Below are 53,759 nucleotides of genomic sequence, written 5' to 3' on the forward strand. Positions count from 1 at the left end.
ATTATATGAATTTTTCATTATTTTATTAATGATTTATTGATTAATTTTTTCTATTTTCATGATATCAATCTTCTATTATTCCATGATTTTTTAGAGAGTGAGAGATGCATTTCAAATGAAAGCGATTTGAAGGTCTTGAAAGAATCGACGGGTCTATTTCAATTGTATTCACTTGAAATATTTGTCTCTTTGTTTTATCAAAAAATAATCCATAATTCTTCTTCTTTCATGATTTAAAGCTCAAATATTAATTTTTGATTTTTTCACCAAAAAATTTTACACTTGAAACATATCCCTTAATTTTATTTTTTCACAAATTTTCCTTTCACTTGAAATGGTACTCTCTGTCTTTTTTTAACTATTTTTAATAAATAATTAACTTTTAAATCGGAATTCTGTTCCTAAATTCCTATTAGATTATAATTATTTTGTAATTTTTCAATTTGATGATAAAATTTATTTTATTTTGAAAAAATTTAGCAGATTCGTTATTTTATTATAATTGAAATGAAAAATTAACTTTATTTTGAAATATACCATTATTTCAACTGTAAAAATTAATTTCAATCAATATTATCTCTTATTTTACACTTGAAATTTATCTTATTTTATAAATTTTTTCATTGTTTGAATTTTTTAGAAATGTTCTTTAATTTTGAAATAATAAAAAACTTTAAATATATAATCTGATAAAGAATAATAATACAGTTGAAATTTTACTATTGAAAATGAAAATTTCTATTTTTTTAATACTATTTAATTTTATTTTTCTAAATTTTTTTCGTAGTTTAGACATTAACGATTAATTTTATTAAAAAGGGGTTATTAAGGTTCAGACACATAAACACAAACAATTCTGGATCTTTTAAAACACATTATTTATGAGATGATTAGATGAGTGACAATATTTTCGAGGGACTTGACGAATATTTACCTATGGATGATAAGATTTTCAAGGATAAGAAACCTTTGGATCATCGTTTTTTACCTGATAATTTACCTCATAGGAAAGAACAGATTACAGCAATTGCCAGGTATTGGGTAGAGGCGTTGAAAGGCACCACCCCATCAAACATAACAATCTATGGAAAGACAGGAACCGGTAAGACAGCAGCTGCAAAGTTTGCTAAAGAGCAATTGATCGATGCGGCAAGGGAGAAGCCTGTTTCCATTAAGGTCGAATATGTTCGATGCACAGACTTCAATACGGAATATCAGGTGCTCACCTACTTATGCCAGAAGTTAGGAAGGGACGTGCCAAGCCGTGGATGGACCAAAGGTGAGATTGTAAATGCCTTTAGGGATATCCTGAAAAGAAACGTTTATGGCAGAAACCTCATTTTGATTGTCATTTTGGACGAGATTGACATTCTCCTTGAAAAGGATGGAGACGGATTGCTGTATACTCTTACAAGAACCGACAATATTGCCATCCTCTCAATCAGTAATTACCTCAATTTCAAGCAATTCATCAAGCCAAGGGTTTCAAGCAGCTTAATGGATAAGGAGATTGTTTTCCCACCTTACGATGCGGAACAGTTGGCTGATATCTTACAGGAAAGATCCAATCTTGCATTTTTCGAAGACACCCTTGAAGATAGCGTAATTCCATTGTGCTCAGCTATGGCTGCAAAAGAGGAAGGGGATGCAAGATATGCCCTTGACCTATTGGAAAGTGCAGGAGACATCGCTATTGACAAAGGTTCCGAAAAGGTTTTAGGGGAATATGTCCGTGAAGCTAAGGATGTCATTGAGTACAATAAGGTAAAGGATGTCATTGTCACTCTCCCTACACAACAGCAAAGGGTACTTGCAGCCATTCTAAAGTTGACCCAAGACGGAGAGGAGATCACTTCAGGCAAACTCTTCGAATCCTATAAGGAAATTTCAAAGGGAGATGCAGTAACCTATAGAAGAATCTTTGACTTTGTAAATGAGTTGGAGATGTTAGGTATCATTTCCACAAACACTGTATCAAAGGGAAGAGCTAAGGGAAGAACCAATATCATCAATCTTCAAATTGATACAGACTTGCTTGAAGAGAATTTGTACAGCGTACTCTGATTCTCTTTCTTTTCTTTTTTCATTTTTTTTTCTTATTTTATTTTTTATTTATTTATATCCTATTTTTAATATGAATCTTACATCCTGAACCTTGAAGTAATCATAATTCAACTCATCATTTGACATTAGATCATCTGTCATATTCTTTGGAATGGCCACCAGAACAGTTCTAAAGTCATTTATTCTATTTTTTTCTAGATTGAAATGTATGGAGTATATTTCATCTGAGGAATTTTCCATATCTTCTAAAAAGAAGGAATTCAAACCAATCACCTCCTGGTTCAATAGCTTTTCATCCTCATTTGTCCTGTTCAAGCTTTCCAATATCCAATTAGTGCCGCTGTTTTTTATCGATTCATCACTTATCAAACAGTAATCATAATCCTCCAACGAGTTCCTATAGACTCTGAAATTCTTGCACAGCCAAATGGATTGTACATCATTACTATGGTTTTCCAGATTTGGATTGGTATCATGATTGCAAAGATTTTCCCTATCATAATCCTCACCTGACAGCTCAAGATCATTGAAATCATAGACCACAAAATTGGAATAGAAATCACATTTAACTTTTCTCTCTACAGTCACTATGTTATTATCATTGACATTATCATCACTATCTTCAAGATCATTTCCCATTAGAATAGGCCTTATTTTGCTGTTTAAAGGGTAAATTGACATTGAACTCCTATAGCTACCATTCAAGAGATTTACATCGACCAATGAATCATAATTGTTTTTCACCTTCATCAGCTTATGGTATGAAATTGCATTTGACATTATCATTTCATCACTTGCACTTTCATCGTAAAACTCACCATTATCTATCTTCTTGTTCTTTTTGGCAAGTCCAGGAATGATATTTTGCGATACAATGCCACTATTCAATCCCTCATCATCTTCCCAGTTCTCCGGATTTCCAGGATTGCTCAAGAGATAATCAGTTGTTTCGACAGCAATCTTTTCAAGTGAGGAAAACTCCTCCTCATCAAGGATTCTTTCATTCAAATCATCGCTCAGATTAGCTATAATACCTATTATGAAAACAAGCAACAGGATTGAAAGCAGAAGCTCGGTTGAGTATAGGAGGCCGCATTTATCCCTGATTAAATCATTCAATTCATCAATCATTTCAACACCAAAATTAATAGTCACTCATTCCATACTTGACCTTATGGCCATGTGGATCAAGATATAATATTTCATAAACGCATCCACCACCAGCACTCTCATTATTGTAGATGACCTCAACTCCAGGATAGATATCATCACTGAATATTACATGGTCGCTTCCGCAAGCTGACACAAGCCCAGTTTCGTTTGTCCTTTGAGGATTTATGAAGGTTTCAAAGCCATAGTGCTCACATCCGCTTCTACCTTCGAGCCTGCATAGATAGCAAGCTCCATCTCTGCTTTCATGATAGTATCCATTGTCCCTGCAGTTTTTCATCACCTTGCCTCCATCATCTCCATGGTGTCTGTAAGGGTCATAAGGACATTTTCTTATGATGAACGGGGAGCTCGCATTGATATAGAAGGAATGGTTTTCAACACCATTGCCTCTTAAAAATTCAGATAGGGAATCTCCATAGTGATAAGATCTCTCATCATGACTGATTCCATAATAGTCTTTACAATAAAGAAGAGGAACAGGATCCTTTAGACCGATGCAATCCACATCAGATGAAATGACATTTTCAAACGAATAGTCCCCCTTTGTACTTGAAATATATGTTTTGAATTTGTAAGAGAATGGATTTGATGTATTTTCAATAGCTATTAGGGATGAATTGATTTGAACATTAAAATTATCATAATACTCCTGATTTTTTATAGACAGCTTCTCATCAACGATTTCCTTCAAGTCACCCTTTGAATCCAAACACGACCTTTCGTTCCTTATGACTTCTTCACTAAGTTCCTCCAAAGCTTCACGCTCAACAAGGGGAAGATTTCTCACATAATCATTCATAATGTATTGAAAATTTTCAGATGAAGTGATTTCCCTGTTTTCATTTCCATGATCAATTGCAATGTTCAGGACGACAATTGATAAGATCAAGAAACCGATTAAAAGCAAGCCGCTTATCATGATTGAAAAGTTTCCCTTCTCATCATTAAATAAATTTTTATTCTCATAATCTTTCTTTTTTTTAACTTTAAACTTCATTAATAGCCTTATTATTAAAAATAATATTTAAATCTTACTCAATTTTAATTTTAATATTTTAAAATCATTATAATATGATAAAAAGAGTGTAAATTACTTTTTGATTATAATTTTATATAATGATTATAATCTGATAAAATTTTAAAACTTCATTCGGTAAAGAATGGCCCTATAAACTTAAAACTTATTATAGATGAATTATAAATAAAATAATGTTATAAATAAAATGAAATATTTATTAACTAAAAAATTTATAAATAAATAAAAACTAAAGTAAAAAATCAAAAAATTATTTAATTTTTTAATCATTTTTATTATGCTTATTATTTAGGAGGAATTTAATGTCTGATACTGTAAGAACCTGGCGTCATATCCAACAAAGATATAACCTTGTTGGATCCAAATGTACCACTTGCGGTCAAGTGTTTTTCCCACAAAGGGTAATCTGTCCCGACTGCAGAAGAAAAGGAAACATTGAGGATATTCAATTTTCAGGAAAAGGAAAGATATTTACCTATTCCGTAATCAGAACACCAACTTCTGACTTCAAGAAAATAGCTCCTTACGCTGTAGCTATCATCGAACTTGAAGAAGGTGCAAAGGTTACCGCTCAAATCGTTGACGCTGACGTTGATGATATTCAAATCGGAGACCCCGTAGAAATGGTCTTTAGAAAAATCCGTGAAGATGGCCCTGATGGTGTTATTTCATATGGATTCAAGTTTAAAATTGTAAAATAAATTTATTTTTAAAATAGCTTTTTAGCTATTTTATTTTTTATAAACCCTGAGTAATACTTTTTTTAATATTTTTATTAAAAGTTATTACTTTTTAGTTTTTATGATTATTGATTTTAAGATTATTGATTATTAAATTATATGTGATATTATGAGTTATGAAGATACTGCTGTATTGTTATTAAGCCATGGGAGTACTCTTCCCTATGCAGAAGAAGTGTTTAAAGATATATGTGCTAAATTTAAGGCAAAAACAGGATTTGATGCTGAAGTAGGCTATATGAAAGTGGCTAAACCAAACTTGCCACAGGCAATTGAAATTTTAAAAGAGCGCAATCCTAATTTAAAGCGAATTATAGCTACTCCAGTATTTTTAGCTGCTGGAATTCATACAAACATAGACATCCCAATCATTCTTGGCCTTGAACCTAAAGAGGTGGATCCAAGACAGCCTGACGGCAATTATCCGGAAGGCCATTATTTGGTAGGCCTTGAAGATGTTGATTTTGATGGAGAACTCAAATTAATCGACCCAATAGGCCCTAATCCAAGGCTTTTGGAAATCATAAATAATAAGGTATCTGCAGCTCTTGAAGATTCCGAGCTTGGCGATGATGCAAAAACAGGAGTCTTATTGGTGGTACATGGAAGCAGATTGAATTACAGTAAGGAATTCATTACAGACCTTTTTGGCCAGTTTGAAGCTCAATGTGATTATCCATGCGACTTTGGGTTCATGGAACTTGTAGAGCCTAACATCCCTACTTCAATAAACAAGCTTGTAAGTGAAAACGAAGTGGACAGATTGGTTGTTGTTCCTATATTCATTGCACCTGGAGCACACACTACAAGAGACATTCCAACTATTTTAGGCCTTATTGAAGATGATGGTACCGGTCATCACCATCACCATCACGACCACGGACATAGTCATTCCCATAGCCACGACCATGAGCATACTCATGACCATGAACACACACACGATCATGACCATGATTACGAACACAGCCATAGCCATAGTCACGGACATCATCACCATCATCATGACCATGGCGATGTAAAGATGGATTTTGAAGGGGAAATATTGTATCCTGATCCAATCTGTGATGATGATGTTTTGATTGAAATATTGGAAATAATGGTTAAAGATGCATTAGAATAATATTATTCTAATTTCTTTAATTTTTTTTATCAGTTTTTAATTTGTTCGTATATTAACCAATATATTTTTATTTTTTAGCTATTTTTCCTTATTTTTTTAAATTTTAGTAAAATTATTATCTTATCATTTTAAAATATAATATTAAGAATTGAATTTAGAGGTATTTTATGCATCAAAAGTTTATGGATGAAGCAATTAAAGAGGCCGAAATATCATTATCTGAAGGGGGAATACCAATAGGTGCAGTATTGGTAAAGGATGATGAAATAATATCCAGAGGCCATAATAGGCTTATTCAAAATGATTCAGTAATTCTCCATGGGGAGATGGATGCTATTGAAAATGCAAAGGGCCTCAATTATGAAGATTATAGGAAATGCACTCTTTACACTACATTGTCTCCTTGCCCTATGTGCTCAGGAGCAGTGATTCTTTACAACATTCCAAAAGTTGTTATAGGGGAAAACACTACCCTTATGGGAGCCGAGGACTTCTTGAAAGACAATGGTGTTGAAATTATAGTGCTTAATGATTCAAAATGCAAAGAGCTATTTGAAAAGTTCGCAGAGGAAAACCCTGGAGTTTGGCAGAAGGAACTTGCTAAGGTAGGAAACACTACCGAGTTAAAGTAATATGAGGTGAAGATATGGAATCCATTATTACAAATGAAAAGGATGAAAGATTCATTGAGCTTACAAAGGAATTGGACAATGAATATTTCCAGCTTCATGGTGATGAAGTATTGAAATATCAGGAATATAACGATTTAAAGGACCCTCATATTGTAATCCTTGCTTTAAATTGGGGAAGACCAATAGCTTGTGCAAGCTTTAGGCTATTTGATAAAGACACTATTGAAATCAAAAGGGTTTATGTTAAAAAGAGATACAGAAGAAAAGGAATAGCATACAAGCTTGTTAAACAGCTTGAAAAATTAGCAATGGAAGAGAATTTCAAGTACTCAGTCATTGAAACAGGAAGAGAAAATACCGCAGCCATTAACCTATATAAGAAGCTGGACTATGAAGTAATAGACAGTTTCGGCCAGTTTGAAGGGGACGATTTGTGCATTTGCATGAAAAAACAGTTTAAAAGCCTTATACAAGCTTTTTGACCTTCGGCCAAGAACCTTGACCAAAACTCTTTCCAATGAAATCAACTAATGTTTTTTTAATTTTTTTTACTCTTTTTCCTTTTTTAATTCAATAAATAAAAATTTTTTATACTAAAAAAATCAAATATTTTCATATGAAATCAAGCCAAATGAAAGTCTCCCAACTCGGTGAAAAGCAATTGATAGAAAGAATCATTCAGAAATCAAAATCATGCTCTATCTATAAGCCTTCTGATTTTAATGATTTTGACATCAAGACATCAATAGGAGACGATTCTGCACTTACAAATGTCAACATAGATAGCAATAGCTATTTGGTCTCATCATCTGACATGCTGATTCAATCCAGCCACTTCCCAAAGGCCATGACTCATTTTCAAATGGGATACAAGTCAGTTGTAGTCAATGTAAGCGATCTTGCAAGCATGGGTGCAGACAATATCGGATTTTTATTGAATCTAGCTATTCCAAAGGACACATTGCTAGATGACTTTGACGAATTAATCTGTGGAGTTATACAGGCTTGTGACAATTACAATATCCCATTAATCGGTGGCGATACCAATGAGGCAAATGAAATCATAATCTCTGGAACAGCCATTGGTAAGGTAGATAAGGAAAGGGCATTGATGAAATATGGCTTTGAAACAGGAGATTTGCTTTGCATAAGCGGGGAATTGGCATATGCTGCACTTGGATTTGAACTCTTAAAAATTATGGAAGAAAACCCTAAGAGCAAAGAAATCATTGATAAGATCAAATCAATTGATTCAACAATCATTGATTTAGCTATTCTAAAGGCATTGAAGCCAGAGGCAAAATATGAAGAAGGCCATATTCTAAGAGATTACAACACTAACAATAATAGAATCACAGCTACCGACATTACAGATGGATTGGCAAGTGAATTATATGAGATAATTAGTTCTGATAAAAAGTATCATCAATTAAATAAAGAAGGTCAGTATACAAAAGGAATAAGAATCTATGAAGACAAGCTTCCAGTAGAAGATGAATTCAAGGAAATAGCCAATATTTTAGGCATAGATTATTTAGATTTATTCCTGCATGTTGGAGAAGACTTTGAACTTTTATTCACAATTAACAAGGAATTGGAAGAGGAATTGTCAAGCGATATGAATTATTATATAATTGGAGAGATTACAGAGGGCAATACAGTTGAAATAGTACTCTCAAATGGTGATATTCAAAAAATAAGCTCAAGAGGTTACGAACATCTTAAATAAACAACATAATCTATTTTTCATTAAACAATATTAAGGCCATTTTTTCAGGTGTTTTTATGTTGCATGAATCAATGTTTTATACTAAATTATATGAAGATAATATCAATGTTCTTAGTCCGGATTTGCAAAACAGAAAATTAGTTCAATGTAATCTATGTGGAAAATCTTGCAAAATAGCAAATAATGATTATGGATTCTGCAATACTCAAAAAAACATTGATGGAAAGTTATATTCATTAAATTACCCAAAAATGGCCTCATATCACATAGACCCAATAGAAAAAAAGCCTCTGTATCACTTTTTGCCTGGTTCATCCACTTACTCAATAGGTGGTTTTGGGTGTAATTTATCATGTTTGAACTGTCAGAACTATATGTTATCAATGAATTCTTTCAATGAATTCAACTCAACTAAAATACTGCCAGAAACCATCGTTAAAAATGCCATTAATGACAATTGCCTATCGATTTCTTGGACCTATAATGAACCTACACTATACTTTGACTTTGCCCGTGAAACTTCCTTGATTGCACATGAGAAAAATCTTAAAAATGTTTATGTTTCGAATGGGTATATGAGTGAGGAGTCATTGGCTGAGACATTGAAATTCATTGATGCATTCAATATAGATTTAAAGTTTTTCGATGATAGGCTATACAAAGAAATTTGCGGTGGAAAATTGGATATTGTGCTTGACAATTTGAAAGCCATTTATGACGGGAAGAAAAAGTACGATACTCATTTGGAAATAACCACTCTTCTAATAAATGACTTGAATACAGATGAAGATCATATTAAATCAATTTGCAATTTTGCAATGGAAGAATTAGGTCCAGAAGTGCCGATTCACTTTTCAAGGTTTTTCCCAATGCATAAAATGAATGATAAAAGCCCGACAAACATTGAGTATCTATTGAGAGCAAAGGAAATAGCTATTGACATGGGAATGGAATATGTCTATTTGGGAAACATGCCAAGCGATAACAATACCTATTGCCCCAATTGCGGAGAGCTTTTGATTGGAAGGGAAAGATATTGCAACACCAATAAAAACAGAATAAAGGATGGACATTGCATAAATTGCGGCCATAAGATCAATATTATTTTTGAATAAGAGAGGGCTCAAACCTTTGCCATCAATTTTAGTTCTTTTTTTAATTGTTGGTTTTGTTCCTGGCCAATAGATTAAAACTCTTTTTGGGCTGGTGTATCATTGATTTTTGTACTAACGGCTTCTCCGGTTAGGGAAAGTCTTTAAGACCGGTTGTCAGTGCATCCACCATTTCAAGTTCTGATTAGATCAATGATATATTTTGAAGCGGTTCCCTTGTCGAATTCGTTATATTTGTTTTGGAACCTGTCGTATTTTTCACCATATTCCGCTTCATATTCTTCAATGTTCAAATTTTTGATTTCATTGACAAGGTCGGCTGTATTTTCAATCAAAGGTCCTGGAACCTCTTCTAGCATATCAAAATAGAAATCCCTTAAGCTGTCTTTGTAGAACTTCAAGTCATATGTAAAGAACAGCATTGGCCTTCTAAGGATTGCATAATCAAACATTACTGATGAGTAATCTGTAATCATGATGTCTGAAACAAGGTACAATTCCTGGATATCCCATTGTGCATCACATTCAATTACAAAACCGCCGTATTTGCTCCAGTCAATGTTTTCCTTAACCAAATAATGGAATTTAACGATTAAAACATAATCATCACCTAATTCCTTATGCATTTGGTCAAAGTCCATTTCGGTTGCAAATTTATATTCCCCTTTTTGATAGTATTCATTATCCCTCCAGGTTGGAGCATAAAGAATTACCTTTTTATCCTTTGGAATATTGAATTTGGCTTTTAGCTTATCAATGTATTCATCATTGTTGTTATTTACCAAAATGTCATTGCGGGGGTATCCGATTTCAAGCATTTCTCCATTGAAGGCAAAAGCCCTTCTGAATATTTCGCTTGAATAACTATTTTGAGATATCAGATATTGCCAAGCTGCACTGTTTTTTGTAAAGTCCTCATGATATTTTTCAATGTCCTGGTCTCCACTCATATTGAGGTAATCCATATCCAAACCTAATTTTTTAAGTGGTGTGCCATGCCAGGTTTGAATGTATTTTGTTTTTTTGTTTTTCTTAAGATAATAGAGATGTCTGGAATCGAATATCCAAGCTCCGCTTACAAGGGCATAGTATAAAAATTTGAAATAGGACCTTTTTACTTTAATCGCATTGCCTGGTATTGTGTGTTCCTTTGGCTTCATGAAAACCCACACGCATTTGAATTCTTCATCCAATCCCTGATTCATTATTTCCTCATAAACGTATCTTGGATTTCCAGTATAATTACGGCCATTGCTTGACTCAAAGAGGATAACATTATCTTTAGGACTAAGCACATAAGTTCCAATGTAGTATAAAGTTCTTGCAGTGTACTTTGCAGTAAGCAGTATAATGATTTTTATAGTGTCTATGATTGATTTAGCCATTTTATCCCCTTTTTTCTAGCGTTTTTTTAATTTTTATTTCCCTCTAATTTTTCAACAAGTATGTGAGCATTTTCCCAATCGGTATGGTCATCTATTTCAGTCCATTCCAATCCATTTGTCATTACGAAATCAATAGTAGTTATAATGCTCAATTCCTTATAAGCAAAATCGTAGTAATTTTGAGGATCTTCCTCAATTAATCCTTCCAGAATTCTATTGAATTCTGCAACGTCATCTCTTTTTACCTTGGACACGCCTATGAATTCACCAGTGGATGATGGAATGTCCAATCCTTTTCCAATTGAATGGATTTTACCGTTAGCTATTGTTTTTTCATCATTAAATGATTCATCATCAATTATAAGTTTAAATGATTCTTCGTTAAGTTCCTTAAAGTTATCAATTATCATTCCTGTATTGTTGGAAGCAACCAAGTTTGAAATTATTTTAGGATCCACTACATTGTCTCCATTCACTAAAACAAAATCATCCAAATCATTTTCTTCAATGAATTTGCTTGCAAGATAAGTTGATACAGAAGTGTTTGTAACGTCATATTTTTCATTTACAAGGGTCTTTATTTCTATATCATATTTTTCAGCTATTTCAGGACATAAATCAATTACTTTTTCTTTATTGTATCCTACGACCACTATAAATTTGCTTATATCTGCATTAATGCAGTTTTTAATCATTCTCTCAAGCAAAGTCACATCATTAATTTTTAATAAAGCCTTAGGAATGTCTTTGGTAAGGGGCATCAGCCTTGTACCCATTCCTGCAGCCAATATTACTCCAATCATTTTACCATCCTGCAAATTAAATTTATTTTCATTCTTTAATTAAGACAATTGATAATTTTTTTTATTTTTTAGATTATTTTTTTTATTTTATTTTAATTGTGTTAATCTTATTTTTTTTATTTTTTAATTAGGCTTTTTTTATTTATTCTTTTTATTTTTAATCGTGATAATCATATTTTTTTGATTATTAAATCATTTTTTTAATTTTATCAGCTGTCTTTACAGCCACTCTTGATTTATATTTCTCTATTCTTCTTTTTAATTTTTTATTTTCCTTTTCAATTTCCTTTTTGCTTAGCTTAAGTTCCTTTTTTTGCTTAATAAGAGTTTTATTTTCCTTGTTTAATTTTTTATTTTCATTCTTTAGTTTTTTATTTTCATTCTTTAGTTTTTTATTTTTGTCTTTTAATTCAATGATTTCATCATAGTATTCTGCTAGCTTATCTTCAGGTATAAAAACATCGTCTTCAATCAGTATTTTATTTCTGGCATTTTTAAACAATATTTTTCTATGGCCATTATAGAATTCGAATTTCTTTTCCAGCTGGAAAGATTTGAATTTCTTTGAAGTCAGCAATTCCCATTTTTTAACGGCTTGATTGAAAATGTCTTCATATGGGATGATAAAGCTTATATCATATTCTCCAATGTAAAATTTGAAGTCTTCAATTTTTACAGGATATTTGACTCTATCAAAGCTTAACAGGTTTTCTATATAAACGTTATCTATTATTTCATTGGATGCTCCATTAAATTCAAAGGAATTATCCTTAAATGCAATGTATTTTATTTTAATTAAGACATCACCTGTTTCTCTTGAATCAATAACAAATACCTTGTTCTTTCCAATGCCTATTTGAATGTCAAAATCATCAAATTCCAGAATTTCCCTTTTCGGATTTCTTAAATAGCCTTCCTTTTCAAATTCATCACAGATGTATTTAACTTTGATTTTTCCATGATTCTTATCCTTGACAAGAGCAATTGGAAGTATGATTTGATTGTTTTCATTTAAATCCAAGGAATATTCATTGTTTTCATTATCTATGAATTTTGCTTTGTTTTGATGAGGGTAATCTCCCATGTATTTGATTCTTTCACTGAATTCTATGAAAAGATTTTCCTCGTCATAGGTAATTTCTTCCTTGTTAACAATAAGCTCCTCTTCTCTTGCATCCTTTATGAAATCAATATATTTGAAGTATTTTTCATCCAGATCTTCTGGTATATGTGGATTGTTCATTAATTCATTATAGTATGGTGAAAAATGGACTAATCCTTCGATATCCTCTTCTTCAACCATTTTATAAATGACTCTTTGGAATGAATTCAATCTATCCTTTACATCCTCTGGGATTATGTCAATTAGTTCGTTGGTCTTTTCTATAAGTTCGGGGTAATAGTTTTCATCGTATTGATGGAAATTTCTATAGAATGCATTTAAATCATGATATAGCCATTTGAAATACAATTCCTTTTTTGTCTTTTCACTAAAATCGGATTGGTTCAGTATCTCTTTTGCCAGATGCAGATTCTTTAGCCTATCCTTAAAGTTCTTAACCTTAAAGCGCAGTTGAGTAATGGACAGGTTAGTGTTTTCTCTGATTCTCCAATAATAGAAAGTGTCCTTGGAAACGGATATCTTATCTGTAAGGGTGTATGCCCTCAATGCAAAAGGACCATCTTCATATCCTTCCCTTTTTCCATAAAATCTCAAGTTGTTTTTTTCAATGAATTCCCTTTTATAAAGCTTATTCCATACCACTATATCCCATAAAAGCTCAGGGTATTCTTCTATCTCAACCCTATCCAAATCCCTGTCAATATTTTTAAAGCTTTTTTTAAAGTATAGGCTGTCAGTGATGTTATATCGTCTAAGCCTTGCACTGAATGAAGTAACGATATCTGAATCATTCCTTTTTGCAAGTTCATATAACCTTTCACATCCGTCAGGAACTATATAGTCATCCGAATCGAAGAATTGGATATACTCTCCTTTAGCCAGATCCAAACCGCAGTTTCTTGTTGTTGGAATCCCCTGATTCTCATTATGGATTGCATGGAAGTTTTCATAATCCAATGCATATCTTTCTATAATGTATCTTGAATTATCGCTGCTGCCATCATCAATCATAAATATTTCCATGTTTCCTATGAATGTCTGGTTCAGCAGAGAGTTCAATGATTCTTCAAGGTATTCCTCTACATTGTAAATAGGCACAATCACTGAGATTTTAGGATTTTCCATTTTATCACGATTTTCCTTTTTAAAATTATTCTATGAATATATCTTTCTTTTGCAGTTTTTTCATGTTCTTAAGTAATCCTGGCCTATTGCTGATTTCCAGGAATTCTTCAATGAATGCATCTGTTTTTGGATCGATTGAAAATGTCATCCCTAACTTTGAATATTTTCTCAATGTTTTGATGACAGGCCTTAATTCCTGATATACTTCTTCGAACTGTTCCTCATCTTCCAAGTCCATTGCCATCAATCGGTCAATGTTGTCTTTGAAATATCCTCGATATTCAATTTGCTTCTTTGTCATTTGAACTAGTTTCCAAACATTTGCAACAGTTCGCTTTTCCTTTTTGAATTTCCTTCTTTCCCATTGAATTTCTTCATGAGTTTTCCGCGCTTCAGAAAGGATGTCCTTTGTTTCTTCCATTATCTGTTCATAGCCAACTTCAGTATCAACTATTACACGGACTCTTTGGGCTTTAGGCTTGATTATTTTTTCTCTGAAGTCTTCACCATAGGCTTCAGCAAAATATAAATCAGGGTTTTTTGGCAAGCGTAATTCAATGCCGTCCACTTCATATTTCATGGTCTTTTTCAATAGTTCGGCAGGAATCTCCTTTTTACTGATACGAACAGTGCCATAATTTTGAATGTCTTTCCATTTATCAATAAATGTATTGCTTTTTACCTGCTTGTAATAGCGATTTGAACCGCCGATTAATTTATAAGCCCCTCTCATTGCAGAAATACCGGTCTTGATATACCAGAATTTTTCATTGTCAATTCTTCTATTGATAAATTTTCTGAATTTTCGCTCTTTGGACAATAATCTGTTCCATCCGACTATCTTTTCACCGTCAAGTGTTGAAGCTATGAGTATAGGGTATATGCGGATACGAATGCCATGGTGAATATTTTTATTGACATTGATCATATGAAAATCTGTTGTATTTCTATTTCCATATACAACATAGAATGGGTTAAAGTCAGGATTGTTGAAAATCCCTTCAACATAGCGGTCTGGAGCAAATTCCTTTTCAACAATTTCGCAGAAGCGATCAATGTCTCCATGTGTCATTGCTACTGCAACCATTATTGGACCATTCTTAATGGTATGATTCAGATAAGCATTCAAGGAGTTTTTCCCTATTAAAAAATACTTTAATCCATTTTTTGAGCAGATATTATCAATTTCCTGAAGCAATTCCAATTGCACATCCTGCTTAGTTCTCATCTTCCCCTCAAAAGTGCACGCCATTCTACTCCTCCTCTGCCAAGCTCTCGATTACATCACGTTCAATGTCAATGCGGCTAATGCCTGATTCGTCCTTGACTTTTTGCCATACCAAACCGTTTCTTGTATTTTCCACGGATTTTTCATAAAGCTTCATAGCTTCATCCTTATGTCCGCATTCCAATTTTGCCTTTGCCTGTGTAGCCATTGTTTCTCCATCAAATGGATAGGTTTTCAATACTTCATCGCAAAGCGCATCTATTTTCTCATAATCTTCCATAGTTTTAGCATTGTTTTCCATTATCCATAATTTTGAACGATAGATATCTAGCAAGTCAGGGTATTGGCTTTCATGTTCATCGATTATTGACTGTACCAATCCTTCATCCTTCAAATCGTAGCGGGCAATGGACAATTCCTTGCAGACATTCATTATCTTTTCTATTTCAATCAATTCTTCGCTCATTGGCTCTTCTTTAGTTTTGCGAAGGTTTAGATATTTATTTGCATTGTAGTATTTTCCCTGTTCAATGAAGCTTAGCATGATTGTTGCAAGATTCCTGTCGGATATTGGAATGATAATATTATATTTTCTCATATGTGGGTGAAGCTGCAATCTATTATATTCAGACAATTCTTGAGACAATTCTCCATAGTTTTTGCTTTCCAGCAAGGAACGTAAATGATCTTCATTCTCTTCCAAATATTTTGTAACATGCCTTCCTTCAACAAAGGCCTTTTCCTTTGCAACGAGCATTTGAACTTTTTTACGCTTATAGTATACACTGGCATTGCTGCGTTTGTTCTTTTTATATTTTTTAAATACTGAGTCACGCTTTATTCTTCCAATGTATTCATCTGTGTATATATGGAATGGAATATCAATGTCCTGCATTGCATTGTGAACTACCTGGTCTTCATAATCCGGAACATACATCCAGCTGTCACCATAGGCAACTCTGAAAATGCGTTCCGCATTTTCTGCAACAGGGAATTCATCATCTTCAAATTTTTCAAGTCGGCCCTTTCCGTAATATTCCTTTTCATACATCAATGTATTGATTCCCCAGCGCATGCAGTATGTTTTGCATTCATCAGTTGGAAAGCGCTGCAATTTTTCCTCCAATTCCTTAAGTACCTTTTCTTCTCCTTCCTTGTCAACTCTGCGACAATATTCCTCGTATAGTTTATAGTGCTTTTCCCATTCTTCAAAGGATAAACTTTTGCAAACTACAAAATATGGAGACAGCAATTCAGCATATACACGCAACAGGTCGATATATTCCTCCCTTTCCTTTTCATCATTTGGCATTGGATCCATAATTAGAAGTTCAATATGCTGTCCGCATGCTTTCCCAGCCAAAGCCTGTGATTTGTAAATGGCAGTTGTTGTATGATCAACATATCTTGGAATTGGGTTGCAATAGTACTTTGTATTTTCATTGTATGCAAATGAACGACCTTCTGGTACAACATTCTCTTCACTCTCCAGGACATGTCTCAATTTATTCCAATTATCCCTTGTAATGTATAGGTCGATGTCATCATCCCATGGCAAGAAACAATGATTTCTAACAGTGCCTAATGCAGTTCCCCCTGCCAGGAAATATTTAATGTCATACTTGTTGCAGATTTCATCAATCTCCTTTAGCAGTTGATAAAGATTTGCCTGTAAATGGTTCATTCTACTCAAAAATTCACCTTCTATAAACTTAAAACTTAATTTTTTATAATGAAATATTTTTATATCTGTTTTGTTGTCAGGATTGTTTTTTATTGTTTTTTATTGTTTTTTATAATGAGTTATTGTTTTTTTTATTGCTGTTTTGTTGTTAGGATTGTTTCATTGTTTTAAATGATTGGATTGTTTGTCTCTATTTTATTGCGATTGTTTTTTAGGAGTATATTATTTTTTTATTATATCTTCAATTGCACAGATCAATTCTTTTGCATCTTCAATTGATTGATTTCCTACATGAGAAACACGGAACATTAATTTAGCATTGTCTCCTCCACTTGGATTTACGGTAAATCCATATTTATCAATCAATTCTCTGTAAACCACATCTGCATTTTTATCTGGGAATATGACTGGAGTAACGGCATTTGATAAAGGATATGAAGGATAATCCAATCCGATTTCTCTAATTCTTTTTCTAAAGTAAAGGGCAATTTCATTTGTATCGTTAATTACATTTTCAATTCCCCTTTCCTCGAATCGCTTAACGATTTCTTCAAGTTCTATGACAACTCTTACAGCAGGAGTGAATGGGGTCTGTCCTCTTTCTCCGTTTTTCAAATAATCCTTATAATCGAAGTAGATGGATTTTGAATCAATGCATTCCACTCTTTTGAGCATTCTTTCACTTAATGCAACAACGGACAATCCAGGAGCTAAAGACAATGCCTTTTGAGAGCTTAATATAACAGCATCTATGCCGTATTTATCCATATTCACTTCATCAGCCAAGAAAGCGCTGATGGCATCTACAACAAGCACCAAATCATTTTTCTTGCATATTTCGGAAATCATTTGAATGCCATACAATTGGCCGATGGAAGTTTCATCCAAATTAACGAGGAAACCTGTGAATTTTTCACCATCCATCACTTCTTCAATCATGGATTTTGTCAATGTTTCCCCTTGCTCCACCTTGACAGCCTTGTATGGAATTTCATGAACATCACAGATTTGGGTGAAACGATGACCGAAGGAACCGCCGTCAATGACTATCAGATTGTCTTCCTTTGTGAAGCAATTCATGATGGTTGCTTCCATAGCTCCTGTTCCTGAGCAGGTCAATAGAATGATCTCTCCATTTTCATTGAACAATAATCTTTTCAATCCAGCACTTGCAGAAAGCACTATTTGTGAAAATTCATCATTTCTGAAATAAGGTACTTGCTTTCCGCCAATCTCCAATGTTTCCTCAAACATTTCAACTGGCCCTATAGTAAATAGATGACTCATAATCCAATCTCCTAATTATTTTTACATAGATAATTTTTATTATTATCCTAATCTAAACAATCATTTTTACATAAATAATTTTTATTCTTCTCCTAAATTTTAAACAATCATTTTTAATAGAAAATTTTTATTATTCTCATATTTTAAAAATCATTTACATGAAGAATTTTTCTTTGCAGTATTCGTATTCAATTTCCTTTTCTTCATCTAATGAATTTTTATAGAATTGAGCAGCGAAGTATAAATCGTGAATGGCTAAACCATAGTTATAGACCAATATTCTTTCCTTATCGTTGGTTCTGCCTTCTGCTTCACCTAGCAATACATCAGTATTGTTTGCAATTGACTTGAATTCATTGAAGTATTTGAAGCCACGGATCTGTTCAATTTCATCAGTAAATACCTTATCAAAGAACAGGTCACAGTTCTGGAATCCTAAAGTCATGATAGGGATGATGGTAACTCCTTCTTTATAGCATTCATCAGCAGCGAAATCTTCTGTAGCTCTTGTTACTGCAGAGATAATCAAATCACTATCCCTTACGGTTTCTTCGTAGGTGTCGCACAATTCAAATTTTACATTTGGATATTTTGAGAAATGTTCCATGAACCTTTCTTCATGGTTGTGATATTTATATAGCTTTAAGGTGATTTCACGATCAGTAATCTGTGACATCAAAACTTCTATGCATGCAAACATGATGTTTCCCAATCCGAACAGGCCTACTGTTTTAAAATCTTTTTTTGCATACATGATTGCTGAATGAGCAGCTGCAGCTCCTGTTCTTAATGTTGTAATGTATTCAACGTCCATAACAGCTTTTAAAATACCGGTATCTGCTTCATACAATAACAGATCACTCATCATTACAGTACGTTTCTCTCCAGGTTTCAAGCCATGACGGCCAATCATTTTATTGCATACAAGGTTTTCTTCCTCATACATGCATGGCATGCATGCATAGTAGTCACCATTATCTTGACCAATACGGGTTTTAGCAGGCATAACAAACTTTGCTTTGTTTTTTAATGCGAAATCAACCCATTCATAAAAGCTTTCTGCAGGCAATTTAGTACCAATCCTTTTACAAGTTTCAAAATCAAATATTTTAATCATGGCTTTTCCCCCATCATTTCAATTTTTTTATTTAATTATTTTTTAAGATTTAATGGTTTTTTATTTGGAATTTTTAGTTTTTTCAGTTTTTTTATACAATTTGGAGTTTTTTATTTTTTTTAATTTTTTTACAGCATTATTAGTTTTGAGTGTTTTTCACTTTCTCCAATATTTCAACAATCTTTATGGATTCATCTTCAAACACACCCATTGATTCAATGCGATTGTTTTTCAGCATGGTTGACATTGCCTTTATCAAATACTTGAATCCATTTCCTTCAAAGTTTGTATTGTACAATTCAGCATCGACTTCTCCTGGCTTATGGAGAGAGAAGTTCTTGCTTCTCCACCAGTTCCCTCTCATGCGTATTGTTCCCTTTGTTCCAATGATTTCCAATTGGTTGTCAACACGCACTACATTTCCTACATTGATTACAGCTCTTCCATTAGGATATACAAAGTTCATTGATGCAAATTCGATTTCATCCCCTTCCTTTGTAACCTTGAAATCTGCATTTTCATAATCCTGGCCCATGATTTTTAACATAGGCAACAGAGTCAATGCGCTTAAGTCATAAAATAAGTTTGAACGGTTCTCATCATCTTTGGATATGGAACAGTTGAAACTCAATATGTCTCCAATCAAACCACCTTGAGTCATCCATAGCAATTGATTGAATACATAGATATGAACCATCTTGATGTTTTCCATCAATATTACATTTTTTTCCTTTGCCAGATTAATTAATTCTTCCAGTTCATTGGATTTGAATGTAGCAGGTGAATCGTAGATGACATGCTTGCCTGCATTCAAAACCTTTCTGATATAATTAAATCTCTTTTCAATAGCGCAGTGAATATAGACAATGTCTGACTGTTCAATCATTTCATTTAAGTTTTCAAATTCATTTTCCACATTGTATCTTTCTTGGAAAGCATCCAATATCTTTTTATCATCACTAAAAACATTTTTTACCTGAAAACCATTTACCAATTTTGCTTCCTTCACCAATTCATTGTCATCTATTTCATCGGTGATAATACCTATATCATAATTTTCAAAGGTTTCTTCCCTAAGTTGGGTGCTTGAGATGCCTTTTGTCCTTTCAAGATATACCATATTGCAGTATCTTGACAAATGGTCAAATTTTCCAACCCAGTCATCACCGATTACAAAGGCATCAATGTCGTATTTGATTATGTCACCGATTTTTTGGCCGAGATACTCCTCAACGATGATCTCATCAACCAAGCCAGTGTTTTTCACATTTTCGATTCTTGTTGCAAGTGTGTCGTGAACGCTTAATTTTCCACGGCCAATGTCGTAATTTTCTCCAGTAACACCGACAATTAAATAATCTCCATATTCCTTTGCCCTTTTTAGAATATTATAGTGTCCTTTGTGAAATAAATCGAATGTTCCATATGTAATAATCTTCTTCATAATCAAACCTCTCAATCCTCAATGTTTTCCCATAATTTCTTAAAAGCAATTTTCGGAGGAATTTGTTTTATAATGACGTCATAAACAAAATCAACTATTACACTTTCAGTATTAGTCTTTTCACAAATGTCCTTTATGGCCATAATTGAGTTCTTTCCTTCAAAAACAATTCCGCTTGCCTTTTCATCTACAATTATTCTCTGACCGTATAGCATGCCCAATGTGTGATTTCTGCTTTCGCTTGAAGTTGAAGTGAGCACAAGGTCACCGAATCCGCAGTATTCCCCAACTGTAGAGGAATCTCCACCTACACTTTCAATTATCTTTCTGGTTTCCTCAAAGCCTTTTGTCAGGACGGCATATCTTGCATTTTCATTGATGTTCATGCCTTCACAGATTCCATTCGCTATTGCATTGATATTCTTCACAACCCCACAGATTTCAAGGCCAATCACATCGTCCAAAATCTTTACCTTAAATTGGGGGGTTGACAGGACTTCCTTGACTTTCATTGCATTCTCTTTGTTTTTTGAAGCTATATTTGAAACGGTTGCAAGATTTAAAACCATTTCAGATGCAAAGTTTGGGCCGGACAATGAGACATACCCATCATCGAAGTATTCCTCAATCAAATTTCCCATGGTTTTCAATGAAGGGTATTCAATGCCCTTTGCAGTTGATACGAGAATCGCATCACCATCAATATGTTTTTTAAGGGCAGATAATGTGAATCTGAATGCAGAGGATGGAGTGGATATGAATATTACTTTACATTCCTTCAAGTCACTATAGTCAGTAGTGGCTATTATGTTCTCTTTCAGTTTAGTATTGGGATAATATTCGTTGTTGATATGGGTGGCATTAATGGCTTCAGCCAATTCCTCTCTTCTTAAATGCAGATATACTTCCTCTACATTTTGAGCTACTATTTGGGCTAAAGCAGTCCCTAAGCTGCCTGCCCCTATAATACCTACCTTATCCATCATCTCACCTCTTTATTCATATTGAAATATCTATTTTTTATTGTTCAAGGAAAGCAATTTTTCTATAAAATTCTATTCACTAAAGCTACTCTTTTATTAAGGAAAGCAATTTTTCTATAAAATTCTATTCACTAAAGCTCACTCTTTCAAATTTCTCCGGTTCTAAAATTGATTTGGTAGCATCCACACCTACTTTGGTGGTTGTTCCATCAATTTCAGAGGCTTTTGGATCCAATGAGGAACCTCTTGCCTTAGGTACAATTATTATGTCATCATCACCCTTTACACGGGTGGCTATTGCATATTCAATATCCTGCGGGTCAAAGATATCAACATCCTCATCCACCACAACAACATGCTTCAATGATGGATGTGCGGCAAGCGCTGCCATAATGATGTTCTTTCCATCCCCTTCAGTCTGCTTTTTCACTGAAACAGCTGCATGAAGCCAACAGCAGCCCCCTTCTGTAAGCACTACATTCTGTACGGTAGGAACGGTATTTTTCACTGCAGCGAATATTCTTGGCTCCTGCGGCATTCCTTGAAGCAGCTTATGTTCAAATCCTGCAGGTAAAATCGCATGATACATCGGATTTTCCTTTTTGATGTACATTTTTGAGAGCTTTATTACAGGCTCCTCCCTTACATAATCATAAGTGTCGGTCAGGTCTACAAACGGACCTTCAGGAGCAGTTTCATCAATCAATATTTTTCCTTCGAATATTATGTCCGCTTCAGGAACATTGATTCCATTTTTGCAGGTTACGAGCTCCAATTCCCCATCTTTAAATCTGTTGGCCACTTCCATCTCATCAGCATCTATCGGTATTGAAGTGGTGCATGCAAGAAGAATTGCCGGTTCCATACCAATGGCTATTGAAATGTCTAAGTCCTTTCCCATATCCTTTGCCTTTTGGAAGTAAGTGTATAGGTTCCTTGGCACGATACGAATAGCCAATTTATTTTTCTCAAGAACAAGCATTCTATGAATGGAAGCATTTTGAATGCCGGTTTCAGGATCCCTTGCAAAAACGACACCTGCAGTGATGTAGGCCCCTCCGTCACGCTTATAGTGGGTGAGGATAGGAATCTTGCCTAAATCCACCCTTTTGCTGTCGTATTCATCAGCCAGATCAATGAATTTTGTCACTGGAGTGGGATTGTTCATTCCATCAATCACCTTGTATAAAATCTCATCGACTTGACAGCCAAGGGATTGTGCTATCTTTTCTCTTGTATTGCAGATTCCAGATACTACCGGGATGTCATATCCCTTTACATTGTTTAGCATTACAGTATCCTTAGGATATTTTCGAAGAACCTTAGCGGCTTCATATTCTGCCTCAAGTTCTTCGTCAATTTGAATCACGTTAATAATGTCTTTAGTCATAAATATCACTTAATCTAATTTTCTCTTCCTTTTTTCATCTTTTAAATATTCTCAATAAGTATAATGGGAATTCATTTCCTTCATCATAAATCAGCGTTTTTATATTTGATCCATTTCAAGTTCTCTTCTATTTGCTTGTCGGATATGGCAAGGATTTCTCCTGCAACTATTGCCGCATTTCTTCCATTGTCAATTCCAACGGTTCCGACAGGCACTCCCGGAGGCATGTTTGCCATTGTGAGCAATGCATCCTGTCCGTCCAATTTTTTAGAGCATGGAACGCCAATGACAGGCTTTTCGGTCAATGCAACAACAGATCCCGCCACAAGAGCGGACAAACCGCTTATTGCAATGAATATTTTAGCATTGTTTCTTTTGCTCATATAGGATTCAAAGTCCTTTGCATGTCTTATTGGAGAAATGTAATCCAGCTTATATTCAATCTTCATTCTTTCAAGCAAGATGGCTACATTTTTAGCTATTTCCATATCGGAGTAGCTTCCTGCAAGTATCATCACATCTGGAGTGTCATCCAATTCCTCAAATTCCATCTTTTCATAATGCTCATCAGCCAAAAAGTCCTTTTTGAAGAATTCTCCTTCAAGGCTTTCAATAAGCTCCTTTTCACCCGCTTCAACCTTTTCCTGATATTCCACACGCAATGCAGAGATTCTTTCCGCCACTTCATTGTCATAGCTTGCGATGATTTCACCGGCAAGTATTGCAGCATTGTCCCCCCTATTTATTCCAACGGTTGTCACTGCTGTAGGGAAAGGCATTTGCACACAGGCATAGAGTGCATCGAGACCTCCGATCGCACCGTCAACGGGAACTCCAATGACTGGCCTATGGGTGTATGCGGCTATTGCACCTGGCAGGTGAGCGGCAAGGCCTGCAATTCCTATGAAAACCTCAACACCAAGATTAGTTGCATCCATAACAAGCCTTTTGACCTTATCATGGGTTCTATGAGCGGAAGCAACCTTTAGACTATATGGGATTTGAAGTTTTTCCAATATTTTTATTGACTTTAGAGCTATTTCCTTATCAGAAGCACTTCCAAGAATTATCATGACTTTAGGAATCATCTTATTTCTCCATTAAAAAAATTAATCATTTCATTTCAATTATCATAAAAAGTTTTATATTGATAGATTTTTTTCAGTTGAAAAACCTTTTTGGCAATAGGTAATTATTTATTATTTTTCATTATATTATACTATATATTTCTTTGATAATATATATTTTATTAAAGGGATTTCCATTATTCTTGTGATATTGGTTTTTCAATAATTTCTTCAAAGTGTTTACAGTAATAGTTTTTTCAACGAATTTAATACCTTAAATTCAATAAAGATTAAATACTATTTAAATTAAATATAACTTTGAAAATGTAGTTTTTTTAACCTAATAAAGTCAAAAAAGTAGTATTATCACTAAATAAAACTTATTAATCTTTAAAATTAATTTGATTGATTATTAACTTAATTAAGTTTTATAAAAAAATTGAATTTAAATTTCAAAAATCTTTAAAGATTGAGGTGTTGAATGGTCTTTTTAAGCATCATAATACCTTTTGATAAGCCAAACAGATATCTCAAGGATTGCTTGGACAGCATTGCAGAACAGGAACTGAATGACACGGAAGTCATTTTGATAATAAATGGGATTGTAGAGGATATCAGCGAATTGCTCAGCAGCTATAATGATAAATTGAACATTTCAATTAAGGAATTTGAAAATGAATTGGGTGTTGCTGCAGCTCGCAATGAAGGTTTAAAATTGGCTAAAGGGAGATATGTTTATTTCATCGACAGTGATGACTATCTATACTCCAATGCTTTGGAAAAGTTAGTCGATGTTGCCCATGAAACGGATGCCGATTTCATTAATGGTGAAAGGGTAAATACAGCCTATATCAAAGATAGATTTGAAGAGCAAAAGATTATTAGAGAGCAAGGCCAGCTTCTAAAAAAGGATGCAAGTGATTTGGAATATTCAATAAAATTGCTTGTAGGCACAAAAACGACCCGATTGGAAATTTTATCTGTTTTACATTCCCTTATTAAAAGGGATATCATTGGAGATTTAAGCTTTGAAGAGGATAAGCGTTATCTCACCGATTATAAATTCATACTGACTGTTTTTGAAAGGTCCAATTCATTTATTGGAGTTGAGGATGCGATATATGCGAAGAGACTAAGGGATGATCCCATCAATGCACCGTCACTTAATCAGGAAGAGAAGGAAAACAGCTTTTTAATGTATGCCAATGCCTATTATCATGTATTGGACCATCTCTCCCGATTGATTGAAGAGGCTCATTTAGAGGGGAATCAATTTAATGAGGAAAAATATGAGATTCTTAAGGCTCGCATAACTAGAAAGCTTTTAAGATTCTACTTTAAAAAATTCTCGAGGGAATTCCAGATTAGTGAAGATGAGGAGTGGAGAAATGAAAACTTTGATGTGATGAGTGACATCTCTCAAGACTTCAACATAGAGAATTATAGCTATTTAAAGAAGAAAGAAATTAAGGCATTGCAAAAAGGAAATAAGGCACAACTTTTAAATTATATTAAATTTAGGTCTCATAAAAAACATATCAGAAGGATATTCATTGAACCATGGAGATTCAAGGCCTTAATCTATAGGAAAATAATTAATAAAAAGGAAATCCAACCTAAAAAACTGCTTTTTGAAAGCTTTTATGGAAAATATTACTCCGACAGTCCTAAGCACCTCTATGAATATTTATACAATAATCACAGGGATGATTTTGAGTTTGTTTGGGTATTGAATAAGGGCAATGTTGAAATTCCTGGAAATCCAAAAACAGTTAAGCGATTCAGCTTGGGCTATTATAGGCATATTGCCACAGCCGAATATTACATTTTCAATACAAGGCATCCAAGAAGGCTGGTCAAGAAGGAAGGCCAGAATTATATTTGCACTTGGCATGGAACCCCAATCAAAAGATTGGGCTTTGATCAGGGAAATCTTTATTTGGATAACCCCCGCAGTAAGCACGCTTATAGAAAGGATTCAAGTGAGTGGGATTACATGGTCTCTCCAAATTCTTTCACTACAGAGATTTACCGGTCAGCCTTTGCATATGAGGGGGAAATTATCGAGAGCGGGTATCCTCGAAACGACATTCTATACAATGCAGGAAGTGAAGAGGTCAAAAAGATTAGGGAAAGCCTAAGGATTCCTGATGATAAGAAAATAATCCTTTATGCACCTACATGGAGGGATGACGATTATTATGATACTGCAAGCGTAAGATTCAATCTGAAATTGGATTTGAACAGATTGAAAGAGGAATTCCAAGATGAGTACATTGTACTTTTAAGGCTTCACTATTTCATTGCAGACAATATTGACCTATCCGGTTGTGAGGATTTTGCATTCAATGTGAGCGACTATGAGGACATTGCAGAATTATATTTAATCAGCGATATATTGCTTACAGATTATTCAAGCGTATTCTTTGACTTCGCCAATCTTAGAAGGCCTATTTTATTCTATACATATGACTTGGAAAAATATGAAAATGTTTTAAGGGGATTCTACATTGATATCAATACGGAAGTTCCGGGGCCTTTGTTAAAAACCAATGATGAGGTTATTGAAGCAATTAACAATATAGAGAGCATTGAAAGGGAATACGAAGAGAAATATGATGAATTCTACAATAGGTTCTGTCATATGGATGATGGAAAGGCATCTGAACGTATTTACAATAGGATTTGGAAGTAATTTATAGCTTATCATTTTTTTACATGCCTATTTTTTTGAATAAACCGTGGAAAAGTGCTTGGTGTATTTATGGAGTATGCCTATTTTTTTGAATAAACCGTGGAAAAGTGCTTGGTGTATTTATGGAGTATGCCTATTTTTAGATAAATCATTTGGAAAAGTACCTGAATTATTTTAGAATTTTATAGGACACTTAAATTTATTTATATGGATGTCTAATATTTAATTAGATTTTATATAAGTCATTGCTTTAATAATCATGAATTAATTTTGTAATATATTAAATTTTTTGGGATATATATGGTTAAAATTTCAGTTATAGTGCCTGTTTTCAACTGTGAAGATTATATTGAGGAATCAATCGGCGGCATTCTTAATCAGACTTTCAATGACATTGAGATCATTTGTGTCGATGACGGGTCCACTGACAGTTCTTTAGGCATGTTAAATAGAATGGCGGCTGAGGATTCCAGGCTTAAGGTTTACAGTCAGGAAAATCAGGGATCAAGCATTGCAAGAAACAATGCCCTAAGCAAAGCCGGCGGAGATTATGTTTACTTTTTCGATGCCGATGATTACATTGCTGAAGATTGCTTGGAGAAAATATATTGCAATGCCATAGCCAACGATTCGGACATTGCCATCTTTTATTTTGACATATATGAGAATGACAGTTTCCTAAGGCACTGCAGTATAGATTTGGATAAGAAATTTCCATATGTGGACCATAATAATTTCACATTTAACTATAGGGATTATATGCAATTTGCCTTTAAAGGTTCATCAGCGCCTTGGTTTAAATTATATAAGAAAGAATTTTTAGACGAACATGATTTTATAAAGTTCCCAATCAATTTGAATCATAATGATGTGCCATTTCATATAATGACCATTTTGAATGCTTCGAAAATCTCTTTTCTTCCAGAATATCTGTATCATTATAGATTGGATAATCCAAATTCCATTTCAAACAATCGTCAAAAAAGATATGATGACATTTTTAGCATTATTCAAATAGTTGAAGATTATTTAAGGGCCGAAGGTTTATTCGATGATTTGAAAAAGGAATTTGACTTCTTGAAGGTAAATCATATAACATACCAAATATCCGGTCGGCCTGATGAATATTTTGATTTGGCTAAAGAGGAATTGTCCGCAATGGATTTAAGCAATGATTATCTTACAAAAAATATGTTATTTAAAGCCAATACCATTTTATATTCAAATTCTATGGAAGAGTACAATTATAAAATAGAAATCAATAAATTGGGAAAGGAAAATGATAAATTATCCAAGGATAACAAACAGATTAAAAAGCAAAATAAAGATCTCAAGAGCCAGATTAAAAAACTTCAAAAGCAATATGATGAAATCTTGGATTCCAATAGCTGGAAAATGACCGAAATATTTAGAAAGATAAGGCATTGTATAAGATAGCCGGTAAAATAAATTTAATATGAATTTCTTTAATTTACAAGCAAATAAATGATTGAATATACTTAATTTGAATTATTCAAGGAATTTTACGATTGGTGTTGTTATGGGTTATGATTTTAAATTCTCTGTCATTATGCCTATTTATAATGTAGAGAAATATCTCTCTGAGGCGATTGATTCTATAATCAATCAATCCATTGGGTTTGAAGAGAATATGGAATTAGTGATAGTGGATGATGGAAGTCCTGATAATTCCAAGGACATTGCATTGAAGTATCAGGAGAAATATCCCAATAACATCAAAGTTTTGTCCAAATTGAATGGGGGCCAGGCAAGTGCATTCAATTTAGGATTAAAGCATGTCAATGGGAAATATATTAGTTTTGTTGATAGTGATGACCACATATCTTTAAATGCTTTTGAAGAGGTTTATAATTTCTTTGAAGAGCATCATGATGAGGTTGACTTGGTTTCTATCCCAATATTCTATTTTGAAAGAAGATCCGGTCAACATATCCTAAATTATAAATTTCATTCTGCAAGAGTCATAGATTTGGTTGAGGAACCCAATAATCCCCAATTACATATTGCCTCTTCATTTATAAAAAAAGAAGCATTGGAAGATTTGGAATTTAACACAATAATAAATCAGGGATATGACGCCTTAATGGTCAATAAAATATTATTGAATAAGAAAAAACTTGGGGTTGTCAATTCTGCTTTTTACAATTATAGAAAAAGATTTGATAATAGTTCCATAATGGATTGCTCCAAATGCAAAAAGGAATATTTCACTCACTCATTGAAGAACTTCGATTTTAATCTTATTAAGCATTGTTTGGAAAGAGAGGGTGACGTTCCTAAATTTATACAGTATGAAATTGCCTATAATCTCCAATGGTATAAGGGAGTTTCTGATTTTCCAGATTACTTTACTGAAGATGAAATAGATGAATTTTGGGAAACTTTCCATGAAATTTTAACATATATAGATGAGGATGTTATCAAGGATTCTAAAATTATTAGAAAAGGATATGCCAGATCTTTTTTAATGTATTTGAAAAATGGTAAGGAATTCCATATAGATGCCACTGAAGATGAATCCAAGGTTTTCTTGAAAACCAATAATTACATACTGAATAATCTGCATAATCATAGATTCTATATTGATCTTTTAGAGATTGAAGATGGGTTTTTAAGATTTTCAGGGACTTTTTCCAGCTTATGTGACTTTAATAGTTTGAACATTGAAATTGTAAAAACCCTTGCCGATGGAACTGAGGAAATTTATGAGGGAAGCAATCTCCTTTCATCCGGAAATCTAATGATAAAAAAATTTTTAGGCATAGATTGGATTTTTAAGAATTATTTTGATTTAAGAGTTCCCATATCTGATGGAGAAGAATCAAAAATCGATTTTTACATGGTTTACAATGAAGACAATAAAAAGGTGACAATGAAAAATAAGATTAAATTCAGACTTACTTGTCCATTGTCTGATGGTGTTCATCATATGGTAAAGGGCTCTCAAATTCTATCCTTTGATGATGATTCTTTTTATATCTTCCCTTATTCAAATGAGAAATTTCATGAGTTGAAGCGAGAGATGGCCTTATGCCATCAAGGGCTTTCTCTAAGAAATGAAGAGCTGAATAAAAGAAACAAGTCTTTAATTAGGAAAAATGAAAAACTTAAGGAAGAGTTAAAAGAGGCTGAAAATAGGAATAATGAGATTTTAAATTCCAATAGCTGGAAATTGACCGAACCTTTCAGAAAACTCAAGAGAATGTTTTAAGCTTTAAATTTAATCTTTTTCATGCGTTGTTTTCCTTCCAATTTTTATTTTTTCTTTGTTTTTTTTTCAATGTGACAAGTCCACTTTTTTTATATATTTTATTTTTTCTTTGTTTTTTTCAATGAAACAAATCCCTTTTTTTAAATTTTTTTATCAGGTATTACAAAAATAACAAAAACTTAATAAATATTAATAAAAAAATATATTAACGTAGAAAACTTTATCTCATATAGTTTTCATACGAGGTGTTTTATGTTAAACAAATTTTTTAAATTAGATGAAAATAATACTGATCTAAAAACTGAGTTACTTGCAGGTTTAACAACCTTCTTGGCAATGGCTTATATTTTAGGTGTAAACCCAACCATGCTTGCTGAAGGTGGAATGCCTGCAACTGGAGTATTTTTCGCAACTGCTCTTGCTTCAGGGGTCTCTTGTATCATCATGGGTCTTATTTCCAAATACCCTGTTGGTCTTGCTCCTGGTATGGGTATGAATGCATTGTTTACCTATACTATCATTTTAGGTATGGGTAACACTTGGGAAACTGCGCTTGCAGCTGTATTCGTTTCAAGCATTATCTTCTTATTGATTACCATTTCCGGTTTAAGGGAAGCTATTCTCAATGCTCTTCCATTTGACTTAAAGTTAGCAATTGGTGCTGGTATTGGTTTCTTCTTGGCATTTATCGGACTCAAAGGTGCTGGAATTATCGTGGCTGACCCTGCTACCTTAGTAGGTATGGGATCCATCTTATCCGCTCCTGCACTTTTAGCAGTAATCGGTATCTTGCTTACCTTGATCTTATACATTAAGAAAGTGCCTGCAGCTGTATTCCTTGGTTTAGTGATAACTGCAATCTTAGGTGTAATCTTTACATTATTCGGTTTCGGTGCTGGAGACACTTTAATGCCTGCTATTCCTACAGAATTCGTTTCATTCGCTTTTGACACTTCTGTAGTCGGTGCATTTGCAACTGGATTTACCCAATTGTTCTCTAACATCCCTAACTTGATCATGATCTTGTTCTCATTATTGTTCGTGACTTTCTTCGATACTACTGGAACCTTGATTCCTTTAGCAAACCAATGTGGTTTCGTAGATGAGGAAGGAAACGCTGAAGGTATTGACAAAGCTTTCCTCGGGGACGCCATCAGTGGAATCATTGGTGCTATCTTAGGTACTTCAACCTTAACCGCATACGTGGAAAGTGCAACCGGTATCGGTCTTGGTGGTAGAACCGGATTGACCGCTGTATTCACAGGTATCTTCTTCTTGCTCGCACTTATCTTTGCTCCTACTGTCTTAGCATTGTTCACTTCTTCCGTAACTGCTGCAGCATTGGTAATTGTAGGTATCTTAATGATCGTACAATTAAAAGAAGTAGACTGGGACAACATGGTAGTTGCAGCTTCCGTATTCATGACAATCATCATGATGCTTTTAACCTACTCCATTTCCTTAGGTATCGCATGGGGATTCGTCACTTACGCAATTGCATCCATTGCTACCGGCAAAGCAAAAGAGTTCAGTCCAATCATGTGGATTATGGTTATCATATTTGCAATATACGTATTCTTCGGACTCTAAGCGGTTGAACGAAAAAATGTTATCACTTTATGTGATAACTTTTCTCTTTTTTTATTTTTTAGAATTTATTTAACTTTTAGACTAGTTTAGCAGCTATTTTTCCTTCCATTTCTATTTCATTAAATACAAACAAAATCCTTATTTTAATTGAAAATTCCAAATTCAATTTTAATGAAAATAAAAAAATATATACATTCTTAAAACATAATAAATATATTATACTGTTTTAAATTTCTATGAGATTTTTTTAAAAAAGTTTTAAGAGGTGAAAATGTGTCTTGGCTAGTAGTGATATTGGTGTTTTTGCTTGCTTCAATCAAAACAACTAAAGGTTCCAATAAATCAGTTTCCATTGTCATTCCTGCATACAATGAAGAAGCTACTGTAGCTCAGGTTGTAACTGTGGCTCGAAGGCTATCCTATGTTGATGAAGTTATAGTGGTGGATGACGGATCAACTGACAGAACTGTTGAAGAGGCGGAAAATGCAGGAGCTACTGTAATAAGCCACATCATGAACGAAGGTAAGGGTTCAGCCATTAAGACAGGATTCAAGGAATCTCATGGGGATATTGTAGCTTTCATCGATGCGGATGTTTCCAATTTTACATCAGAAAAGATCGACAAGATCATCAGGCCGATTTTGGAGGATAGGACAGACATTACCAAAACTAAGTTTGCAAGGGAAAGCGGTCGTGTGACAGAGCTTACAGCAAAGCCTCTTTTAGGATTCTTCTTCCCGGAGCTTAAGTATGAGCAGCCATTAAGCGGCCAGTTTGCAGGTAAGCGTTCCGCATTGAATAAGATAAGATTTGAAAAGGATTACGGTGTGGATGTTGGTATCGTACTTGATGCTGATGTTCACGGAATCAAGATATTGGAAGTTGACATCGGAGAGATTTGCCATGACATGTCTCCACTTGCAGATTTGAACAAGATGGCGAATGAAGTGGTAAGAACCATCATTGACAGGGCTGTGGAATACGGCCGTGTGACAATGATGGACAAGTTGGGAAACTACATCAGAATGGCTATCATGGGATTGTCCCTTATAATTTTAGGCCTTTTCATGATATTCTTTGTGCCATTCATGCCTGTTTTAATCTCAGTTTTCGTGGCCTTTGTAGGGATTGTACTAACAGTTCTTTATATCATAAGAATAATTAGAAGGTCCATACCTATTTTGAAGAAAAGCAATACTCGGGCATCATTGCAGTCATTTGTCAGAATGCACTTTCCTGTAATCATTTCAGGATTGATCTTGATATTGATGCTTTCCACTTTCCTTTCTGCAGCCAGTTTCGATGACGGAAAGATTTCAGTGGAGCTGACTTCAAGAAACTTCGTTTACGCACCATCCGATCATAACCAGCAAACCATTTCAGTTAGAGGCCCATATACCATAGACAGTGCTTTGGAGAATGAGACAGATTTGTTAAGGATTCCGGGTGATGCCTTAAGCACATTGGAAATGTCTGAAAATGATACGATGATCATAGATGGCAAATCATATGACGTAAATGGCACAAAAGAGGGAGATAGCGCAGACAGGTTCAGGCTCCCATCAAAGGTAAAGGATGAGTTGGACCTCTCTGATGGTGAAATCATACCAAACAGTCACATAGCGGAAGTTTTCCAAAATGTTATAGTCAAGCATAACATTAGATTTAACAATTTAAGTGATGAAATGGAAGGATTCGTAGAATTCAGCATTAGTCCAAAATCTATAAATGCCACTTTCTTCAATTTGACATTGGACAATGAGTCAATTCTATCCTCAGTCGGAAACTTCAAGAATGATTCAAGCTATTCAATCTCATATGACGGCAACATCATGTGCACATTCGGCCCTGAGGATATAGAAAACGGCAGCATGAATTTCACTTTTGCAGAAAAAGAGGGAAGAATAGAGTTTGAGAATAGAAACAGCACCTCTCTTAGAAACTATGTCTCAAGCGATGTGGATTCATTTGTTCAGTTAAAGTCACTTAGTTAAATCTTTCATTTATTATTATTTTATCAATCAATATTTTCATCAAATTTATTATTTTATTTATTAGGGATTATAATGGAAATTACAGGAATCGTTACAACAGGATTGGGAAAGGCGGCATATTTCTTAGGCCAGGATTTTTATAAGAATCAATTCAGGGAAAAATTAGGATTTACCCCATTTCCCGGAACATTGAATCTGATTGTTGAAGAGGATAAGCTGGAAGACATCAGATTGATGAAAAACAGCTGCAGGAATATTATCAAGCCGGATCAGGGATTCGGTGCCGTAAGGTATATTCAAGCCCATTTGAACAATGACATTGACGGAGCCATTGTATTTCCAGACAAGACAAGTCATGATGAGAATTACTTGGAGTTCATAGCGGAAGACAAGTTAAGGGAAAAGTACAATTTCAAGGATGGGGATGAGCTTGTCTTGACAATTGACATTTGATTGAAATTATTCATCATTTTTTATTTTCATTAAAATTTAAATCAAATAGTTGAATTTTTATATTGAGGGGGTAATATGAAAAAATGTTCTAAATGTGGAAAGGAAAACGTTGATGAGGCTATTTATTGTTCTAATTGTGGATTGAAGTTGGATTCTATTTCAATATCTAAACATGCTTTTGAGGATGCTTCAAACAATGATGACTCAAAGCAAGATCATGCAAATTTTGATGAAAGGTTTAAGCAAATGAGCGGATTCAAAAGACTTTCCATCACATGCTTCTCTTCTTTTTTAGTTGCTTTGGTAATTTACTTGATTGCCTTTGCCATACTTGGGATTCCTCTAGATTCCTATACTGAACAGACAGAAACCAGTTATGCTGATTTCAGCAATTATGATTTGAATGGGGATGGAGGAATCAGCTTTGATGAAATTAGGGAATATGATTCAGTTTCTGGTTCATCATATGTTGTCCCTCAGAGTGAAATCCAAGCAATGTTTGAAAGTTCGGATAAAAATCATAATGGATTGCTGAAAGGTGCGGAATTCGATAATTATATTCGTAAGTTCAATGATTATATGGATGAATTGGAGAGAAAGGCAAAATCAGAACAAAGCTCTAAATCTTCATCAAGTTCCAGTGGTGGCCGCGATTACAGTTCGGGAAATTCAAAAGCCACCAACAGCCTCAACAATCAGGAATATGATAGAAGTGAGGGATATGTATTGACTTGCCCTTATTGCGGAAGCGAATCAGTATATGAAACCGGAGGCTATTATAGGTGCGCCGAATGTGGAAGCAATATCTATAACCCAGATGATTTGGAATTGGGATATGGGGAAGGATATATGGAGTTATTGACTCCAGTTTCGTTAACTATTAATTGATAAATGAACATAGTATTTACATCTAAGAATTATAAATAACTTTGTAAAAAAGGGGATTTTATGTCAGGCATAGAGGATATGATAAACACATTCAATGAAATGGGAATTATCAAAAGAATTATTGTTGGATGCTGTGCGGTTTGGATAATCTTAATGATACTTACTCTTTTAGGCCATGCAATATTGGGCATTCCACTTGATTCATATACTGAGGAATCACCTACAAAATACACAGATTTTGTCCAATTGGATGCAAATGGGGATGGTGGATTGAGCTTTGATGAAGTGAAAAGATATGATCATAATTCAGAATTCAGCCTTTCCGAGTCAGAATTATACACCATCTTCAAGCGATGCGACAAGAATGATAATGGTCTTCTTATAGGTGGAGAGTATGACTATTATGTAATCAGTGTAAAAAGTCATCTCAGTGACTTGAAGTCACAAAAGGAAAAGGCACAAAGGGAAGCTCAAGAGAGAGCCAAAAAATCTTCAAGTTCCTCTTCAGATTCAAATCCGTTTGCATTGAGAAGTGGCAGTTCCGGTGATGGTGATGGAGCTGAAACATGTCCATACTGTGGAAGCGAGGCAATTTATCAATCTGGCAATGTCTACAAGTGTGCTGAATGTGGAGGCACGATTGGCAATCCGGATGACTTGAACTTGAATTATGAGGAAGGCTATTATGAATTGACACTGCCTTCATTTTATTATTCTATGAATCATGGCTGATTTATGGAATTTTTTCTATTTTTTTAATTTTTTAACTATTTTTCTTTAAAATAGTTTTTTAGCTATTTTTATTAGATTTATTCATTCATACTTTTTCAACAGCTCTCTATAATTGCCGATTTGCAACTCAAGGCTTGTTATGGTGGCATTATTGTCTTTAGCCAATTGCTTTGCAGATTCAATCATCTCTTCAATTGTCTTATCCTGCTTTTCTATTATTGAATCCTTTTGAGTGAGCAGATTGTCATAGGTTTTGCTTATTTTCTTCAATTGCAATTCCAGATTGTCACTATTGCTGCGAATTTGCTCCTTATAGTCATTGATCAATGTTCTGAGATAGTTGATTTGATCCTGCTTGTCATCGATGATAGCCATCTTTTCATTGATTTTCTTTTCCAGATCATCCATCTCTTTCATTCTGGACTTTTCATAATTGATTTCATTTTTCAATTTCAAGTCAAGCTTTTCCTTTTCGAACTTGTATTTGATGAGGGTGTTGTTCAGCTTGCTTATCTTTTCCTGGCTTTCATCCAGCTTCTGACTGTATTCATCAATCTCAACCGCTTTCAATTCCAAGTCATTTCTGATGTCCTCAATCTTTTCATCCTTCAATGACAGTTCATATTCCAATTCCTGAATCTCTTCCTTCTTGATTTCAAGTTCCTCTTTCAGTTCTCTGATTTCAGCAATCAGCTTTTTGTTATTGGAATTGTTTTTATTTCTCTTTTTGGAATTATTATTTTTCTTTGATGAATTTTCAGTCATTTCAAATCCTCATTAAATTATGAAAAAAAGTAAAAAAATTAGTAAAATTTAAAAAATAAAAAAAGTAGATAATAGCTAAATAGCTATTAAAATAGATTTAAACTTATTTTGCATATTCAAATGCAGCCATTGCCTTGACGATCTTTGCATCGTCTTGAGGTTTTGCCTGCAATTGCAATCCTACAGGAATGCCGTCCACTTCACCCGCCTTTACGCTAGCTGCAGGAATACCTGCCAAGTTGGCGATTACGGTAAGGACGTCGTATGCATACATTTCCATAGGCTCCAATTCCTCACCTAATTTGTGTGGCAATTTAGGAACGGTTGGACCTACGATCAAGTCAACCCCTTCAAGCATCTCATTGATTTCATTTCTAATGACTGTTCTTGCCTGAAGCGCTTTTTGATAGTATTTTCCGCTGAATTCCTTTTGTGAAATGTATGAACCCATTTGGATTCTTCTAAGCACTTCAGCTCCGCATACCTCTTCGATTCTTGAACCGTATTTTCTTCCGTCATATTTTCTGGTTGCAGAGAAGAATTCCACATAGTTGATGAGGTAGTAGGTAGGAAGACAGATGTCAATGTAATTGAAACTCAATTCAACTACTTCCGCACCCAATTCCTCTAACTTTGCAACTGATTCATCGATGATTGCATTGATCTCATCATTGGTGACTTCCTTGAACTGCTTGCAGGTAGCTATTTTCATTCCTTCAAGTGGCTTTTCGCATCCTTTCACGTTTTCTGCTATTTCAGTGAAGTTAGGAGCATCCCATTTCAAGGTGGTACACTCAGTTGGGTCGTATCCGATGATTGTGTCAAGTGCAAGGGTGATTCCTGTGATGTCGCGGGCCATAGGACCGATTTGGTCAAGACTCATTGACAAATCAAGCAATCCTTGTCTTGAAACCGCACCATAGGTTGGCTTCATACCGAGAACTCCACAGTGGGAGGATGGGTTTCTGATTGATCCACCGGTATCTGAACCGATTGCAATGTCGCACATTCCTGAAGCTACAGCCGCTGCGCTTCCTCCACTTGAACCTCCAGGGATTCTTCCAGGTGCAGCTGGGTTGTTTACAGCTCCATAGTATGAGGTTTCGGTTGAACTTCCTGCTGCAAACTCATCCATGTTGTTGATTCCGATGATGATTCCGTCTTCAGCCTTGATCTTCTTGACGACGGTTGCATCATAGCTTCCGATATAGTCTTCCAAGGTCTTGGATGCAGCTGAAATTATGAAGTCTTCAACATTGATGTTTGCCTTGATACCGAATACCAATCCGGCAAGGGCTCCGACTTCCTCTCCAGCCTTGATTTTAGCGTCAATCTCTTCAGCTTTAGCAATGGCTTGCTCTTTGTTCAATTCGAGAAAAGCGTTAATGTCATCATTTTTTTCTTCAATAACCTTAATATAAGCTTCCACATTTTCCTTTGCAGTAATTTCCTGATTTTTAATTGCATTTAATTTTTCAAGGATATTCATTGAAACACCTTTTTTCTTTAGAATAATTTTTAATAATTTGGTAAGTGTAATAAAACTTTTTAGACATTTTGAATTGGTCATAAAGTTTATTTTTATATAATATATTAACTTTATATTTTAAGGTTTAAATAATATTTGGTATTTGAAGTGATTTTTTTATCTATTTTTAAAAGTTTTAATTGGGGATGTTATTGAACATTTTCCAAATATTTCAATGCCTTTTTAGACCATTCTGCATCCATTAATAATGCTCTCCCAATCCCAATCAGGTCACAGAATCCTTCATTCAACAGATTTTCAGCATCTTTAGCTTTCTTAACGCCACCGGTAAGAATCACAGGAACATCACATGAGTCCTTAGCTATTTTGCTGAGCTGCCTAAAGTATCCTGGCTCCTTGCTGTTTGGATTCACATATCTGCAAAGGCCTCCGCTGATGTCAATCAAATCAGCTCCAGATTTTACAAAAGATTCAACGGCTATTGGTATATCTTCAAGCTTTGATCCCCCTTCAAGATAATCATAGGCGCCAAAGCGGATGGCTATGACATAATCCTCACCTACAGCCTCACGGACATCTGCGATTATTTCATTATGCAATCTAATGCGATTTTCGAGGGTTCCGCCATAATCATCAGTTCTTTTGTTGGTGTATGGTGAATAGAACTGGCTTAGGAAGTATCCGTGAGCGGCATGTATTTCCACACCATCGAAGCCCGCTTTCTTGCTACGTACAGCAGCCTTGACAAATGATTCCTTCACATGATCTATTTCATCAAGGGTCATTTCATTCAAATTGAGTTTATTATGAGATATTGATTCAATGCCGGCGTGGTTCAATTGAGCTATTGCAAAGCTGCCTTTTGAATGTATGGCATCAGTCAATTTCCTAAATCCATCGATAACACTGTCATCTGCCATTGAAAGCTGTTTAGGGCTTGCAATCCCTTCCGGTGAAACGTATTCGTGCTCCACTATTATAAGGCCTGTGCCTTCTGCCCTTTTGGCGTAGTATTCAATCAATGCATCACTGACCTTTCCCTCATCACTCAATTCCCTTGCCATCGGAGGCATCATAATGCGATTTGGAATTGTAATGTTCTTTATTTTCAAAGCTGTGTTTAGCATAATTTCACTTATTTGATTCTAATTTTAAATTTTATTTCATCAATTTATTACGAATCTTCTTATTTTTTACAGAATATTATTACAAGATTTATATATTAATAGTTTTAAATTATATTTAATAAAAGCTTATTTAAAAATTTTATTTAAATCAATAATTTTCCCAATGAGATGATTGAAATGACCAAGAAAGCCATTGTATTTGATAACTCCGGAACATTGATAGAAAGGTTTCGGGTCATAAAGGATGTTTCCACAGGAGAACTGATCACTCATGTCAACTCCTTAGACCTTATAGACAGCTGCTTGAATGCGGCCCTCGTTGTTCTTCAATTCAATACAAAACGTCTCACTGGCCTCAATCCAGATACATTGATAAGCGATTTCATTTTGGAAAACAACATTGATTTTGACATCAGCTATTATTCAACAGAGGTTTCCAAGGAGGAAATAACAGCCATTTTGGAAAAGGATTCCGCTGTTATAAAGGACATTACAGATACTTTCCCATTATTGAAGGAAAGGGTTCCAAATATGGAAATATGCAACGGTTCAGCTGTCATTATAGATATTGCAGAGGAAAGAATAGCTTATACAATCACATCTGCAGGGCAGTTGTTCGGCGGTGTCAAGGATACAATAGCCAAGCTTCAGGATAATGATATAGATGTCTTCATTGCTTCAGGGGACAGGTCCGGAGCAATCAAGAGGCTTGCAAACATTACAGGCATACCTGAAGAGCATGCATTTGCAACAGCAAGCACCCATGGAAAAGCGGAAATTGTTGCAAATCTTCAACATGAAGGGTATAAGGTAATGATGGTTGGTGATGGCCCAAATGATATTTTGGCATTTGAGCAAGCTGATAGAGCAGTTCTAACTACAGAACAGAAAGATGGCGATTTTCCAGACAAATTGAAAGGATATGCTGATTTTGTAATAGAAGACATTTCCGAAGTTCTTCAAATCGATTTCTAAACTTTTAAAAAAAGTATAATAAAAATTTTTTCTCATTATTTTTTATATTTTTAGTCTAAAAACCTATTTTTTCTAATTTTCCCTTAAGAAATCCTCTATTACCTTTTTGCTTTTTAAAACATTATCGAAATTATTCAATTCAATTATTCCATGATCCACATATTTCAATAGATTCAAGTCAAGGGTTCCGTCACCGACAGCCTGGTGCTTGTCCTTTATTCCATCATTGTCATTGATATGATTGTAAAGAATGTTAGGAATCTTGAAGAAGCTTTCCTGGTCCTCACAGGTGTTCACATGGCCCAAATCTATTGTGATGCTGCAGCCTGTCTCATTGGTGAGGTTTTCAAGTTCATATGCACGGTTTCCAAGATAAGAGAAACGTTCAGGCATGTTTTCTATGGATATCTTTGCTTCCTTATCCTCCGCATAAGCAACCAGCTCATGGGTTGATTCGGTCAGGAATCCAAGAGCCATATCCCTTAGGAATTTTTCAGGCCTGCCTATCTTTCCAGGATGGGCAGTCACCCCGATGGCACCTATCTCATCGGCAAGGTCAAGGCACTGTTTGGTTTGCTTTACGGATTCCCTTCGAATTCCGTCATTCAGGCTTGCAAGATTTATATCAACGTTTACAGCATGCATGTAAATGTCAAGGTCATATGAGTGGAATGCTTCAGTAATTTCCTTGTTTCCAAGTAAAAGGTCCTGTCTATATGGGCCTTCCGCAAGCAATTCAACACTGTCAAATCCATTGTCTTCCGCTATCGAAAGCATCTCATCTACATCTTTCATGAAAAGTGAAAGAAGTGAAAACCCTAATTTCATTTTAATCCCCTATTTTTTTTAAATTAGTTTCTTTTAAAATTTAATTATTCTTAAATTATCCTAAATTAAAAGTTAAATTATCTTACTCATTGATAGACAATGGAATCTATTTAAATAGACTCCCATTATCTATCAATTCCTTTGATTTATTGATGTTATAGTAGGTAATCCTAAATTTTACAAATTTTTATAAATGATTGAATAGTGTCCAGATTTCAGGATACTTTTCAGCTATTGCAGCATCTATCAGATTTGATGCCTCATTGCTTATGCTGAATTCAGGTTCGGTCTTTCTCAAGTACCTTAGCACAGCTGCAGATCTTGCTGACCATAATGTGATTCTTGGATTATTTTCCACAGTTTCGATGACTTCATCTACCAGTTTTTCCTCTTTTTCTGTAAGAAGACTACCAACTTCTTTTAAATCATCGGATGCTTCAATAATTTTGGTACTTTCTTCTGTCTCTTCATTTAAATCAACTGTAGAATCAATATTTTTTACACTTGTTTTGGAGTTTATTTTTTCTTCATCATTTTCGCTATCCTCAGCGATTATTTCATCATCATTGAAGAAAACATTTGTGTAGTCAGAAGAGTCTTTAGGTTTTTCTTCTTCCTCCTCTTCATCAGCTGATTTTTCCAAAACCTGAATTTCATCCTCACCTTCAAATTCCTCTTCAACTTCTTCAACCAGTTCCTCAAAAGTCTTGCTGTCTTCTTCAGCACTTTTCAATATGTCTTCTAAACTTATGCCTTCTTCTATTTCTGTCTCTTCAATATTTGGAATCAAGGAATCCAATCCTCTTCCCAATCCTGAATTCTTTTCCTTTTTAGCCATTTTACCAAACCCTTTCGTGTTTTCAAATAATTTATTCTAATATCGTAATCTTAATAATTGAAAATATTTCATCATCTATTTTTCATCCATTTCCAACAATTCCTTTGCAAGCTTCAGGTAAGCTATTGACCCTTTGCTTTGGGGATCATAAACTATGCAAGGCTTTCCGTAACTTGGGGCCTCTGCCAAGCGTATGTTCCTTGGAATGGTTGTGTTGAATACATATTCCTTGTCCTTGAAGTATTTCTTGAGTTCGGAATATACCTCTCTGCCTAACCTGGTTCTTGCATCATAGAGTGTTAAGAGTATGCCCTTTATTGGAGTTGGACTTCTTAGTCTTGTTTCCACAAGCTTGATTGTGTTCATGAGATCTGCCAATCCTTCAAGTGCAAAGTATTCCGCTTGAATCGGTATCAATACGCTGTCTGCAGCAATCAATGAGTTTATAGTTATTATACCAAGTGATGGCGGCAAGTCTATAATGATGTAGTCGAAAATGCCTTTTATAGGTTCAAGAAGATTTTTAAGTGCAATGTGATAGTTTGCTTCCTTGCTCAATTCCACTTCGATTCCGCTTAAGTCAATATTGCTTGGAAGTATGAAAAGGTTTTCGATTTTTGTTGGAATTGTAGCTTTTTGAACACTGCATTCGTTTACCAAAGCTGTGTATACTGTCTTCTTGATTTCTGTCTTGTTTATTCCGAAACTTGTTGTTGCATTGGCTTGGGGATCCATATCGACTACGAGCACTGCCTTACCCATGGCAGCAAGTGATGTCGCCAGGTTCACCACAGTAGTGGTCTTTCCGCATCCGCCCTTCTGATTCATTACGGCAATTGTTTCTCCCATTATATTAATTCTCCTTAGTATTTTTTCTTAAAATAAAGTGATTTTTTAATGAAAATTTCTAACTTATAACGAAAAAGTTAGCAATTATTTCTTATATATTATAATTTATAACTTATAATATATAAGTTTTAAGTTATTTCTTATTACTTTTACTTTATACCTTATCATTTATAAGTTTTTATTTTTAACTTATTAGTTATAACTTATAACTTATAACTTATTACTTATAACTAAAAAGTATTATAAAAAATGTGTGAAAAAATAGATAAAATAGATAAAAATATTAAAAAAAAAGAATAAAAAAGAGGGAGGTTTCACATTAAAGTGAAAAGAGTTTTGGTCAAGGTTTTTGAGCCAAAGGCTCAAAAAGCTTGGATGCTATTTGGAGTTTTCCATAGATCCATCCATAAAGCTTGCGTAACCTTTGAAGTCCATTAAACCATGGCCAGAGAAGTTGACAACAATGGTTTTTTCCTCACCGGTTTCCTTACATTTCTTAGCTTCATCAATAGCTGCCTTGATTGCATGGTTTGTTTCAGGTGCTGGAATGATTCCTTCGCACATTGCAAACATCTTACCTGCTGCAAAGACATCCCTTTGATGGGCTGTTACAGGTTTGATGTAGCCTAATTCCTTAAGCAATGACACTTGTGTGTTCATACCATGGTATCTGAGTCCGCCTGCATGTACGGAAGGAGCTACGAAATCGTGTCCTAAAGTAAACATCTTCAATAGTGGAGTGAATCCCATATTGTCTCCAAAGTCGTATCTGTATTCCCCTTCGGTCAATGTAGGACATGCTGAAGGCTCTACAGCTATGAATTCTGTATCGCTGTTTCCTTGGATCTTGTCTTTAAGGAATGGGAACAAGGATCCGCCGAAGTTACTTCCACCACCAACACAGGCAATCATTGTGTCAGGTTCCGCTTCAGCCTTTTCAAGCTGCAATTTGATTTCCTGACCTATGGTTGTTTGATGCAGGATAACGTGGTTCAATACGCTACCAAGGGTGTATTTCACATTATCGTATTTCAATGCATCTTCAACAGCTTCGGAAATTGCGATTCCAAGGGAACCTGGAGTGTCTGGAGTTTCTGCAAGCACTTTTCTACCAACTTCTGTATTAGTACTTGGAGAAGCATGAACATCCCCATCATACAATTGCATGATGGTTTTTCTGAAAGGCTTTTGATCATATGAAACCCTTACCATATAGACGGTACAGTCGATACCCATCATGGATGCTGCAAGGGATAATGCAGTACCCCATTGACCTGCACCGGTTTCTGTGGTAATTCTTTCGACACCTTCCTTTTTAGCATAGTATGCCTGAGCTATTGCACTGTTCAGCTTGTGAGAACCCGTTGGAGAGGTGTCTTCCCGCTTATAGTAAATCTTTGCAGGGGTGTTGAGTTTCTCTTCCAATCCTCTTGCTCTGCATAAAGGAGTAGGTCTTCCTAATCTTTGGTAGAGTTCCCTTACCTCTTTTGGGATATCTATGTATCTGTCGGTAGCGAACTCTTGATTAAGACATTCGTTTACGAATATTTTAGGCAATGTGCCTATTTGATCCTTTCCTTCACTGTTTTTAGGAGCAGGAAGTTCTACAGGTAAATCAGCGTTAATATTGTACCATTTGGTTGGTACTTCATCATTAGTTAAATCAATTCTGTATTGCATAATATCACATTTTGTTTTTTGATAATTTTTTAGAAATCTAATTTTAGAACATTGGAATTAGATAAATTTTCTTCTTCCAAATCATTCTGTACTAATAGTATGTACAATGTACTATATAAAGCTTTGTAGTACAAATATGTACATCATAGTACTTTAATATTAAGCAACTTAAGTTATTTTTTAACATATATTTTCAAGAAAAAAGAATTTTTTTAACTTTATTTTAAAATATAACGATTTTTATCTATTTTTTCATTGTTTTATAAAAATTTAAATATTTTCAAAACAAATAGAAAACTATGAAAATTTTAGCTATTGATGTAGGTACCGGTACAGAAGACATCTTGCTCTATGACAGTGAAAAGGAGATTGAAAATTCAATGAAACTGGTCATTCCTTCCCCTCATTTGACAATCGGCCAAAAGATAAGCGAATGTGAAAACGACATTTACTTTGACGGAGTCATCATGGGCGGTGGAAAGATCAAGGACAGATGTCTTGAACATATGGAAAAGGGATATAAGGTTGCTTTTGAGGATTTGGCAGCAAGAACAATACGTGACAATATCGACCAGGTAAAGTCATATGGATTTGAAGTTGTTGATGAAAACACCTTCAATAAGGATGAAAAATATAAAAATTATACTATAATATCCCTAAAGGATGTGGATGTAAATCATTTGATGGACATATTCTCCTCATTTGACTTGGACCTTGAAGTCGATGAGCTCATAGTGGCTGTTCAGGATCATGGATACAGTGAGGATATGGGTGATAGGGACTTCAGATTTGAAAAGATAAAGGAAAAGCTTCCAGAACCGCTTCCGCCGGAAGTCTTTGCAATGGAAGCTGAAGAGGTGCCAAAGTACTTTACTAGAATGCAATCAGTCATCAAGTCATTAGCTGAAGACAATCCTGAGTTCAAGCCGGTCCTCATGGATACCAAATTCGCATCAATAGCGGGAGTATGTTACGATAAGGAAGTTCTAAAGCTGAACAGCTTTGTTGTTATGGATATAGGCAACGGCCATACCACTGTAGCATCCATAGAAGATGGTGAGATACAAGGCGTTTTCGAGCACCACACAAGGGATCTCACTCCAGAAAGGCTTGAAGAGCTTGTCATAGCCCTTGCAGATGGAAGCATCACTCACGAGGACGTCCATGATGAGGGGGGACATGGCGCATTTGCATTGAACCCTATATCAAAAATAGAAAAGGTCATAGTGGCAGGTCCAAAGAGAGCTTTGATAGAAGGCACAAACCTTGACTATTACCATGCAGCTCCAGGTGGAGATGTGATGATGACTGGAACTGTCGGACTTGTGAAGTCTATGGAGTTCTTAAGAAGAAAATAATAATTAAAGAAATTTATTAAATTTAACATAATTTAAATAAATTTTATAATATTTTTAATTATATACATTAAATCTATATAATCATTAAAAAAATTAATATTTTCTCTATATTATAGATTTTTATATATATTTTCTCAATTTTTATCATTTTCCAGTTACTTTTATCTTATTTTCATTATATTTTTTATGAAATTTCATCATTTCCCAATCACTTTTTTGTTTTTCCTTGCAACTTTTTCATTTTCTACAGACACTTTTTTAGCTGTTGATGCTGATTTTTGTAAAACTTTTCAACAAGATAGAAAAAAACTTTATAATACATTAATACTAAAATAACAATTGATAATATTGAATTACAGATTTTTTTCAAAACTTAAATAAAATTTTTTGATTTTAATTGGTTTTAAAGAGGCATGATATGAAATTTGATCCACACATCCATAGTGTTTATTCAGGGGATTCCCGTTCAGAACCTATTGATATTTTAATTCAAGCTGAAAAGAAAGGCTTGGATGCCATTGCAATCAGCGACCATAATGAAATCAAAGGCTCTAGAATTGCAAGGTCCTATGGCGGAAACATCATTGTAGTTCCTTCAATAGAGATTTCATCTGACAAAGGCCATATTTTAGGATTGGGCGTAGATGAAATCATTCCAAAGGGTTTGTCTGCTGTAGAAACCATTGACAGGATACACGATGCAGGTGGACTTGCGATTGTACCTCATCCATTTTCATATTATAGGCATGGCCTTTTCTGCAAGGTTGACAAGAACCTGATTGTAGATGGAGTTGAAACAAAGAATGCAAGGTACATTTTCGGATACTCAAATAAGCAGGCAGAGACTTTAGCCTACAATAAAAGACTTGCGACATTGGGGGCAAGCGATTCTCATTTCCTTGAATCCGTTGGAGATGCATATACTGAAGTGAATACCAAGGGATATGATTCTGTAGATGGCATCTTAAAGGCCATTAAGCATAGGCGCTGCAAGGCAATGGGTCATGGAACCAGCAATTTCCTGGTTGCTAAGGAAGTCTTTGTAAAAAAGGTACTTAGAAGGTATCCGAAAAGGGACGAATAAAATATATTTTATGATAATATGCCTACTGCAGACACTTTTCTACCAGATATTGTACAAACCACATTTTTCTCAGGATACACTGTTTTCAATACAGTGGTATACACACTAATTTTAGTAGTCTTTATCTTAGCTATCATAAAAATGTTCAAGAGATTGGAAATAGACCCCCTTTCAATTTTCTATTCCATCATTCCATTTGTTTTTCTAGGATCATCAACACGTGCCTTGGTGGATAATGGAATTTATCCGAAGACGGTTTTTCTAATCACTCCAGGACTATATGTTCTTGTAGGTTTGATAACAATATTCTCATTCTTATTCTGCATTTATCTTTATCATAAAAAGGATATTGATTATAGGCATTCATTGTTTTTCATTGGGGTAATTTTTTCATTGCCGAATATAATTTTTTTCTCCAATGTAAATTTCGCTGCAATGGCTTATGTTTTGATCACATGGTTAATCTCATCAGCAATATTCATTGGATTTGCATTTTTAGTTTTATACATTAAGAACAATAATTTAAGATTTGATGTTTCACAATTTGCTCAAAAACTGAAAAAATATAAAATTAATTTTTCAATTGTTCTTGCCCACCTCTTTGATGCATCAACAACTTATGTTGCAGTAGAGCACTTCAATTATGCAGAACAGCATGTTTTACCAAATGCCTTAAATCAGCTGTTCGATACATATCTTACACTGTTTCCTATGAAAATTATAGTCATCGTTGCAGTATTATACATAATCGATCAATATTTCGATGACTTGACCAGAAAAAATCTATTAAAATTAACAGTATTTGTATTAGGATTAGCACCAGGTTTAAGGAATATTTTGACATTGATAATTGGCACCATATGATGATAATTTTTTAAAAAAATAAGAATAATTTCAATGTCATAATTTTTTAAAATAGGAAAAATAAAAATTTCTTAAATATTAAATTTTTTTTAAAATTTTCAAAAATAAAAAAATTAAAAAATTATAAAATTCATAAAAAAAGAAAAAAAATGTTTCATAATTATGAAACAGATAAAATGATTGTAAAAAAAAAAAATAAATTAAAAAAAATTGATTTTTTAATCAGCTGATTTTTTCAATGGACAACAATCTATTGATTGAGTTGATGACTGCAACCACACTTGAAATGATTACGTCCTCTCTTGTAGCCCTTCCTGTTGCCCTGTGGCCCGCATTGTCTGAAATCACTACAAAGGTTTCTGCCAATGCATCTGTACCACCGCTTACCGCCTCAAGCCTGTACTCTTCAAGGCTTATATCAACTGTTTCCTTAACCAGTGATCTGATTGCGCCGATGGCTGCGTCAACAGGTCCTACTCCAATCTGGGAAGTTTCCATGATCTTTCCTTCAATTGAAAGCTTTACGGTTGCTGTTGCAGACACTGATTCACCGGTCATCACATTGAGACCAAGCAATTTGATGTATTCCTTGTCGCTTGTGGAGAGTTCTGTGATTGCAATGGACTTCAAGTCCTCATCTGTAATGCATTTTCCCTTATCCCCAAGTGTCTTTACCTGATTGTAGATGTTTTCAAATTGCTTAGGGGTAACTTCCAGATTGAATTCCTCCAATTTGGATTTGATTCCGGCATGGCCGGTATGCTTTCCAAGTGCAATTCTTCTTTTGTGCCCTACAAGTTCAGGGGGGATAGGTTCGTAGGTGGATGAATTCTTCAATATTCCATCCACATGGATGCCAGATTCATGGGCGAATGCATTCTCTCCAACTATTGGTTTTGTTGGAGGCATCTTTATACCAGTAATTGATTCGATGAAATTTGAAGTGTCATAAAGCTTTGTTGTATCGATGCCAATGTTTGCTCCATAAGCTATTTTAAGGCTTACAACAAGTTCTTCAAGGGAAGTGTTTCCAGCTCTTTCACCGATACCGTTTATTGTGCAGTGTGCTTGGTTAGCACCTTCCTCTATACCGATGATGGAGTTTGATACTGCAAGGCCGAAATCGTTATGGAAGTGAAGGCTTATAGGAACATTGATTTTCTTTCTAAGGATTCTTATCAAGTCCCTTGTTGTTGAAGGCACCAGGATTCCTACGGTATCTGGAACATTGACGATGTCTGCTCCAGCATCCTCAACGCTTTTATAGAATTCTATCAGATAGTTCAATTCTGTCCTTGTGGCGTCTTCTGCTGAGAATTCCACTGTAAGGCCATGGTCCTTTGCATATTCAACTGCCTCAACAGCCTGATTTATGATTTCGGTTTTGGATTTCTTCAATTTATAGTCTCTGTGAAGTGGGGAAGTGCCTATAAACAAGTGAGCATATGACAAGTCGGAGTCAATGACTGCATCGATGTCCTTTTCCAATACTCTTGCAAGACCGCATAAGTTGGATTTGAAACCCAAATCCGCCATTCTTTTTGCAGCTTGCCTTTCACCTTCTGATACAGTTGGAAAACCCATTTCAATTGTGTCCACTCCAAGTTCGTCAAGCTTTTGGGCAATCTTCACTTTCTCATCTACAGTTAAAGCTATGCCTGGAGCCTGCTCTCCATCTCGAAGTGTAGTGTCAAAGATTTTGATTTGATCAGGGATTTTCAATTCTTCCTTAACGTCTTCAATGTTTATTGCATTCATTTTTCCCTTTCCTTCAATTTTTCAATTAATGGTATTAGCAAAAAATTTTAAAATTTTTTATTTGTCTATTTGATATATAGAATTTTATAGAATTAATTTTATTAATAATTATCTAAAGCAGTCTGATAGTTTCCATCCAATTTAATATATGGCTCTGCTCTCTTTACAACAACCCCAATTCTTTGAAGCTCTTCCAATTTTTTAAATGGCTTGTTCTTACGGATTCTCATTATCATTCTCGCAGATTTAGGGCCTATTCCTGGAACCCTGATCAAGTGCTTATAGGAGGCATGATTTATTTCAACTGGGAATATGTTCATTTCCCTTGCAGCCAAGATCTTAGGGTCTTCTTTCAATGACAGCTTATCGTCTTCATCAAACACAAGTTCCTTCACATCAAACTTATAATCGCTCAACAATGCATCCGCATGATAAAGCTTTGCTGTTCTCGCTGTATTGCAGGATTCCTTGTTCTCAAATTCTGTTCCCTCTACAGGTGAAAATGCACTGAAGTAGCTGCGTCTAAGATCCACTTTCTTGTATAGACTTTCCATTCTTTTAAGGATTTCAAGGTCTGTTTCATCATTCGCTCCGACAATCAGCTGTGTTGTATGGCCTGATTTTGCAAAGGTCGGATTCTTTTTGGAGATGTCATTCATCCAATCAAGCCTTTTCAGGATGTCCTTATTGTAGTCCTTAGTGCTTGTGATTTCGCTGAGGCCGTCTTTGGTGGCGGCCTCTATGTTGAGGCTCACCCTATTTGCCAAGCTCATGGCCCTTTTGATTGAGTCCTTTGATGCACCAGGAATGATCTTCAGGTGTATGTAATCATCATATCCATAGTCCTTTCTTAGGATTCTAGCAGTCTCTATGGTCTTTTCCATTGTGGCATCAATCGTATCCCCTATTCCTGAACTTAAAAAGAGACCATTGACATAACCGTTGTTGTAGTAGTGAAGGAATGCCCTTGAAAGCTCTTGCGGACTTAGTTCAAGACGGGTGAAATCACGTTTGCTTTGATTGATGCAGTATTTGCAATCGTTTTTGCATTTGTTTGTCATCAAAGTTTTAAAAAGAGGTATCTTGCATCCGTTGTGTCCTGTGGCATGGTAGATTCCAGGAAGATTCACTTGAGAGCTCTTGCTATGGCTAACATAATCGCACAGGTCATATTGTGCACTGTCTGCCAAAACTTGCATTTTCTCTAATGTAGACATTGTTTACCTCTTTTAATAAATATTCATTTAATTTACTTATTTTTCAAATAATATTATCTTTATTGTTATTTATAAATATTAACAATATGTATTATTGCCAATTTAGATATTTAGACAAAGTATAATATTATGCTTATTAGAACCAAGATTAAAGAAACGATGCTCAATATTCTGCTTTCCTTATTTCCATCCTTGTTTAGTTTGTAGTTTATGCATATCATCATTGCCACTAAGATCAATAATATGATATTTATTATCTCTTTGATTAACATTCTATCACCTTTAAAGAATCTTTTTTTAATTAGGTAAGGTTTATATATTATAGATAATAAACTTTTAAACAAGAAAATAAGAGAGAATTAATCTCCCTTATTCTTGTTGATGTACAAGTTCAACATTTGTACAATAAGACTTAAAGTACTAATGAGGATTTGTACATCTGTACTACCTATAATATCATCACCTCCCAGTAACAAATTTCAAGATTCTATTTTTTAAAAAACAAAACCTTTTTTAAACCTGTTACACTTTAATATTTATTTTTTGTGCTTATAATATTTAAATAAGAGCATTTGAAAAGTAATATTCATTATAAGTCATAAATAGTTTACCATATCTAATTTAAAGCATTTTAAACAATTTTTATTTTTTGGATAATTTCATCAAAAATTTTTTTAAAATTATTACATTTTTAACTAAAATTCTCCATTTTTATTACTTTCTATGAATTCTTTTTAAAATTTAAAACAATTTCGTCTAAGATAAGAAAATTTTAAATAAAATATATGCTAATCTAATATTATGAAAGTCGTACTAGCTGGAACTGGAAGTGCTGTCGGTAAAACCACTATTTCTACAGGAATCATGAAGGCACTTCAAGATGAAAACGTACAGCCATTTAAGGTAGGCCCTGATTTTATAGATCCATCTTACCATACCATTGCAACTGGCAATGCTTCAAGGAATTTGGATTCCTTTTTCATGAATGAGTTTCAAATAATCAATTCATTTGAAAGGGCAATGAAGATATCCAAGTCAAGTATGGGTATCATTGAAGGTGTAAGAGGGTTATATGAGGGGATTAGCCCTATCAGCGATATAGGCAATACTGCTTCAATCGCCAAGGCCTTGGATGCACCGGTTGTTTTGCTAATGGATTCAAGAAGCCTGGTGAAAAGTGCGGCAGCTGTAGTATTGGGCTTCAAGGCTCTTGACCCTGACATCCGAATTGAAGGGGTTATCCTGAATAAGGTCAAAGGACAAAGGCATTACCTTAAGGCTAAGGAGTCTGTTGAAAAGTTGGCTAACGTTCCAGTCATAGGAGGCATTCCAAGAAATGAAGAGATTGCAGTGGAGGAAAGGCATCTTGGTTTGGTCCCTGCTCTTGAAAAGGAAAAAATCAATAGAAACATTGAACTTTGGGGAAAGATTGCTGAGGAATATATAGACCTGGATGCTCTTAAGGATATTATGAAGACATCCAGCAAATCTGCTGTAAGAGACAATAAAGATAAGGCCATTGAATCCATGGAAGATAATGGTCATCGCGTTGATTTGTCCATTCATGAGGATGAGTTCAATAAGGAGCATAATGAAGTGATAAATCTGGAAGTAACCAATGGATCTGCTCCAGGTAAGTTATGGAAGACAGGGAATAAGACTCCTTTAAAGATTGGTGTTGCTTTGGATGAGATATTCACATTCTATTATAAGGAGACATTGGAATCCCTTGAGGACAATGGCGCCAAGATTGTTCCATTCAGCCCATATAAGGATGAGGAAATTCCTGATGTTGATGCTCTCTATATTGGTGGAGGATACCCAGAAGTATTCAAGAAGGACTTGTCAGAGAATAAATCAATGTTGGAATCCATCAATAAATTTCATAAGGAGAATAGGCCTATATATGGTGAATGTGGTGGATTGATCTATTTATCAAAGTCCATTGATGGTCTTGGAATGGTTAATGCTATCCCATACGCAGCTGAAATGACTCCTAAGGTTCAGGGATTGAATTATGTTGTGGCAAGGTCAAATAGGGACAATCTCATATCTGAAAAGGGAGATATCTTCAGAGCGCATGAGTTCCATTACACCAAGCTCAATATTGATAGTACAGATGATCTTGCATTTGATGTGCTTAGAGGCAGAGGTGTATTGAATAATATGGATGGTGTCAGTGTTAGGAACACTTTAGCTAATTATATTCACATTCATGCTTGTTCATGTCCTAACTTTGCATATAATTTCACTAAAAATATAGCAGAGTTAGACTAAATTTTTATTTTTTTCTAAAAATTTTTTTATAATTAGATTTCTATTTCTACTTTTTCTATATGTTTTCCATTTTTTATTTCCATGAACTTTTTTTAAAATTTATTTTTGTATAATGTATATGATTTTTTCACTTATTTTTTTACAATATATAAAATTTTTGGATTTTTCATGATATTTTTATCTTAAAAAAGTATTACTTCAGAAATCAGGAGGAATTTTTCGAAAAAAACTTTAAAATTTAAAAATATGTTTAAATTCATTATTTTGTTTTTAAACTTGAGTTTTTTTAGTTATTTTTTCAAAAAACTTTAATAAATTATTATTTTTTTAAAATAATTATTTTAAACTATTATTTATATCAATTTTTTCAATGCTCTTTGTAACTTTTTGTAGATACAACGATAACTCAATGATATTACATGCTATATTTTTGTACATTTATGTATATGAATTCCCTCTTTTTTCAAGTTTTATTCAATTTTTATTTTTTCGGCCATGATCTTCATATTTTATAATAAAAATCATGTTAATATCATTTTGGATTCTGCAGATTTTTTGAAAATTTAATTTCAAATTTTGTAACTCAAATTTTACACTTTAAATGACACCAGCTATTTTTTTCAGATTTTTTCAAATTTTCAGATTATCTTAAAAAAGTGATAACTCAAATTATAGCTGCAGGATTATTGATGTAATATCATTATGACTCATCTTCATTTTTTTATAATTTTTTTCAATTTTTTGAGTTACAAATTTATTTTTTTCATAGTTTTTTAAATTAAGTTTATATGCAATGAGTTAACATATATAATAATGTTAATAA

At 34.3% G+C, this 53,759-nt stretch carries 43 protein-coding genes; 20 read left to right on the forward strand and 23 right to left on the reverse strand.

From position 1 onward, the window contains the following. Positions 1-894 precede the first annotated feature (894 nt). A complete protein-coding gene (locus IJE13_RS02970; protein ID WP_292776882.1) occupies positions 895-2,064 on the forward strand; it encodes an orc1/cdc6 family replication initiation protein in 1,170 nt (389 codons plus the stop codon). A 48-nt stretch (positions 2,065-2,112) separates the two neighbouring features. On the opposite strand, the gene IJE13_RS02975 is transcribed toward IJE13_RS02970, so the two are convergent. Next, positions 2,113-3,195, reverse strand: coding sequence for a hypothetical protein (locus IJE13_RS02975; protein WP_292776885.1), 1,083 nt, complete (start codon positions 3,193-3,195; stop codon positions 2,113-2,115). Between the two features lie 13 nt (positions 3,196-3,208). Next, the gene (locus tag IJE13_RS02980) at positions 3,209-4,234 is read right to left on the reverse strand and encodes a hypothetical protein (RefSeq protein WP_292776887.1); all 1,026 of its coding nucleotides are present in this window, start codon (positions 4,232-4,234) and stop codon (positions 3,209-3,211) included. Between the two features lie 341 nt (positions 4,235-4,575). Between IJE13_RS02980 and IJE13_RS02985 the strand changes: the two genes are divergently transcribed. The 6 genes from IJE13_RS02985 (at position 4,576) to amrS (ending at position 9,609) form a co-directional block, all read left to right on the forward strand. Further along, the gene (locus IJE13_RS02985) at positions 4,576-4,974 is read left to right on the forward strand and encodes a Zn-ribbon domain-containing OB-fold protein (protein WP_292776890.1); all 399 of its coding nucleotides are present in this window, start codon (positions 4,576-4,578) and stop codon (positions 4,972-4,974) included. Between the two features lie 148 nt (positions 4,975-5,122). Further along, the gene (locus IJE13_RS02990) at positions 5,123-6,133 is read left to right on the forward strand and encodes a CbiX/SirB N-terminal domain-containing protein (RefSeq protein WP_292776893.1); all 1,011 of its coding nucleotides are present in this window, start codon (positions 5,123-5,125) and stop codon (positions 6,131-6,133) included. Between the two features lie 167 nt (positions 6,134-6,300). Further along, positions 6,301-6,765 (forward strand): nucleoside deaminase, encoded by a 465-nt coding sequence (locus IJE13_RS02995; protein ID WP_292776896.1) that lies wholly within the window; start codon positions 6,301-6,303, stop codon positions 6,763-6,765. Positions 6,766-6,779: 14 nt separating this feature from the next. Next, entirely contained in the window at positions 6,780-7,247 is a 468-nt protein-coding gene (locus tag IJE13_RS03000; RefSeq protein WP_292776898.1) for a GNAT family N-acetyltransferase, read from the forward strand. Between the two features lie 134 nt (positions 7,248-7,381). After that, positions 7,382-8,494 (forward strand): thiamine-phosphate kinase, encoded by a 1,113-nt coding sequence (thiL, locus tag IJE13_RS03005; RefSeq protein WP_292776900.1) that lies wholly within the window; start codon positions 7,382-7,384, stop codon positions 8,492-8,494. A 56-nt stretch (positions 8,495-8,550) separates the two neighbouring features. Then, positions 8,551-9,609 carry an AmmeMemoRadiSam system radical SAM enzyme gene (gene amrS, locus IJE13_RS03010; protein WP_292776902.1) on the forward strand — a complete coding sequence of 353 codons (1,059 nt, stop codon included), beginning with the start codon at positions 8,551-8,553 and terminating at the stop codon, positions 9,607-9,609. Between the two features lie 170 nt (positions 9,610-9,779). Here amrS and IJE13_RS03015 read toward each other — a convergent pair whose 3' ends face one another. From IJE13_RS03015 to purE, 11 genes are all read right to left on the reverse strand, one after another. After that, positions 9,780-10,991: a CDP-glycerol glycerophosphotransferase family protein gene (locus tag IJE13_RS03015; protein ID WP_292776905.1), complete on the reverse strand. Its 1,212-nt coding sequence runs from the start codon at positions 10,989-10,991 to the stop codon at positions 9,780-9,782. 26 nt (positions 10,992-11,017) lie between these two features. Then, positions 11,018-11,794, reverse strand: a complete 777-nt coding sequence (locus IJE13_RS03020) for a phosphocholine cytidylyltransferase family protein (protein ID WP_292776909.1) — start codon at positions 11,792-11,794, stop codon at positions 11,018-11,020. A 187-nt stretch (positions 11,795-11,981) separates the two neighbouring features. Beyond that, a complete protein-coding gene (locus IJE13_RS03025) occupies positions 11,982-14,042 on the reverse strand; it encodes a glycosyltransferase (RefSeq protein ID WP_292776912.1) in 2,061 nt (686 codons plus the stop codon). A gap of 25 nt (positions 14,043-14,067) precedes the next feature. Beyond that, positions 14,068-15,294, reverse strand: coding sequence for a hypothetical protein (locus IJE13_RS03030; protein ID WP_292776914.1), 1,227 nt, complete (start codon positions 15,292-15,294; stop codon positions 14,068-14,070). A 1-nt stretch (position 15,295) separates the two neighbouring features. Continuing rightward, positions 15,296-16,954 (reverse strand): LicD family protein, encoded by a 1,659-nt coding sequence (locus IJE13_RS03035; RefSeq protein ID WP_292776985.1) that lies wholly within the window; start codon positions 16,952-16,954, stop codon positions 15,296-15,298. Between the two features lie 222 nt (positions 16,955-17,176). Further along, positions 17,177-18,241 (reverse strand): aminotransferase class V-fold PLP-dependent enzyme, encoded by a 1,065-nt coding sequence (locus IJE13_RS03040; protein ID WP_292776916.1) that lies wholly within the window; start codon positions 18,239-18,241, stop codon positions 17,177-17,179. A gap of 154 nt (positions 18,242-18,395) precedes the next feature. After that, on the reverse strand, positions 18,396-19,358 hold the full coding sequence (locus IJE13_RS03045) for an ornithine cyclodeaminase (protein WP_292776918.1): 963 nt from the start codon (positions 19,356-19,358) through the stop codon (positions 18,396-18,398). Between the two features lie 139 nt (positions 19,359-19,497). Continuing rightward, entirely contained in the window at positions 19,498-20,802 is a 1,305-nt protein-coding gene (locus IJE13_RS03050; protein ID WP_292776921.1) for a Gfo/Idh/MocA family oxidoreductase, read from the reverse strand. Between the two features lie 11 nt (positions 20,803-20,813). Then, the gene (locus IJE13_RS03055) at positions 20,814-21,785 is read right to left on the reverse strand and encodes an NAD(P)H-dependent glycerol-3-phosphate dehydrogenase (protein WP_292776924.1); all 972 of its coding nucleotides are present in this window, start codon (positions 21,783-21,785) and stop codon (positions 20,814-20,816) included. Between the two features lie 124 nt (positions 21,786-21,909). Further along, the gene (locus IJE13_RS03060) at positions 21,910-23,175 is read right to left on the reverse strand and encodes a UbiD family decarboxylase (protein WP_292776926.1); all 1,266 of its coding nucleotides are present in this window, start codon (positions 23,173-23,175) and stop codon (positions 21,910-21,912) included. A gap of 83 nt (positions 23,176-23,258) precedes the next feature. After that, positions 23,259-24,263 (reverse strand): 5-(carboxyamino)imidazole ribonucleotide mutase, encoded by a 1,005-nt coding sequence (gene purE / locus IJE13_RS03065; protein WP_292776928.1) that lies wholly within the window; start codon positions 24,261-24,263, stop codon positions 23,259-23,261. A 460-nt stretch (positions 24,264-24,723) separates the two neighbouring features. Between purE and IJE13_RS03070 the strand changes: the two genes are divergently transcribed. From IJE13_RS03070 to IJE13_RS03105, 8 genes are all read left to right on the forward strand, one after another. Further along, complete coding sequence (locus IJE13_RS03070; protein WP_292776930.1) at positions 24,724-26,937, forward strand: bifunctional glycosyltransferase family 2 protein/CDP-glycerol:glycerophosphate glycerophosphotransferase; 2,214 nt, start codon at positions 24,724-24,726, stop codon at positions 26,935-26,937. A 300-nt stretch (positions 26,938-27,237) separates the two neighbouring features. Then, complete coding sequence (locus tag IJE13_RS03075) at positions 27,238-28,374, forward strand: glycosyltransferase (protein WP_292776932.1); 1,137 nt, start codon at positions 27,238-27,240, stop codon at positions 28,372-28,374. A 103-nt stretch (positions 28,375-28,477) separates the two neighbouring features. After that, entirely contained in the window at positions 28,478-30,169 is a 1,692-nt protein-coding gene (locus IJE13_RS03080) for a glycosyltransferase (protein WP_292776934.1), read from the forward strand. Positions 30,170-30,421: 252 nt separating this feature from the next. Continuing rightward, positions 30,422-31,759 carry an NCS2 family permease gene (locus IJE13_RS03085; RefSeq protein WP_292776936.1) on the forward strand — a complete coding sequence of 446 codons (1,338 nt, stop codon included), beginning with the start codon at positions 30,422-30,424 and terminating at the stop codon, positions 31,757-31,759. Between the two features lie 273 nt (positions 31,760-32,032). Beyond that, complete coding sequence (locus IJE13_RS03090; protein ID WP_292776939.1) at positions 32,033-33,754, forward strand: glycosyltransferase; 1,722 nt, start codon at positions 32,033-32,035, stop codon at positions 33,752-33,754. A 72-nt stretch (positions 33,755-33,826) separates the two neighbouring features. Further along, positions 33,827-34,207, forward strand: coding sequence for a CTP-dependent riboflavin kinase (locus tag IJE13_RS03095; RefSeq protein WP_292776941.1), 381 nt, complete (start codon positions 33,827-33,829; stop codon positions 34,205-34,207). Positions 34,208-34,282: 75 nt separating this feature from the next. Then, positions 34,283-35,095 carry a zinc-ribbon domain-containing protein gene (locus IJE13_RS03100; protein WP_292776944.1) on the forward strand — a complete coding sequence of 271 codons (813 nt, stop codon included), beginning with the start codon at positions 34,283-34,285 and terminating at the stop codon, positions 35,093-35,095. 60 nt (positions 35,096-35,155) lie between these two features. Next, positions 35,156-35,827, forward strand: coding sequence for a hypothetical protein (locus IJE13_RS03105; protein WP_292776946.1), 672 nt, complete (start codon positions 35,156-35,158; stop codon positions 35,825-35,827). An 81-nt stretch (positions 35,828-35,908) separates the two neighbouring features. Here IJE13_RS03105 and IJE13_RS03110 read toward each other — a convergent pair whose 3' ends face one another. The 3 genes from IJE13_RS03110 to IJE13_RS03120 all read right to left on the reverse strand — a co-directional run bounded on the left by IJE13_RS03110 (position 35,909) and on the right by IJE13_RS03120 (position 39,208). After that, positions 35,909-36,592 (reverse strand): glycosyl transferase, encoded by a 684-nt coding sequence (locus IJE13_RS03110; protein WP_292776948.1) that lies wholly within the window; start codon positions 36,590-36,592, stop codon positions 35,909-35,911. A 103-nt stretch (positions 36,593-36,695) separates the two neighbouring features. Continuing rightward, complete coding sequence (gatA, locus tag IJE13_RS03115) at positions 36,696-38,081, reverse strand: Asp-tRNA(Asn)/Glu-tRNA(Gln) amidotransferase subunit GatA (protein ID WP_292776950.1); 1,386 nt, start codon at positions 38,079-38,081, stop codon at positions 36,696-36,698. A 188-nt stretch (positions 38,082-38,269) separates the two neighbouring features. Next, a complete protein-coding gene (locus tag IJE13_RS03120) occupies positions 38,270-39,208 on the reverse strand; it encodes an NADH:flavin oxidoreductase (protein WP_292776953.1) in 939 nt (312 codons plus the stop codon). Between the two features lie 177 nt (positions 39,209-39,385). On the opposite strand from IJE13_RS03120, the gene IJE13_RS03125 reads away from it, so the two are divergent. Continuing rightward, positions 39,386-40,183 (forward strand): HAD family hydrolase, encoded by a 798-nt coding sequence (locus tag IJE13_RS03125; RefSeq protein WP_292776956.1) that lies wholly within the window; start codon positions 39,386-39,388, stop codon positions 40,181-40,183. 72 nt (positions 40,184-40,255) lie between these two features. Here IJE13_RS03125 and IJE13_RS03130 read toward each other — a convergent pair whose 3' ends face one another. The 4 genes from IJE13_RS03130 to IJE13_RS03145 all read right to left on the reverse strand — a co-directional run bounded on the left by IJE13_RS03130 (position 40,256) and on the right by IJE13_RS03145 (position 44,378). After that, entirely contained in the window at positions 40,256-41,011 is a 756-nt protein-coding gene (locus IJE13_RS03130; RefSeq protein ID WP_292776958.1) for a sugar phosphate isomerase/epimerase, read from the reverse strand. A 187-nt stretch (positions 41,012-41,198) separates the two neighbouring features. Beyond that, on the reverse strand, positions 41,199-41,849 hold the full coding sequence (locus tag IJE13_RS03135) for a hypothetical protein (RefSeq protein ID WP_292776961.1): 651 nt from the start codon (positions 41,847-41,849) through the stop codon (positions 41,199-41,201). A 75-nt stretch (positions 41,850-41,924) separates the two neighbouring features. Continuing rightward, positions 41,925-42,698, reverse strand: a complete 774-nt coding sequence (locus tag IJE13_RS03140; protein ID WP_292776963.1) for a ParA family protein — start codon at positions 42,696-42,698, stop codon at positions 41,925-41,927. Positions 42,699-43,076: 378 nt separating this feature from the next. Then, complete coding sequence (locus tag IJE13_RS03145) at positions 43,077-44,378, reverse strand: TrpB-like pyridoxal phosphate-dependent enzyme (RefSeq protein ID WP_292776965.1); 1,302 nt, start codon at positions 44,376-44,378, stop codon at positions 43,077-43,079. A 299-nt stretch (positions 44,379-44,677) separates the two neighbouring features. On the opposite strand from IJE13_RS03145, the gene IJE13_RS03150 reads away from it, so the two are divergent. The 3 genes from IJE13_RS03150 (at position 44,678) to IJE13_RS03160 (ending at position 47,684) form a co-directional block, all read left to right on the forward strand. Continuing rightward, a complete protein-coding gene (locus IJE13_RS03150; RefSeq protein WP_292776969.1) occupies positions 44,678-45,736 on the forward strand; it encodes a DUF1786 domain-containing protein in 1,059 nt (352 codons plus the stop codon). Between the two features lie 418 nt (positions 45,737-46,154). Continuing rightward, positions 46,155-46,820, forward strand: coding sequence for a PHP domain-containing protein (locus IJE13_RS03155; RefSeq protein ID WP_292776971.1), 666 nt, complete (start codon positions 46,155-46,157; stop codon positions 46,818-46,820). 18 nt (positions 46,821-46,838) lie between these two features. Further along, positions 46,839-47,684 carry a DUF63 family protein gene (locus tag IJE13_RS03160; RefSeq protein ID WP_292776974.1) on the forward strand — a complete coding sequence of 282 codons (846 nt, stop codon included), beginning with the start codon at positions 46,839-46,841 and terminating at the stop codon, positions 47,682-47,684. Between the two features lie 222 nt (positions 47,685-47,906). Here IJE13_RS03160 and IJE13_RS03165 read toward each other — a convergent pair whose 3' ends face one another. From IJE13_RS03165 to IJE13_RS03175, 3 genes are all read right to left on the reverse strand, one after another. Further along, a complete protein-coding gene (locus IJE13_RS03165) occupies positions 47,907-49,433 on the reverse strand; it encodes a 2-isopropylmalate synthase (RefSeq protein ID WP_292776986.1) in 1,527 nt (508 codons plus the stop codon). Positions 49,434-49,543: 110 nt separating this feature from the next. After that, entirely contained in the window at positions 49,544-50,659 is a 1,116-nt protein-coding gene (locus tag IJE13_RS03170) for a radical SAM protein (RefSeq protein WP_292776976.1), read from the reverse strand. Positions 50,660-50,769: 110 nt separating this feature from the next. Next, positions 50,770-50,931 carry a hypothetical protein gene (locus IJE13_RS03175; RefSeq protein ID WP_292776979.1) on the reverse strand — a complete coding sequence of 54 codons (162 nt, stop codon included), beginning with the start codon at positions 50,929-50,931 and terminating at the stop codon, positions 50,770-50,772. A 529-nt stretch (positions 50,932-51,460) separates the two neighbouring features. On the opposite strand from IJE13_RS03175, the gene IJE13_RS03180 reads away from it, so the two are divergent. Beyond that, positions 51,461-52,936 carry a cobyrinate a,c-diamide synthase gene (locus IJE13_RS03180; protein ID WP_292776981.1) on the forward strand — a complete coding sequence of 492 codons (1,476 nt, stop codon included), beginning with the start codon at positions 51,461-51,463 and terminating at the stop codon, positions 52,934-52,936. Positions 52,937-53,759: the final 823 nt, after the last annotated feature.

It is taken from the genome of Methanobrevibacter sp. (assembly GCF_017410345.1).
Lineage (GTDB): Archaea > Methanobacteriota > Methanobacteria > Methanobacteriales > Methanobacteriaceae > Methanobrevibacter.

Bases quoted from the DNA above. Each gene is read 5' to 3' on its own strand.
- IJE13_RS02990 (WP_292776893.1), top strand. From the start codon at position 5,123: ATGAGTTATGAAGATACTGCTGTATTGTTATTAAGCCATGGGAGTACT.
- IJE13_RS03030 (WP_292776914.1), bottom strand. From the start codon at position 15,294: ATGGCGTGCACTTTTGAGGGGAAGATGAGAACTAAGCAGGATGTGCAA.
- IJE13_RS02970 (WP_292776882.1), top strand. From the start codon at position 895: ATGAGTGACAATATTTTCGAGGGACTTGACGAATATTTACCTATGGAT.
- IJE13_RS03160 (WP_292776974.1), top strand. From the start codon at position 46,839: ATGCCTACTGCAGACACTTTTCTACCAGATATTGTACAAACCACATTT.
- IJE13_RS03050 (WP_292776921.1), bottom strand. From the start codon at position 20,802: ATGAAGAAGATTATTACATATGGAACATTCGATTTATTTCACAAAGGA.
- thiL (WP_292776900.1), top strand. From the start codon at position 7,382: ATGAAATCAAGCCAAATGAAAGTCTCCCAACTCGGTGAAAAGCAATTG.
- IJE13_RS03130 (WP_292776958.1), bottom strand. From the start codon at position 41,011: ATGAAATTAGGGTTTTCACTTCTTTCACTTTTCATGAAAGATGTAGAT.
- IJE13_RS03000 (WP_292776898.1), top strand. From the start codon at position 6,780: ATGGAATCCATTATTACAAATGAAAAGGATGAAAGATTCATTGAGCTT.
- IJE13_RS03170 (WP_292776976.1), bottom strand. From the start codon at position 50,659: ATGTCTACATTAGAGAAAATGCAAGTTTTGGCAGACAGTGCACAATAT.
- IJE13_RS03155 (WP_292776971.1), top strand. From the start codon at position 46,155: ATGAAATTTGATCCACACATCCATAGTGTTTATTCAGGGGATTCCCGT.
- IJE13_RS03140 (WP_292776963.1), bottom strand. From the start codon at position 42,698: ATGGGAGAAACAATTGCCGTAATGAATCAGAAGGGCGGATGCGGAAAG.
- IJE13_RS02995 (WP_292776896.1), top strand. From the start codon at position 6,301: ATGCATCAAAAGTTTATGGATGAAGCAATTAAAGAGGCCGAAATATCA.
- IJE13_RS03070 (WP_292776930.1), top strand. From the start codon at position 24,724: ATGGTCTTTTTAAGCATCATAATACCTTTTGATAAGCCAAACAGATAT.
- IJE13_RS03085 (WP_292776936.1), top strand. From the start codon at position 30,422: ATGTTAAACAAATTTTTTAAATTAGATGAAAATAATACTGATCTAAAA.
- IJE13_RS03100 (WP_292776944.1), top strand. From the start codon at position 34,283: ATGAAAAAATGTTCTAAATGTGGAAAGGAAAACGTTGATGAGGCTATT.
- IJE13_RS03135 (WP_292776961.1), bottom strand. From the start codon at position 41,849: ATGGCTAAAAAGGAAAAGAATTCAGGATTGGGAAGAGGATTGGATTCC.
- IJE13_RS03075 (WP_292776932.1), top strand. From the start codon at position 27,238: ATGGTTAAAATTTCAGTTATAGTGCCTGTTTTCAACTGTGAAGATTAT.
- IJE13_RS03095 (WP_292776941.1), top strand. From the start codon at position 33,827: ATGGAAATTACAGGAATCGTTACAACAGGATTGGGAAAGGCGGCATAT.
- IJE13_RS03125 (WP_292776956.1), top strand. From the start codon at position 39,386: ATGACCAAGAAAGCCATTGTATTTGATAACTCCGGAACATTGATAGAA.
- amrS (WP_292776902.1), top strand. From the start codon at position 8,551: ATGTTGCATGAATCAATGTTTTATACTAAATTATATGAAGATAATATC.
- IJE13_RS03055 (WP_292776924.1), bottom strand. From the start codon at position 21,785: ATGGATAAGGTAGGTATTATAGGGGCAGGCAGCTTAGGGACTGCTTTA.
- IJE13_RS02980 (WP_292776887.1), bottom strand. From the start codon at position 4,234: ATGAAGTTTAAAGTTAAAAAAAAGAAAGATTATGAGAATAAAAATTTA.
- IJE13_RS03040 (WP_292776916.1), bottom strand. From the start codon at position 18,241: ATGAGTCATCTATTTACTATAGGGCCAGTTGAAATGTTTGAGGAAACA.
- IJE13_RS03025 (WP_292776912.1), bottom strand. From the start codon at position 14,042: ATGGAAAATCCTAAAATCTCAGTGATTGTGCCTATTTACAATGTAGAG.
- IJE13_RS03080 (WP_292776934.1), top strand. From the start codon at position 28,478: ATGGGTTATGATTTTAAATTCTCTGTCATTATGCCTATTTATAATGTA.
- IJE13_RS03180 (WP_292776981.1), top strand. From the start codon at position 51,461: ATGAAAGTCGTACTAGCTGGAACTGGAAGTGCTGTCGGTAAAACCACT.
- IJE13_RS02975 (WP_292776885.1), bottom strand. From the start codon at position 3,195: ATGATTGATGAATTGAATGATTTAATCAGGGATAAATGCGGCCTCCTA.
- IJE13_RS02985 (WP_292776890.1), top strand. From the start codon at position 4,576: ATGTCTGATACTGTAAGAACCTGGCGTCATATCCAACAAAGATATAAC.
- IJE13_RS03175 (WP_292776979.1), bottom strand. From the start codon at position 50,931: ATGTTAATCAAAGAGATAATAAATATCATATTATTGATCTTAGTGGCA.
- gatA (WP_292776950.1), bottom strand. From the start codon at position 38,081: ATGAATATCCTTGAAAAATTAAATGCAATTAAAAATCAGGAAATTACT.
- IJE13_RS03145 (WP_292776965.1), bottom strand. From the start codon at position 44,378: ATGCAATACAGAATTGATTTAACTAATGATGAAGTACCAACCAAATGG.
- IJE13_RS03105 (WP_292776946.1), top strand. From the start codon at position 35,156: ATGTCAGGCATAGAGGATATGATAAACACATTCAATGAAATGGGAATT.
- IJE13_RS03015 (WP_292776905.1), bottom strand. From the start codon at position 10,991: ATGGCTAAATCAATCATAGACACTATAAAAATCATTATACTGCTTACT.
- IJE13_RS03035 (WP_292776985.1), bottom strand. From the start codon at position 16,954: ATGAACCATTTACAGGCAAATCTTTATCAACTGCTAAAGGAGATTGAT.
- IJE13_RS03020 (WP_292776909.1), bottom strand. From the start codon at position 11,794: ATGATTGGAGTAATATTGGCTGCAGGAATGGGTACAAGGCTGATGCCC.
- IJE13_RS03120 (WP_292776953.1), bottom strand. From the start codon at position 39,208: ATGCTAAACACAGCTTTGAAAATAAAGAACATTACAATTCCAAATCGC.
- IJE13_RS03045 (WP_292776918.1), bottom strand. From the start codon at position 19,358: ATGATTAAAATATTTGATTTTGAAACTTGTAAAAGGATTGGTACTAAA.
- purE (WP_292776928.1), bottom strand. From the start codon at position 24,263: ATGATTCCTAAAGTCATGATAATTCTTGGAAGTGCTTCTGATAAGGAA.
- IJE13_RS03150 (WP_292776969.1), top strand. From the start codon at position 44,678: ATGAAAATTTTAGCTATTGATGTAGGTACCGGTACAGAAGACATCTTG.
- IJE13_RS03110 (WP_292776948.1), bottom strand. From the start codon at position 36,592: ATGACTGAAAATTCATCAAAGAAAAATAATAATTCCAAAAAGAGAAAT.
- IJE13_RS03060 (WP_292776926.1), bottom strand. From the start codon at position 23,175: ATGACTAAAGACATTATTAACGTGATTCAAATTGACGAAGAACTTGAG.